This window comes from Desulfosporosinus sp. (genome assembly GCF_014237355.1).
GTDB lineage: Bacteria > Bacillota > Desulfitobacteriia > Desulfitobacteriales > Desulfitobacteriaceae > Desulfosporosinus.
Window position 1 is genome coordinate 115,343 of record NZ_JABZFS010000013.1, and the last position, 40,514, is coordinate 155,856.

The window sequence follows — 40,514 nt, forward strand, 5'->3', positions numbered from 1 at the left end:
CATGTTTCGAACTCTTTATGACCGTCGAAAAGAACCCCTAAAGAATGGTGTGGTACACACATATCTTGTAATAAGTGCAACGCTGCTCCTAAAAAGAACATACCTTTATAGACGTTATTCGGGAAAAAGGTGAAAGCCTTGTTGAAATAATACTGGCACTCAGCAGTAGCCCCTGGCCATCCGATAATTCCTTGTTTGCTGGGATCACTATAAAAATGATTGACGTTTTTCCAACCACGGTCTGCCCAGTATAGTCCTTTCGTCAGCGAAGTGTGATGTGAATTGAATAATTTAGCTACATCCTCTTTTCCATCATGTTTCAGAACATTGTAAGCCTGTTCCAGACAATGAACGTGGGTTAAGCCTGGGGAGTCTAAAAAACATTGTAAGGGGCCTGCAGAAGCAAGAAGCAGCTTTGTCATCTTAGATAGTGTCTGACCGATAAGTCGTTCATACATTTTTTAGCCAACACCTCTCCTTTGTTCTCAAGATCATTTTAAGGGATGACTGTAAAGAACATATTATTCTTAAGTTAAGACTGAATTAATTCTTGTTAAATTTAAGATATTTATGCGAGATTATTTTTAACCTTGAAATGATACAAAATCCTTGATACAACACCTAATGAAATAGTAAATCTTACCTAAAGAATAAAAGTTTAACATTACATTTACATGCAGTTCATCATTTCTTTACAAATATCTATTACTATTATTGTTGTAGGGCTGTACGTTAAAACATATTCGAAATCAGACTCTATGCTTGGTTGAAAGAAGGAGTTTCAAAAATGTTTAAGTCAGTCGATATCAGACAACAAAAGCTTTACCGTCTACTAAGGGAAGAGAAAACTATCTGGGTGTTATATCTTGATATCGTCAAATTTAGTGAGGTTGAATTTCGATACGGTTACAAAATCTGCAGACAAATCCTAGACGAAATTGAGCGAGAAATTAATCATTCGATTAGACAGCAACGCAATCTCTATCTTTTTTCTCATTTCGAAAGTAGGGGCGGTGATGACTTTGTTGTGTATTTAGTTCCGGGAAAAAATACATATTGGAATATTACGGAAGTCATTGAACAATGGGTTCTCCCGATGGAAGAACGATTTAATCACAGGATTAAGAAACTAGTTAACGAGAAGATACTCTTACGTTCGGGACTTGCTCAATGTGTAAATGAAATCGGTCGAAGCGCAGATTATTTACTGTATGCGGCTGTGAAAGAAGCCTTCCTTATAAATAAATCGGAACCGGATCCCAATTTTTTTGCTCGCCGCGAAGAGATTACACACCTTATCGAAGAACCCGCCACGTACCTGAAAGCTGCTTTTCAACCAATTATTGAAACCCAAAGCGGCGAGGTGTTTGGATTTGAAGCGTTGGCGCGTATACCAGGGTCTACTTGTTTTAACAATATTGCTGACCTATTCCCATTTGCAGAAAAGATTGGGCAGCTCTACCCAATCGAAACACTGTGCCGGCGGCAAGCTATTACCTCCTACCCTTCTATTGCTCAAAGCGATGAAAGGCTCTTCCTGAATATTAACCCTATAGTACTAATTGACCCCGAGTTTGCCTCTGGTCATACTCGTAAACTGCTCACTGAACAAGGATTAAGTCCAACGGATGTAGTACTAGAAATTACCGAACGAAGTGCCATAGAGGATTTTTCTACATTCCGTGATGCCTTAGAGCATTATCGTAATCAGGGTTACCTAATTGCCTTAGATGACGTTGGTGCGGGCTATTCTTCTTTACAGTCTGTAGCGGAGCTACATCCTGACTTCCTTAAAGTAGACCGGTCTTTAATACAAGGAGTGAATGCGGATCCTATCAAATGGGCCTTGTTGGAGACATTTGTCACCTTTTCTAAGCGTATAGGGTGTCGTATCATCGCCGAAGGAGTAGAAACTGCAGAGGAAATGCGTACAGTGATCCAATTAGGGGTTGATTACATACAGGGATATTTTATTGCAAAACCCTCTTTTGAACGTAAGAGCATTAATCCCGCAGCTAAAGGAATTTTGGATCATAAACGTCGGCTTAAATCCATAGAAAAAAGTCCTATTCTCTCCATTGTTGAGCCCTTACCCCTCTTCAATACCCATACCCTGGTCAATGCCGTTGAAACTTACTTTCGTGATCACCCAAATCAATGGCTGGTGGGGATAACCGAAGACTCCCGTTTAGTTGGAGTTATGCAACGCGACAGACTTTTCGCAGCCCTAGGCACACGCTATGGAAACTCTCTTTATTTAGAACGTACTATTTCAATATTAATGGATACAAATCCCCTCATAGTAGAAGACACCACTCCCTTGGAAGTGGTGTCTAGTATAGCCATGCAGCGTTCTGATGCCCAGCTGTATGACGGCATTATTGTAGCTAACCAACGCAGACCGATCGGCATGGTTTCAGTAGCAAATTTAATCAAAACCATGTCTGAGAAACAGATCCAGATCGCTCGAGGTGCTAACCCACTTACTGGGTTACCAGGCAACTTACTCATTGATCAGAAGATCCGACAGCATTTAGAACAGAATGCACCCTTTGGCCTTATCTATGTTGATCTAAATAAATTCAAATATTATAACGATTCATATGGCTTCCAACAGGGAGATGTCGTTATCAAAATGTTAAGTGAGGTTTTACAGAATGCATCCTATAGTACTACTGAGGAAACCTTTATCGGACACGTTGGGGGGGACGATTTTATTCTAATCTCTCCACCCTCAGACCTAGAAAAGCTAGCCGTTAAAATACTCTCCCAATTTGAACAAATATGCGAGCATTTACCAGGAGCTGAAAACCTAAGTGTTGCCCTAGCCTGCTTAATCATTAACAACACTGATCAGATTTGGACCCCTTTACTCGTTTCTGAACGAGCTGCCCAAATAAAGAAAGAAGTTAAAGTCCTAGGCGGTAACACTTTTTTACTACGATAGGAGGAATACTCTAAATGAAGTGGTTAAATAACTGGAAAACCTTTCACAAAATTAATGCTTTAGTCCTTGTCATGGTTATCTTTATGATCGGATTAAGTTCTATGGGTTACTATCATTATCGTCAAGTCAACGTTGCCATGAACGAAATCTATTCAAATTCCTTGATGTCTGTAAAACTAATCAATGAGACCAATGCCAATGTTCGAATGATTCGTAGTGTTAATATAGAGTATCTTTTAGCCCCTCTTGACTCTTTAAACAAACAAAGCCTACTCATTCAGACCTCCGTACTTAAAGGCTTCATTCTAGAATCCCTAGACAATTATACCCCCCTCGCCAAAGAACCCTTTGAAGTTGCAAAGCTAGCTCAGGTGAGAGACGCTCTGCAAAAATACGAAGAAGAATGGCAAGGAATTGTTTCTCTAGTGGAGAGTGGTGATAATGAAGCGGCCTATAACAGTTTTTCAAATAATGTTACCCAACATTTAGACGAAATTAATACCCTTCTTCCAGAACTAGTGGACTATAGCGCTCAAAAAGCAAAAAGTACCATTGTCCGCGAAAACTATAACTTTGACAATGCAGAAAAAATGTTGTTTGGATCTCCTCTTGCCGCTGCAATTCTCGCAATTTTCATTGGGGCTCTAGTAGCTCGGGCAATCTCCAAACCTCTACAAATAATGCTAGCAAATGTTCAAGAAGTCGCAGCAGGTAATCTTCAGCTCACCAAGAGCAGAACCCAATCCAGGGATGAAGCGGGATTATTAGCTCAGGCTTTTAATCAGATGACAGTTGCACTTTCTAATCTCATAAGACGAGTTTCAGAGTCATCGGAAGAAGTTACTTCCTCTGCCCACCAGCTTTTAGCGATTACTGAACAAGGCTCGAAGGCCACCAGGCAAATCGCAGTTGCAGTCGCAGAGGTAGCATATGGTACAGAAAAACAAGCTGAAGCAGTCAGTGAGACCGTAGTAGCTATAGAACAAATAAATGCTAACATTCAATCGGTTGCTGAGGTAGGTCAACGCGTAACAGCATTAACGTCTAAATCTGCTATTTCTACTGAAGATGGGCAAAGAGCACTCACCCAAGCTGTTGATCAAATGGCTAACATAAGCAAGGGCACTCAAGTTGTTAAAGAAGCTATCTCTTCGCTAGCAGATAGCTCCGAACAAATAGCTGACATTGCGAACTTAATATCAGGTATTACAGAACAAACAAACCTTCTCGCATTAAACGCTGCTATTGAAGCCGCCCGGGCGGGTGAACATGGGCGTGGTTTCTCCGTAGTGGCTGAAGAGGTTCGTAAATTGGCAGAAAAAGCAAAAGCTGCCACCGGGCAAATCACAGCGTTAGTTGTATTAAACAGACATAACATCGCTCACGCTATTGTTTCGATAGAGTCGGAAGAAGGTCACGTCAACGAGGGAATCAAAATGGTGAACAAAGTGGATTACGCCCTAAGTGATATTCTAACGATGGTTAATGAAGTTTCCGAACAAGTAAGCGGAATTGCTTCTTCCATACAACAAATGACAGGCGGCAGTCAACAAATCGTCTCAGGGGTTCAAGAGATTGGGTCGGTTAGTCAGAACAACGCTGAACAAGCGGCTAATGTATCCGCGGCAATTGATGAATTCGCGGCTACCTTCGATGAGATTAACCTTTCTTGTCAGAGTCTGACTAACCTAGCCCAGAACTTACAAGTCGGAGTTAGCAATTTTAGAATCTGAAGTCTTTTCCCAATCGATTCTAAGTGAGTCCTCCATCATAAAAATTAATCGTATAACCGTTAATCCTGTCGAATTGCAGGAAATTGCGTAAGTTTGTGGAAGAGTTACAGAGTGGACCTTTCCTAAACTAACTTTGAAAGTAGGGAAGTATATTGAAAAAGAGGTTTGTGCTTATTTTTGTCTTTGCGTTCATGTATTCTTTCACTTCGATTGCTTATGCTTCGACTGCCAAAAGACTTGCAGGGGAAACCAAATATGACACATCTGCCTTAATTGTTCAGGATGGCTGGCAACAATCCGATTACGCATTACTGGCATTTGGGGAAAACTACCCTGATGCGCTTAGTGCGGTTCCTCTTGCCAAAAAATATGATGCTCCAATACTATTAACCAGTGGGAATAGCTTACCAACCGTCACTAAGGAAACTTTAATCCGCCTACAGGTTAAGAATGTCTTTATCATCGGAGGTACAGCAGTAATACCCTCCTCAATTGATACGGAATTACAGGGGATGAAAATTAGCGTGACCCGCGTTGCTGGTCGCGATCGATATGATACCGCTATTAAGATAGCAGAACAATTCCCTTCTCCTACTGAAATCATGATAGTTACGGGAGAAGATTATCCGGATGCCCTGTCGATTGGTCCCATCGCCGCCTTAAAACAAACGCCGATCATACTCGTGCCAAAGGATTATTTGCCAGCTTCGGTGCAAGCATATCTATCAACAAACAAGATTAACAAATCCTATGTTGTCGGTGATTCGACCATTATATCCGATAACCTCGTTGATCAATTTCCTGGTTCAGAAAGAATCGTTGTAGGTGTTGATAAATACGAACGCAATATCAACGTTAATACTGAATTTGATCATTTATTTAGCTCAAAGGATTTTTGCCTAACAACGGGCGAAGGATATGCCGATGCGTTAACTGGTGCTGCATATGCGGCAAAGAAAGAACTACCCATAGTTTTAGTGAATGATAACCCACCTTTAATTACTAGACAATTTACAGTTGATAAACTCAATCAATATAATGATGGAGTTCCTTATGTATTCGGTGGCAGCGTGGTAGTTCCAGATAGTGTTGTGGAATATTTATTGACCCTTCCCGATACAGACCAGACAAATAAGCCCTCTGCTCCAACTAACTTGGTTGCGACCCCTATTTCCAGCAGCCAAATAACGATTCAATGGGATCAGATTAGTGATGCCGATTATTACCATATATACTACACTCTCGATGACCCAAACTCATTTCTCTATTCATTTATTAATAGCGACGGCAGTAAATTGCAATGTAAATGGTTTCCTCAAAGCTCTGCTCAATTGAATGATATAGAGGCTAACACCACTGTGTATTTTAAGGTAACCTCTGTCAAAGACGGAGTTGAATCAAATTACAGTAACGTTGCAAGTGCATTAACTTTTCCTTGACATTGGTCCTACATGAGCTGTCATACAAATAATTAACTAATTAACCATTAATTTTAGCAGATCGATAGGGTCATTATTGATTTTCCACGTCAGCGGCTAAGTTAAGAATAGCCTGAGTATACACTTTGGTCGTCTTTAGAAGATTTTCGACAGTTATGTATTCATCTGGACAATGAATTACTTCCGGCTCACCAGGAAAAGTGGGCCCAAAGGCGACTCCTTGAGGAAGCACTTTAGCATAGGTTCCCCCGCCAATAGCAAAAGCAAAGGGCTCCAGCCCAGTCACATCAGAATAGGCTTTCAGCAAGGATTGAACTAAAGGACTGTCTTTTGGGACATGATGAGGTTCTTGATGGCTTAGAATCTTAATAGTAAATCCTTCGCTTTGAGCTATCTTTTCAATTGGCAGAAAAACATCGTCACGCTGGTAGGTAACTGGATAGCGAATATCTAATACGAAGCGAAGATTTTCTGACGTCAAATCTAAAATACCCAGGCTGAGGGATAGTTTACCAGAGGGTTCATCACTTAGCGCAACTCCAAATCCTTCACCATAAAAACCTGTACCAGGGTAGGTCAACATAAAATCAAGGGTTTGCTTTTCCTCAGAGCTAAGGGGTAATGTCCTCAGAAATCGCAAGGCATAAAGCACTGCATTTTTTCCATTCTGGGGGAGGCTTCCGTGTGAGCTAACTCCCTTGAAAACCAGCTTAACCTCTTGCTCTGATTCTTGGCTCTCAAGATTTCCGCTAACCCCTTCTGGGAAAGAGAAATTCTTTAACTGGTTAACCAAATTAGTATATGAGATTTCCTTTAAAGTTACGTCACATCGATCCGGCACGACATTCGCTCGTTCTCCGCCCTGGATACGAACTAGATGTGGGAATGAGGTCATATAGGATTTACTTAATTCCAGATGGAGTATTCCTTTCTCTGCATGGATCACCGGAAACTCTGCATCGGGCGCAAATCCGATTTGAGGAACTTCTTCTTTCTTCAAGTAATAGGCCATATCATCCCAGCCTGATTCCTCATCCGTACCTAAAATCAGGCGAACTCGCATATTCAAGGGTATGTTAGCATCTTTAATCGCCTTCATAGCAAAGAGAGCTGCAAGAGTTGGTCCTTTATCATCTAAGGCACCTCTGCCAAAGATTTTTCCGTCCCGAATAGTTCCACTATAAGGGGGTACAGACCATCCATCCCCTTCTGGAACGACATCAAGATGCCCTAGTATTCCCAATAGTTCACCCTTGCCCATTTCAATATGTCCAGCATATCCTTCGACGTTTTTAATCGTAAGGCCAAAGCTATTTCCTAATGCTAAAGTCCAATCTAACGCCTCTTTAACACCCGGCCCAAATGGAGCACCAGGGGATGCATTTTCTATATCTTTGACACTCTTAATTTGGATACATGCCTGTACCGCCGCTGTTATTTCTTCTTTCATTAAATCAATTTGTTCCTCGAGAAGCATAGTTTGAATCCTCCATTTTTTTATTAAGTAATCCTAGCATTCCCTAATTTAGTAATGATTATGGTAAAGGAGAAAACTTAACCTCAATGGTTGTACCCTTTATTACTATTTTCCCCGGTTGAGGGGATTGTTGAACTACTAATCCACTCCCGGTAAAATCAAAATGTAGTTCGGATTTTGCCAGTGTTTCCCCTACCTGCCGCATAGTCATACCTGTTAAATCAGGAATCACAATTTCACCGGCAACAGGTGTGCGTTCAGGGACAACTGGTTGAGGAGTTGGTCTAACTGCAGAATCACTGGGCAAAATGGTGACCGTACTTTCAGTATCGTTTGCTACAGGAAGACCATAGTATTGGAGAGCGCCTTCAATAATAGCTTTCGCCCTCGGTCCTGCCAAGGTACCCCCTTGATGTCCTTCCTCAGTTCTTGGTGTATCGATAATGACAAGGACAGCAATTTTAGGATCCTCTGCCGGAGCGTATGCTGCGAAAGAGGCAATGTAGTCTGTCTGAGAATACCCCCCTGTACTTGGATCTACTTTCTGAGCAGTTCCCGTTTTCCCTGCAACTCTGATACCTGGAATATAAGCCGTACGTCCTGTTCCATCGGAAACAACTTGTTCTAGAATGTTTGTCATTTGCATAGCCGTTGATTTCGAAATGACTTGACGTATTGGGGTGGGTTCTTGTTGTTTCACAAGCTGTCCATTATACGATGTGATTTTATCTACGACATAGGGACGATAAAGAGTTCCACCATTGGCTACGGCGGAAATTGCAGTCAACAATTGGATAGGAGTTACTGAATTGGCTTGGCCAAAGGACATAGTCGCGATATCAATGTCTCTAATCTTCTCTTGAGGAAGGAGTAATCCACTTTCTTCCCCGGAAATATCAATTCCTGTTTTTGAACCAAATCCGAAAGCCTTTAAATAAGTATTAAAGGTCATTTTACCTAACTTCATACCAACTTGCGCAAGTACGACATTAGAAGACAACTGCATACCTTTTGTAAAGGTAGGCTGCCCGTGGGGTTTTTGGTCAGAGTCCCAGTTCGTAATATAAAGCGGAGGTATGCGCAGGTACCCGGGATCATCGAAAGTTTCATCCGGGTGAGTTATTCCTTCTTCTAATGCAGCCGCACCAGTAATTATTTTAAAGGTTGATCCCGGTTCATAGGACATACTGATTGCTAGATTACGGCGCACTTCGGGGGAGACTTGATTGTAGTCTGTAGGATCAAATGAGGGACGAGATCCCATACCTAATATACGTCCTGTCTTCGGGTCCATCGCTAGAATTGTAACACTATTGGCTTTAGTCGCTTGCTGCGCTTCATCTAACTGTTGTTCAATAAAATACTGAATTGTGGAGTCTATGGTTAAAGTTAGGGAGTTTCCGGGCCGCGATGGATCACCTTGATTAAGGGCATCCAATATAGAGCGTGCTCTAACATCTTGTTCCTCGGATTGAAAACCTGGCTTACCATACAATTCCTTATCATAATAGTATTCAACCCCTTCTACACCATGTCCGTCTCGATTAACGATGCCAAGTGCAGATGCTGCAAACATACCCATGGGATAGACACGTTTTTCTTCGTCACTGGATCCAACTCCAGGGATCTTTAGATCCATAATATTATCAGCTTTATGTATATCTACTTGATGTGCCAGGCTAATCCAAGAGAGATTCTTATTTAGTTTATCGAGGACAACTTGAGAATCAATTTCCAAAATACTTCCAAGTTCCTTCGCAACCTCTTCTTTAGTTCGTTTAAATTGACCTTTCTCAATTAGATTGCTTAAGGTCTTCGGGTCAGCATAGATTTCCTTGACTGGGATACTTTGAGCTAAAACATTTCCTTGTGCATCAAAGATGGTTCCTCGATCTGGTCTTAGGCTTTGATCAATGGTTCTTCGCTCTATTCCTTTGGCCTTAAGGTCTGACGCCTGTACTACTTGAAGGATAACAAGTCTACAGGTTACAAGCAGGATTATCACCAGTAATATTAACTGAATCCAACGATCCCGTGAAAAATATTGGATCTTTGTTTTGCTTTTTCTCAAAGTGTCCCCTCCTTTCTTGGTCATAACAACATTTTATCAATGATTTTTTACCTTTTTTTTATGTTAAAAATTTAATTTATAGGAGTTTTCACAATGATGATTTCATATTAAGCTACGAATCAAATCGAGGATCCTGCCGAAAAAGAACTTACGCTTTCCTAACTAACGATGACTTTTTTCAAAGCCACCTTGCTAAGAAACCGCAAGCTCTTGATTCTATTTTGTCCTCAGAAGACGGAAAAATACGCTGCAAAAAAGTGGTATTTTTATGAAACTCTGGTACAACTTAGACACTCTTATCATGTGATGAATTACTAGGCTTTGTTAAAAAAACACTACTGATTAATCCAATAACCAGTCCTCCAAGGTGCGCATAATTATCAATGCCCGGTTGAGTGAGTCCAAATCCAAAATTGATAAGAATGACAACTACTAGATTCATACCTAAGCCTGATTTCCAAAGGGATGGGCGCTTTAAACTATAATATAACAGAGCTCCTAAAAGTCCGAAAATCGCCCCTGAAGCTCCTGCGGAAAGAGCTGGTGAAAAATAAAAACTAGCAATTGAGCCCCCAAGACCACTCAAACTATAGATTAAAATGAACCGCCAACGCCCGAACCTTTCTTCCATAAAGGGACCTAAAGACCATAGTGCATAAAGGTTGAAAATCAAGTGCATTAGCCCAATATGAATAAACATGCTAGTAAAAAAGCGCCATACTTCACCTGCTTGAATCAAAGAGTTGACCTTCGCACCAAAGGCAATAAGAACACGTTGATCAGTCGATCCTCCCGCCATAGTCATTAGTAAGAACACGATGATATTGATACCTAGCAGGAAGTAGCTTAGTAAAGGTATTGTATGATTATTCCCCCTGCTTTGCTGGTGAAAAATTGGATTACCACTGGCAAGCTGCTTTAACCAATTGGGAATCGTTGGATCATTGGTTGGAGGAAATGGTAACAGATTCCCCTGCTGGGTATCCCAATACCAAAATTGAAGACCTGTATGCTTGTTATCCCTAAGGAATGACGAATCAACCCCTTCAGGGCATAGAACGATAACATCCCATTTTGAAACTTCGGTATTACCCTGGATCAACTGTTTAAAGTCTTTAGGAAGATCATTAATATCTCCAAACAGAAGCCCACGTTTAAGGGACTCGTGTGCAGCAGACAACCAGGTTCCTTCTAATTTGACAAGCTTCCATCCCGATTGTTGGAGCGAATGAATAATATTTGCGAACATAGTTCACCTCTGTCTCTAAATATCTCCTAAAACCGCTCGCAATAAACTTGGAATGCCATAATCATTTTTTCCAGAACCGTATCCAACATTGATTAAATTCATCTCAGGAAACGTTGATTGTTCTGCTAAGGCACTCACGAGAGCAGCTCCGGTTGGAGTAATAAGTTCGCCAATTATTCCGGATTCACGAAATTTATACCCTTTTAAAAGCATAAGTGTAGCAGGTGCCGGGAGTGGTAATGTTCCATGAGCACACTTCACAAAACCATGAGACCAAGGTAGAATAGGCACCTTTATTGTATCAATATCCAGGTGATCTAAAGCAATGCACGTCCCTACGATATCAACAAGGGAATCAACTGCTCCAACTTCGTGGAAGTGAACCTCTTCGAGGGTCGTTCCATGAACGTGGGCCTCTGCTTCAGCCAAAACATTAAAAACCTTGAGGGCATTGTTTCTGGAACGTTCAGATAAATTTCCACTTAAGATCATCGTCTGAATATCCGAAAGACGGCGTTTTCGTTTATGATGAGGGGCAGGGTCATGCTTATGATTATGCGCATGTTTAGTATTATGAGCGTGGTGCTCAGGTTCGTGATGATGATCTAACGATTCAGTAAGAACAACATTAATGTCTGTAGCCTGAATACCGTGGACTTGCCGTTTATGAACCTCGAGCACAAATTCGGTTAATCCCATTGAGTGAAGTTCATTAACAATAATTTCAGGATCAACACCTAGGGCAATCAATGATCCGAGAGCCATGTCACCGCTGATTCCAGCAAAGGTATCCCAATATAAAACGCTCAAATAAATACTCCTCTCTACCGATCTTTTATTATGCGGCGTACTATGGCAGAGGCTAAGGAAGCTGCCCCAAAACCATTATCAATGTTAACAACACCGATTCCTGAGGCACAGCTGTTTAACATGCTAAGTAATGCTGCTAGACCTTGAAAGTGGGCACCATACCCCACGCTGGTAGGTACTGCAATAACTGGTTGCTCGACAAGGCCTCCGACCACGCTGGCTAAGGCACCTTCCATTCCTGCAACGACAATGATTACGTCTGCCTGATCCATAAGTTCTCGTTGTCCTAGCAGCCTATGTATTCCTGCTACCCCAACGTCAAATAAAGTATCGACTTCATGCCCCATATATCGAGCAGTCAGCCAGGCTTCTTGAGCTACTGGTAGATCTGCGGTGCCGGCCGTCATAATAAGAATCCTACCCGGAATTGTAGGCTCAGCAAGGGGCCTGAGAAGAAGGCAGTGAGCCTGTCGATCATAATAAGCCTCTGGGAAGTGAGGCAGAATCACTTCTGCCGTCGGATAGTCAAGCCTTGTAGCCAAGACATTTTGAGCCTTGGTCCCTAAGTGTTTTAAGATTGAAATAATATGATCAGGTTGTTTACCTTGACAGAAAATAACTTCTGACTGCCCTGTTCTCAGTGCACGATGATGATCTAAGCGAGCAAAGTCTAAGTTTTCATAGGGTAGGTCCTTTAACTCCTGAAGCGCTTTATCTGGGGAACAGGAACCTTGTTGAACAGATTCAAGAAGGGCTCTAATGGTCTCTTCATTCATATATTTCCTCCTGTTAAGCCGGATTGAGACTCCCTGAACGCAGTCCCATTAAGTCCAAAGTAACAAATCGAAAACCCAATTTTAACAAGTGAGTTGTGATTTCAGTATGTTCTTGAACTAATCTCGAAAAATATTCGATAGGAATTTCAATTCGTGCAATTTCTCCATGAACTCTAACTCGACATTCTATGTATCCTTTTTCATGAAGCAGGGCTTCGGCTTGTTCAATACGCTGAAGTAAATCTATGGTGATGGAATCTCCATATGGAATTCTAGATGCGAGACAAGCCATAGAAGGTTTGTTCCAAGTGGATAGCTGCCGACGTTTTGATAAGGTGCGGATTTCAGCTTTTGTAAGTCCCACTTCCTGAAGTGGGCTAATAACACCTAACTCTTGGAGAGCAATGCGGCCCGGGCGATAGTCTTGAGTGTCTGAAGCATTTGTTCCCTCGATCACTATAGAGTTATCGAGAAGTTTAGCATATTCGACAAATGTCTGGAAGAGTCTCTTCTTACAATAATAGCAGCGATTGGGGGGATTATTTCGAAACTCTTCAAGGGCTAAGATGTCTATATCAAGTATGTCAACCTGGAAATTATGAAGTTCGATTAAGGCTAACGCCTCCTTTTCTTCCTCGAGAGATATCATTGGCCCACGGGCAAAAACCGCTTTGCAATTTTCCCCTAAGGATTCTTGGGCAGCTGCCAAAAGGTACGTAGAATCTACTCCGCCGGAAAAGGCCACTAAGACCTGCTTCAAAGATTTAAGTCTTTTTATTAGTTGGATTTCTTTTTCTTTAGCCTCTTCTAGTTGAATATTATCCATGCTAGCTTAATCCCTTCCTTCGTCTCTATTCTACCTATTGTAGAAATGACTGTCAAAGAAACTTTGTTAAGAAAAAGCTACGCGTCTTTTTACTATACATATCTTTACTATGAAAGCAACTCAAGGGCTATGTCATCCTTAAGGAGGTACGACTGATGGATCTAGATCCTTCGCTGCGCTCAGGATGACATGAGTGAAAGAGGACCCTAAAGTTATACTTTTAATTGCTCCTACAACGAAGCTGAGTAATATAGAAAGAGAGCAGAGGAGATTATTAGCTCGCTCTGCTCTCTCAGTAATACAATTTTCTAAATGAAGTAAGGTGATTTCACATGCTTACCCATTCTTCCAAGAGACTCCAAAGCCGCCTCTCGGGTACTTCCAGTCGATATTGCCAAAGGGACAACCAATGAGGCAGGTACCACACTCAAGGCATCCTTCGTACCCTACAGCAATGCGTTTTTCTTCTTCGTCCCAATCATAAACATGGGCTGGGCAAATACGGGTACAAGGTTTATCTTGACACTGGTGCAAGCATACATTAGGGTCATTGATCTTAATATGGCTTAGTTTATCCGTGTTGAAGCGCACTAAATAAAGCTTATCATCTAATTTCATAAGAGCGCCCTCCATGCTCCATAAATATCTTTGATTATCCCGCCTTTAGAACGGTTTTCGAAGGCCATCTTAATAATTTCCTTTTGACGCTCCTTCTTAGGGGTCCCATCGGCTGTCAGATACATCTTAGCAGCTTTATTGAATAACTTAGGGTACACTTTTAAGAGATGGGGTTTTTCTTCAAAGAACTTACCCATATGACGATAATGGTGAAGGTCTTTTAAGACGAAGGAATCACGCAAACGGGTTTCATACACTGACATAGCATGGTCGCTGACATCACCAGCTTTAATGGCCTGAGCAGCAACTTCTCCTGCAATTTTACCAGATATCATAGCAAGGTTAGAGCCTTCTCTATTCAACGAATTCATAAGCATCGCCGTATCTCCAACCACCATCACGCCTTGGCGATGAAGCTTGGGCACCTGAGTATATCCACCTTCAGGAATCAGGTGGGACAAGTATTCTTTAATTTCCCCACCTTGAAGAAGCCGTTTCACATAGGGTTTTGATTTAAGATTTTCGAGGAGATCATTTGGTGTCCAATTATTGCGGATAAATGGTTGAAGGATGGCACCAACCCCAATTGATATAGACTCCTTATTGGTATAGATAAAACCTACACCCATCATTCCTGCTGTTGAATCTCCATATAATTCAATGGTTGCTCCCTGTCCTTCTTCAAGACAAAAACGATCCTCGATTTTTTCTTTAGGCAGTGCAATGACTTCTTTTGCGGTGACCGCCACAGATTCTGGTCGTAAGGGTTTGGCAAGTCCCGCTTTTACGGCTATAAAATTATTAACCCCTTCAGCAATAATTACGACCTTTGCTCCCAGGTCCCCTTCAGCACGACCGGTTCGGACTCCCACAACGTCGTCGCCTTTATATAATAGATCTTCGACGATAGTTTCTGGAATAATCATAACTCCGGCTTTTTCCGCTTGTTGGGCAAGCCAACGATCAAATTTAACTCGAAAGATTGAATGCGCATTATAAGGTTCGGTACCCCAGGCCGGATCTCGGTACCCAGCCATGATGGACTCATCACCGCTTAACATAGCGATACGTTGTTCAATAATTGGACGTTCTAGGGGTGCTTCTTTCCAAAACTCTGGCACAACCATGTCAGTAGCTTTTGTATAGAGAATACCTCCCATTACGTTTTTGGTTCCTGGATAATCACCGCGCTCGATGACGACAGTTTTCATACCGGCTTGTGCAGCACTGATCGCGGCAGACAGGCCAGCAGGACCACCACCGATGATTATTACATCAAAGTTTTCCATGTTTGCCCTCCTTAATTTGCCACGCCATGCTGAAGGCGTTTTTTAAACTCTGCAGTCAATGCAGGAACTATTTGAAAAAGGTCTCCGACTATTCCGTAATTAGCAACTTTATGGATCGCTGCTTCCGGGTCATTGTTAATCGCAATAATGAAATCCGATGTTTCCATGCCTACGAGATGCTGTATAGCGCCGGAAATTCCAATAGCTATATAGACCTTAGGCCGAACTGTTACCCCAGATTGCCCCACTTGTTGATCATGATTAAGCCAACCTGCTTCTACCGCTCCACGTGATCCAGCTAAGGTTGCACCTAAGACATCCGCTAATTCTTCAGCAATTGCCATGTTCCTTTTAGCAGCAAGACCTAAGCCAACGGCAACAATAATTTCTGCCTTATCTAAGAATGCACTTTTAGCATCAGTATTGATAAACTCAAGGACTTTCGTACGGAAATCACTTTCGCTAAGGGTAAATTCCTCCTGAATTAATTCTCCCTCACGTCCATCGACACGTTCCGGCATTGCCATAACTCTTGGACGTACCGTCGCCATTTGTGGACGACGAGTGCGACAAAGAATGGTTGCCATAATGTTTCCGCCAAAGGCAGGTCGAGTTTGTTGTAGAAGCTTTGTTTCTGGATCGATACCAAGGACTGTACAGTCTGCCGTAAGTCCAGTTTGCAATTTTGTTGCGATTGCTGGAAAAACATCTCGCCCCATGGAGGTAGCGCCCATTAAAACAATCTCAGGTTGATACTTTTGAACCAGGCTGGTTATTGCTTCTGCATAGGGTTCAGTCCGGTAATCCTTAAGAATGGGATTATCGATTACATAGACTTTTTCAGCCCCGTATGCAAAGGCTTCCGGAATAACGCTGTCGATCTGATGGCCAGTGATTACTCCGCTGAGCCCGCATCCAATCGCATCGGCTAGTTTTCGCCCTTCACCCAACAGTTCCCAAGATACCGGAGCTACTTTGCCATTCGTATATTCAATAATAACCCAAACTCCACTCCATACATCTCCACCTGCAACAGGTGTTACTTGAGCACGGATTGTCTTTTTATCGTTATCTTGGGCGTAGTCTTTAATAGCATCTGGTTGTGGATCATTAATGTTGAATTCTGAACCTGCTTTTGGATCAAGTTCTTCTTTAGCTTTTGGGGATTGATTGGGTATTGCCAGTGCATTCGTCGGACAAACAAGGACACATTTGCCGTGATCTTCACATTTGCTCGGATCCACCACTGCCAGCCCATCGATAAGGTCAAGCGCTTCCACTGGACATTCCACAACGCAAGCGCCGCACCCAATACATTTTGTCTTATCAACAGCTACGGTCATTATCTCTTTCCTCCCTTCGCCAGGGGATTAACCATGATTATATTCGATTGAAATAGTTTTTGTACGACGGTTGCGGCTATTGAAGCAGGATCTTTCGTCGCATCAAAAATTTCTCCGCCGCTGCGGCCGGGAGGTGCGAAAATCCTAGAGACACTGGTGGGTGATCCCTTTAAACCCATTTGTTTGACATCAAAGGGAAGGGTCTTGGCATCCCACACTTCAGGTTCATAGGCTGCTGCTTTCATCATATTAGGAAGAGATGCGTAACGCAAATCGTTAAGTTCTTTCTCTACTGTCAGTAAGGCAGGGAGCTGGGCTTGAACTATTTGTCGTCCGCTCTCTGTTTTGCGTTCTACGGTTACGGTTGTATCAGTGAGCTCTCTTACTTTTATTGCATAAGTCAATTGAGGGAATCCAAGGCGTTGAGCTATTCCTGGGCCCGTTTGGGCAGTATCTCCATCAATTGCTTCTTTGCCTGCAAAGACTAGGTCAATGGGTTCAGTTTCATGAATCTTTTGCAGGGCCATGGAGAGTATGTACGCAGTGGCCAAGGAATCTGAACCACCAAAAGCACGATCACTCAGGAGAATTGCACGATCAGCACCGTAAGTCATTGCTTTCTTGAGTGCTTCTTTGGCTTGCGGAGGACCCATAGAAACGATGGTAACTTTCCCTCCCATCTTTTCTTTAAGGCGAATTGCTTCCTCTAGACCATGCGCATCGTAGGGGTTAATAATAGATGGTACGCCCTCTCTCATGAGGGTATTAGTAACTGGATCAATACGCACTTCAGATGTATCCGGAACTTGCTTTAGGCAGACCACGAAGTTCACAAAAATTCCCTCCTTTATATTGTAATTTTCTAAACTTTTTATAAATTACAAATCTGTATACACAAATAGTTTAGTTCAAAAACGACAAATTTTCAAGGTATTATTCGATTATTAGGATAATCTGTAGAAACTCGTAGAATCGAATAATAATTTATGGGCTTTACTTGTCATTTTCCGATAGATATTTTTCCACTTCTACCGCGGCTAAGGCACCATCTCCTACAGCGGTCGCTACTTGACGCAAGGGAGTGTTGCGAATATCTCCGGCAGCATATACACCTTTGATATTCGTTTCTAAAAGGTGATTGGTTATAATATATCCACGGTCATCCGTCTCAAGCTCTCCATGCAGGAATTGGGCATTAGGATCAGTTCCTACGTATATAAACACCCCATCCGCAGGGATTTCTCTGCTTACTCCACTAAGTACTTCAAGGATTCGAACTCCTTCAACATGATTAGAACCTAAAATTTCCTCGACAACCGCATTCAGTTCGAAACGGATTTTTGGATTTTCCTTAGCTCGATTCAAAGCGATCTGAGAAGCACGAAAACCCGTTCTTCGATGGACTATTGTTACTTCTTCTGCAAATTTAGTTAGGTATGCTCCTTCCTCGATAGCAGCATCCCCCCCACCGACAACGACAACTTTTTTACCTTTAAAAAAGGCACCATCGCAGGTTGCACAATAGGATACTCCACTACCTCGAAATTTATCTTCACCTGGGACTCCCAATAACCGAGGTTTAGATCCGGCGGTGATTATGATAGAACGTGCTTCTAGGACTTGACTGTCCGTGTGGATTTTTTTAATGTCATTATTAAGTTCAAACTTTTGAACCTCCCCAAAAATAAACTCAACCCCGAAGGTCATGGCTTGCTTATAAAACAAGTCCATTAGTTCGTATCCATTGATACCATTGGGGAATCCAGGATAGTTTTCAATGTTCTCCGTTGAAGCCGCCTGGCCACCGGGCATTGCCAATTCAACAATAGCAGTTTTGAGACCACCCCTTGCAGCATATATTCCAGCTGTTAGACCTGCAGGACCAGCACCGATAATAAGAACGTCATACATGACTTTCAACCCCTCTTACCCATTATTTATACCCCTTAAGGGTATTGTGTACTTTGATAGTATACCATAGTTTATCCAGAAGTAAAAAAGAAAACAACTAAATTAATGGAGGGATTTTCATTTGTTGGGAAGAATATAATATTATTGGTTCTGTAGAAGGAGGAATAATTCTTGCATCGTTTTGTCAAATTACTGATTGGCTTTATTGTATTAGTTACATTTTTTACCGCCTCAAGTGGTCTATATGAGGATTGGTTATGGTTCAGTGATCTGGGGTATTCTCAATTATTCTGGACTCCCTTACTAAGTAAAGTGCTTTTTCAAGCAGTCAATGGAACCATCCTCTTTCTCTTTATCGCTGGTACCTTATTATCTATTCGTCATGCTATTGTGACCTATGTTAACGAACGGTTACGACTCCGTTTACGGCTAGTACAAGATATGAACCGCCCTGTCCTAAAACTCAGTCAACGTAGAGTAACGATATGGTTACTAATTATTTCGGCCGTTGTCAGCTTCGGCATTAGTTTTGTGGCTGGGTTCACAGGCTGGTTAGATATTTTAGCCTTTGCTAATGCCACTCAGTTTAATCAAGTGGATCCGATTTTTGGTAAGAACTTAGCGTTTTACTTCTTCCAACTTCCTTTCTTAAATACCCTATTTGATTCTTTCTTTGGTCCCCTGTTTTTACTCACCTTGTTTACCATAATCTTCTACATTGTTACCGGTGTTATTCGCTTTCATTCGAGGAAGCTTTGGCAAGATGGTTCCGTTTCAATGAGCATCAGTTGTCGGAAGCACTTAGCCTTCCTAATCGGAATCCTCTTTGCATTAAAAGCCTATGGTTATTACTTAGACATTTTTCAATTGCTGTATTCTACTCACGGACACGTCGTTGGTGCCGGCTACACAGACTTAAATGCTACACTCCCCGCACTGAAGCTATTAATCGTTATCAGTGTACTAGGATCTATTTTAGCTTTTATTTCACTTATTTATCGAGATTCACGTTTATTGACCCTTCCTGTTATTGGGAACATTGTTATCGGTATCTTAGTCTCTAGCATTATACCCGGGCTTATTCAATCATTCCTAGTTATCCCCAATGAACTTAGCAAAGAGCAACAGTATATTCGACACGAGATACAGCTTACTCGCTTTGGCTATAGTTTAGATAATATTAGAGAAGTAGATTATCCAGGAAATACACCTCTTACAACAGAAGCTTTAAAAATGGATCAAGGAACACTTGATAATATTAGGCTTAACGATGCTCGTCCTATGTTACAGACTTATAACCAGAAGCAGGGCATCCGACTTTACTATAAATTCAACGATATTGATACGGACCGGTATGTGATTAACGGTGAAGTTCGGCAAGTTATGATGGCCCCTCGAGAAATTTCAACTCCGGATTTGGATTCTAAAGCAAAAACCTTTGTTAATATGCGCTTTAAGTATACCCACGGTTTCGGGGCATCAGCTTCATTTGCTAACGCCGTCACCTCGGAGGGACTACCTTCCTTTGCGATAAAAGACGTTCCTCCCCAGAGTGAGTTTTCAGAGTTCAGGCTGACAGAGCCAAGGATCTATTACGGTGAACTAACAAACGACTGGGTTGTTGCCAATACAACAGTTAAAGAATTTGATTATCCACTAGGAAACTCAAATGCTGAAAATTCTTACCGCGGTAAAACTGGAATCCCCTTAACTCCACTTAACAAGCTAATGCTTTCTCTGCATCATGGTACCCCTCGTTTTTATCTTGCAGATGAAGTGACCCCTGCTAGCAAAATGCTTGTGTATCGAAATATCAATGAACGTGTTCAAAAGCTAGCACCATTTCTAACCTATGATATTGATCCTTATATGGTTATTAATGCTGGCCGAATAAAGTGGATTATTGACGCCTATACAACTTCAGATGCCCTTCCCTATTCACATTTGGATCCTAATCAGGAATTTAACTACATTCGGAACTCAGTAAAAGTAATTATTGATGCTTATGACGGAACCGTTGACTTTTATGTAGTTGATCCCAACGATCCAATTTTAAAAACGTACATGAAAATATTTCCGGGTGTTTTTAAGGATGCCAATAGCATACCCCCCAGTCTAAAGGGCCATCTCCGATATCCAGAAACACTTTTCAGTATTCAAAGTAATATGCTTAAGAACTTCCATATGACAAATTCCTCAGTTTTTTATAACAAAGAAGATTCTTGGGATATTGCTAAAGAACTCTTTGATACAAAACCTCAAAATGTAGATCCCTATTACACCATTATGAAGCTTCCGGGTGAAGATACACCTGAGTTCGTACTAATGCTTCCCTTTACACCAGCATCTAGTGCTACTAATACACGAAACAATATGATTGCTTGGATGGCAGCACGAATGGATGGAGAGCATTATGGTGAGCTAATACTTTTCAAATTGCCTAAGAATATTGAAATTGACGGGCCATTGCAAATCGAGTCCCGGATAGATCAAGACCCGAAAATCTCCGAACAGCTTTCCTTATGGGATCAGAAAGGTTCACGAGTTATCCGCGGGAATCTCCTTGCCCTTCCAATAGGCGGAAACTTTCTTTATGTTGAACCTATCTATTTACAATCGGATAAAGGTGGTAGTATTCCAGAGATGAAAAGGGTTATCCTTGCTTATCAAGATCGTTTAGTCATGACTGAAACTTTAGGATTAGCCCTAACTCAACTCTTTGGCGAAGGAGCACCCCAACCGACAACCCCTGGTCAAGGTATCCCACTTCCTGAGCCTGCTCCCCAAGCTAAACTTGCCTCGGAGCAAGATCCTCAAATTATCACATCCATTATAGATCAGATGAATCAAATTCGTACGTTGCTCGATGATCTAGAAACCCAACTGAAAGGATTGCAAACTAACCCTAGTGAAACGCCCTTAGAGTAAAATGCACTTACAATCAAATACATCTTCCCGGCACGACAGTAGGGGCAATTCGTGAACTGCCCCCTCAATCCTAAGAACTTGCCCTTTCCTTCATCAGTGGTGCCGTTAAGCGGCATGGGGGTCTTGAGAGCATAAAAAAGAACGCCTACGACGTTCTTTTTTATTTCTAATTAATTGCCTTTTGCCTGAAGGGGTAATAATTCTACGTGAGTTGATGTTCCAGATCTATTCAGTCGAATAAGCTCAGAACCATCATCAGAGATATAGTTTTCGTCTCCCAGGAGTTCGAGCTCTTCAAGTTGGCCATTAGTGATGAGATAAGCAGTTGTTTGACTATAGATTACTACCTGACCGTTAAAACCAATGAGAGTCCTCACATCTTCAAAAGGTATTGAACCTTCCCACTCTGTTTGCAAAGAGGGGTTATTCTTCATTTCTGAATGATCCTGTGTCGTTTTGATCTTAATTAGTTGGTTGTTTTTAACTTCACCTATATACACTTTGCCATCTCTGACTCCTAAAACCTTATCATTCGTATTCTTCGAAATAACTTGACGATTTCCGACACCTAAAGATATGACTTGTTTGTTGCCATTTAATTTACTATTTATAAAAAGAGTTCCATAGCGATCAGAGGCAGCCATACCATTAATCGTTTCCCCAGTTCGATTCAGCGTACGAACATTCTTCATAACGTCAATTTCCATGAGTACATCTGTCGATCCGTTTTTAATGGCGAGGTAAATAAGATTGGTGGTGGTTGAAACAACTAATGATTTAACTTGACCATCTGCTGGGAATTCGTGAATAGTTTGATTAAAACGATCATCTGGGGGAATGTTCTCATCACTATTGGGGAGTTCAAGGGTATACAGTTCTGTAATTTGTGGATTACCATACCGGGCTACAGTTTTAGTCTTAGGAACTGCCTTCTGTTCAACTTTTTGATCTTGGTTATCCGGTTTTTGGTTGGGATCTTCTGTTTCTGGATCTGTTGAAGAAATAGACTGTGACTGAGATGATTCAACGGGTACAGTAATATAAGTTACCGGATTGGGATTTTTCTTGGCATAAAAGTAGACTAAGGTATCTCGATCAGGCAGCCATTGATAGGAGATAACACCCTTGGATTGATCATTTCCAGGGGGATTCTTTACAAAAACAATTTTTTCTTTTTTAAGGTTGAATACTTTAAGTGTGCCATTTTCTGAATAAGCTAAGTAATCCTTAGCATAGGAGATTTGAATATTCTCGAGGTTAGAACCTGGTATAGTTGCTTCAAGTTCCTCTGTAATGGGCCTCTTGGATTCAGTAACTGGCCCTAACACTTTGGCTACCTGTTTGTCTAAAAGGGAGTAGGCTCCCAATTGCAGCAAAAGTGAGATTAATGTCCAAACTAATATAATACGCAATGTCTTCCTCATGCGTTACTTCTCCTCCAGTTCTAAACACCACATCCTAAGTGGGGTCCATGTAGACACGAGTGTATCTGAGTGATTTCATTCTAAGGGGTAACAACAAAAGCCGTTGGGATATAGCGTTCACCAAAAATATTCCACAGCTTATTCATGACTTTACCATCATAGACGAGTTCTGATGAAGAACCGCCATCCAGATTTATAGCATTAACTGCGTCATAATCAGCAAAAACATTCATGAGATCGCGCAAGGTTGCTCCGATACTCCAAGTGGGTTGACGTCCGTCAATAACTACAAAAATAACGGTTCCATCTGCCTTTTGGCCAATACCTGTCCGTGGGGCAATTCCCCATCCGCCATCTCCAGTAATCATAGGTTTACCATCAACGATTAAATTGGGTTCGAAGGTAACCGCTTCGCGGATGTTTTTTTCTACTAATTGCTTCGCATTCATTTTACCAAGAATGAGTTTCCCTTGGTCATTAAATCCGACAATATTTACAGCTTTATCCCCTACATTGTTGTGGACTATTTCCCCATCTTTAACTGTTAAACCGTCGGGAAAAGCTCCGTTTCCTTTACCATTAGGATCGTAGAACCCGCCGGCGTTAATCCCGGCAATTGCACCCATACCTTTGACTAGATCACTAACCCGTTCCCCTGTAACTCCTATTTCCTTAGTAACGGCTAATTTTACGCGTTTCGGATCTTTAATTAACACTACTTTACCTTTAAAGCTTCGTCCTTGGATATCTTCGATTGTTATTCCGGAAGTCTTATCTGTAATGACTTCTTTACGGCCTAAATCTAAGCCGTCAAACCCACTTGCATTATTAGAATTCATAATACGACTAATTTCTTCTTGAGAAAGAAACGCCTCTACAACTTGCGGATGCCGTGATGTGGCTACTGCACCAACAGCAACAGTCTTTAATGACTCAAAGGGGCCCCAAAACAATATAAATGGAACTAGTATACCTGCAAAAATGATATTATACATAAGAAATCCCAAAATTCTTTTAATCTTAATTCTATTCTTTTTTCTCAATTTCCTCATTGAGCATTCTCTCCTTTGTGAATGATAAAAAGTACACAATATAAGAAAAACGCCACGCGTCTTTTTAATATGCATGTCTTTGCTATGAAAGCAACTCAAGGGCTATGTCATCCTGAATGAGGTACGACTGAAGGATCTAGATCCTTCGCTGCGCTCAGGATGACATGAGTGAAAGCGGACCCTAAAAATACTTTCTGACACTACAAAAAAATAAGTCGCAGTTTGCGCGAGTGATGCGACCACGACTCCAATGTATAGGTTTAATTTTTCGACGTTCTTAGTATAACAAAACATGTATATTCTATCAAGGATTGTCTGTAAACAGTCTGGTGATATTTTTTATTAAAAAGAACCGACTTAAAAAGACGGTTCTACAAGACGACTCTTTTTCCTGTAATACTTCTACATAATCTCAATTCGATATGTTAAATCTGCTGCTTTATCAATCATGTTAGCAACACTACAATATTTTTCCATAGAAAGTTGAACTGCGCGCTCTAGTTTATCTTTAGGCAGTGCTTCACCCCAAAATTTATACACTACTTCAATATCTCTAAATACTCGCGGATGGTCATTAGCTCTTTCTCCTTCTACAGTTGTTTCGAAACGTTGAAACTTGACTTGCATTTTGTCAAGAATTGTAACAATATCCATTCCGCTACATCCCGCTATAGTCATTAGTAACAGTTCCATTGGATTAGTTCCATGCCCTGTTCCTCCAGCCGTTACACTAGTATCCATATTTGTTAAAACTTTTGCACTACCCTCACCTTGAAAATGCATTCCCCTTATATGCTTGACAGATACTTTCATTAATGCCACTCCTTCCTTACTTTGCAACGACGTCGAGTTGATCTTCTTCAGTACTAAACTCTTGTTCTTGAATAATAAGGGACTGACCACGTAAAGGTGTATCTAATCTCAATGGGAATATTAGAATAATCAAAGCGAGTCCACCGATGGCTAGAGATAGAGATTGTAACGATAATATGGAAAACGTTAATGGAACTAGTTTAGCTGAAGTGCCAATCGAATAACTAAAAGGCTGCACAAGTTCTAAGTTTGCCTTTTGTCGATTTTCTAAGGAACTATTGGATCCAGTACTGTTATGGATCCAAACTGGTTTCCTTTCAAGATCAACAGAATTAATTAACTGACTACCCATTTCATAAAATGGATCTATTGAAGAAATATAGATAAAACCCTTTGTCGTATATATCTTATCTAATTCTACTGGTGAACCAGTAATAGCTGCTTTCGTATAGGTTCTTTCAATTCTTAGAATATCTTCCTGTCCAATGTTTACTGGCCCATTATCTGTGATAATCGAATATAAGTGACGATCGATTAATTCGATATTTGTTACATGAACCTTTAACAAACGTACTCCAAGCATTGACATTAGTATTACGACTAGACTAATAATTATTATAGCTCCGGTTATCCGTTCACGATCTATCTGTCCTTGTTTAAATAACACTGTTACACGTCCTTTACTCTACAATCAAATTAACTTAATATTTCTTACCTATAGTTTACCCACAAATCACATTGTACTATAAATAATTTAGTCTAACAAATATATAATCAACTAACCCTCTGAGGGAAGGCGTTTTCACCTTCCCTCAGAGGGTTATCTTATTTTCCTGAGGATTTAATGCAATTTCTAATCATTCTATGATTCTGCTAGAAAGAAAATTATGAGCTAAAGTGTTTTCCAAATTTAGTTAGCAATTGCAGAAGATCGTTCGGGGTAAAAGTAAGAGGAGTATTATTGGTCGAGGTGTCCGGTTTTGTCAATGGCCTTGATCCCGTTGTTTCAGGCGGGACAACGGACCTGACAAAAATCGTAGCTAACAGACCCACAATTAGGAGCGGAAGTGCTCCTCGAAGTCCAGGAAAGGTGAATATGGGGAAAATAATCTCGACAATAGGTGTATAGGGCTTATTCGAAAAGTTTCCAATTATATATATTGCTATTACAATGGGGGTTTCAGGTAGTTGAGGAGTCCGAAAGCCTCTATCTTCTAATAGTCCAGTGGGTGCCTCACTAACCGCATTAACAAGTCCATTACTACCATTAGGAATACTACTTAAGTTAGAAGAATTCGCTCCGTTGTTCATCCATCTCAAGAAGTCTTGAAGCTCAGAAAGAGGTAACTGTACAGTTTGATTATTCTTCAAGTCAAGAGCAGGGACGCTTCTGACACCAAAAAAATGGTGTGCAATTAATAGTATAATTTGAGCCCCTATAACCACTGCGGAGGATTGAAATACATTTCCGGTTAGGAGTGGTTGAGTAAAAATTAATGCGGAACTACCTGCTACTGAACTGATGGGAGCAAAAAGCTCAACTCCCAACACCATAGATTCTCCGCAATTGATACCAGGCTGATTCCCGGACATTTCCACCCCTCCCTCAATACAATATATGGGAAGGAGCAGCTTCGTGTACCTGTTAGTTTCCCGAGAAGATTGTTCTCTTAACAAGCCTAAGTATTTGTTGGGCGGTTTTTACGTCGGGAGGTTAAATAATCCAGTACTCGTTCTGGGGAGGTATTCAGAACTTGCTCCTCCTTAATTCCAGCCTCTTCTACTAATGCGAGGGCATGGCTAAATTCTCCGACACGGTCCGTAAAATGGGCATCGCTTCCTAAAATAATTGGCCCATTATATTGAGCCATGTACCGAGCAAAGCGTCGGCAGTTTCCCCAGGCACCCCTCTTTTCGCTTGACAAGGAACTGTTATTAATTTCGACTGGGATATTTAGTTGTGCTGACATATGAGCAATACGTTCAAGGTCTAGTTCAAATTCCGGCCGTCCCGGATGTACCATCATATCTGTAAAGGGATTCTTCATAGCTTTAATATAGGCTTTTGTATTTTGTTCAGAGGTTCCGCCAGGGTAACTTATAACATGAAGTCCAACCAGTACAAGCTTCATCATCGCTAGGTATCGTATAGGAATATCTAATTCTCCCTCATGGCTGGTTATATTCGCTTCTACTCCGGGTAGAATTTTAACTCCATACAACTCTTTAGGGATAATTCCCAAGTTACCAAAGTGATAAAGGTGTGGCGCACCCGGCATTGATGGTCCGTGATCAGTCATGCCCAATAATCTGATACCTTTGTGCGAGGCTGCCAGAGCGTTTTCAGAAAGAGTGCTATAGGCATGGCCGCTTGCAACAGTATGAGTATGTAAATCGACGTATAGTTTCATATATTCCACCTCACTTAGAGTTATTATAACCCTAATTCCATGAAAAAAAAATAAGTGCCCTGGATCGGACACTTATTATAAATTCCTAAAACAATAGGTTATTGTTGCTTGACTGCTGCAGGGACTTTAACCGTAGAATCGACATTGAAGCGAAAACTTGCTTCTGTAGCCTGTTCTACTCCCCCTTCGGGATTGGCATTAATTCTCAAGGTAATTAAATGCTGTCCATCAGTAGCGCTTTTACCCAATGCGTCTCCTAATGCTTTGATCTGGCGGAATGCTACACGAGCAGTTGCCCCTGGTTCTAAGGTTTGCAGACTCCCAGGGGATGTTACTTTCTTAGTGTCATCTCCAATGAGAGTGACTTGCAACTCTACAGGAACATTCGTCATTGTTTTAGCCGTCATGTTTTGTACTGTCACAATAAGATCAAAGGTTTTCGTAGAAATCACCTGAACTCCTTTTAAGGCAACACTACCATAGGTAAGATCTTTTACAATTGAAGCCGGTTCTACTGTAACACCAAGCATCTTGATTTCCGGAGTACTATTATTACTTACGCTAGCACCTTTAGTTTCCCAGAGAGAAAATCCGGCAAATCCGAACAAACAAAGCACGAAAATACTGGCGACTAAGGCAATGTATTTACGGTTTATTGTTATGATTTTAGCCATTGTTGTACACCTCCTATTTTTTAATTCACTCTTTAAAAAAACCTATGCACGTCCTTGTTAGGACATGCATAGGTTTAGAAAAAAATTTTTTAGTTTTTCCCTTCCCGCTCTTGATATATTTGAAGGCGGATATCTTTCTGCACGGTTAAGCGAAAAATTCTTGAAGACTGGATTATACGTGAAGTTGTTCGAACACCAATATATTCCTCCATTTCATCGAGAGAGAGATTAGACGTAATTATCGTAGGAAGCTGCTCATTTAGACGATAATTAATAATTGAATAAAGTCTATTCCTAGTCCAATCTGTATAATTATGAGCGCCTAAATCATCGAGAACTAATATCGGAATGCTTCTAGCTGTATCCAGCAAATCAAGTTCGTTAACATCTGATTTGTAGGTTGCTCGCAGTTCGTCTAAGAGATCAGGTACCACTAAAAAAAGAACTTTTTTCTCAAGTTTCATCAGTTCATTGGCAATAGCTGCGGCAAGGTAAGTTTTTCCTGAGCCAACGGGTCCGGTAAACAGAAGACCAAGTCCGTGAGAGCTGTTTAAACAATTTTCCACAAAGCTCTTAGCTGCTTTTAAGGCCTTTATAGCACCTTCTCGATGGGTTTGGTCGGTTATTTCAGACGAATAATAATCAAGCCTAAACTTATCAAATTGACAGTTTGTTAATTCTCGAGAAATCCTGGCATGTCGAAACTGATTTTCAAGTTTTTTCGTTTGCATACAGTTACAGGGATAGGCTGAATCCCCGTCTAATACAATTCCTCGATCCTCACAGATCAGGCATTTAACCATTCCATTAGGACTTGAGTGATCATCCGTTGAACTTAGGTTTATATAAGCTGTCTTAGAAGATAGGGCATTAGTTTTTAAGATATCATTTATATGTTTCATAGGTTTTGGATATCCTCCTCGTAGACGTATCCAATTGAATAGCTCATGTTGAGATAATTATAAATAAAAATTTTCATATTTACTAGTCGTAGTTTTTGAAGCTTTATTTTTGGGTTTAGCCGTCTTTTTTTCCTGACGAGATTGAAAAAATGCATCTTCTGCTTCTATTTCAGCTCGTGTACGCAAACCCTTCTTTTCCCATTCTCTTAGGATTGAATCTAAATAACGGAAATTTCGAATACCTGCACTAACTCCTCTTCTTAAAGCCTCAATAATTAGCTCTTCTGAATAATGAGAGGACAACCATCGATCTAAGTTTTCACATTCCAGACGAGTGAGCAAACGACCTAGTTCTTGCTCAAAGGTCTGAACTAAGTTCTCCATGGCAGGGTTGGTTTTTTCACTAGGACTATTTGGTGAGACTTGGCTTTGCTTCAGTACTCGTTCTTCTTCCAATTGCTGTGAACGTTCGATGGCCCAAAGTTCAGCAAGTTCTTCGATTAACCCGACGAAGCTATAACTATTTCCCCACTTATTCTCTATAGGATTCCAATATCGTTCGATCGTAAGGAGCTTTCGTTCCACTAGGCTGCCAAGATCCTCTTCAATTTCTGTAGCCGAAATAGTCATCCGACTAGCCAAAGTTGCAATGGAAGGATATGGATTTGTTTCGGATTCACATAGTATCTGGATTAGCACCATCATTTCGTGATCATTAATTCCGATTTTCTTATAATGTGTCAATAGATATTTAGGAATTGATACGACACCGGAAAAGAAGAGAGCCTGTGTAAAGCTCCCATAAACACTAACTTTATTCATTATAACATTTCATCTCCCCATGTCCCCATAAAAAATAAATCTAAAATATTCTTATAATTTATACATAATCCTTTTAAAAATTCTTTCAGTAAGGAAAAAATGACGACATTATACAAATATACTCATAAAAGCCTTGCCCCTTAATGCCATATTATGGAAGGATTCTGGGAGGCTTTTGGCGTATATAGTACTATACAAACTAAGGAGGCAAATAATATGGAATTTAGGGAAGATCTCATTCAAATCGTAGAAAAATCGGGCGCCCCTTCTGCTTGGGGAGTTAATCATTGCTACAGAGTATACCATCTATCTAAAGAACTCTCTAGTCATTTGTCCTTAGATGACGAAATTCTTTATACCGCAGCTATGCTGCATGACACGGGTAAATACCCAGTCTATGCTCTCAAAAACATTGATCATGCATTGCGCTCAAAGGGAGTAGCCTCAAATTTGCTCCAACAAATGAAGTTCTCATCAGATAAATTACCCATAGTGTTAGATGCTATTGAAAACCACATGTATTACTCCGAACCAGGACGTAGTGATGAAGCGGTGTATTTACGCGAATCGGATATTCTTGATAATTTAGGAAACATCGGCTTAATGCGTCTATTTAGTTTAGTAGGGCATAATGAATTAATACAAACCCCTGAAGATGCAATCGATCGCGCACGTCTTTTTGCGGAGGCTCTTCCAGACAAAGTAGCAACTAAAGCAGGAAAACGTTTAGCTATAAAACGCCGTGAAGAAACCCTCCGCTTCCTTGCCGGTATCAAACGTCAATCACTGGAATTTGCATGGTTATAATTCTGTCTTAGTGACGTTTTTTTCGTTCTTGTTCTTCAATCCATCGTGTTAAACTATCTAGAATGGTTACTACTCGATCAAAATTACGAGTTCTATTCCCTTCATCAATAACTTGTTTTAGGCGATGTCGTAAACGGATGTAGGCTCTATTAACTTGTGAACGATTACCCTTAGATCGAGTCTTTGAACTTTTACTAGGGGCAGGAACAGGACGAAGGGGTATATTGTCCACTAGTTTGTCAACGATAGGTTCATTGCTGACTTCGACCTTAGGAGATATCGTTAACCAAGCTTTTTCCGGTGCGAGCCTCAGGACGGTTTCATCTTGGAACTCTATGGTTTCTCCTAGTTGAGGTATTATGGATGTTTTTCCGAATGCCTCAAAAACTTTCTCTGAAAAAGCAGATTGAGACTCTATTTCACCATGTACAAGAATTATTTGCTCAGCTTTTTTTCCTAAAAGAGATAACCATCGAATTAATTCCCCTTGATCAGCATGAGCAGAAAAACCATCCATATGGCTAATCCTTGCATGAACTGCAACTTTTTCACCGTGTATGGTTACAGTCTCGGCACCATCCGAAAGCATCCGTCCTAGAGTCCCTTGTGCTTGATACCCTACAAACAGTATTGTAGCATTCTCACGCCAAAGATTATGTTTTAGATGATGTTTGATTCGACCCGCATCCGCCATGCCACTAGCAGCAATAATAATTGCTCCGCCTTCAATTTTATTGAGTGCCATGGAATCTTGAGCTGTTTGACTGAAATGTACATTGGGCATTTTTAGAGGATTATTCCCCGTTCTAATCAATTCTTGAGTAACCGCGTCAAAATTATCCGTGTTTTCTTGAAATATTTTCGTGGCTGCAATCGCTAGAGGACTATCAATATAAATAGGTAAAACAGGTATGCGCTTTTCATCCTGTAATTTTCGGAGATAAAAAAGCAAATCTTGAGTTCGTTCAATGGCAAATGCAGGGATTACCAAATTTCCTCCTGCCTCGTATGTCGTACATATGGTTTCAGCAAGTTGTTGATAGCGGTCACTAGTCCCTTGGATAGATTCAGAATGAAGACGATTTCCGTAGGTGGTTTCCATTACAACAATATCCGCAACACTCAAAATGCTGGGATCTTCAATATATGGTTGATTAATATTCCCAATATCCCCTGAAAAAACAATCGATTTGTTATAATTTGGTTCATTAATTTGAAGCATTACATGAGCTGAGCCAAGAATATGGCCAGCGTCAAAAAATTGAAATGACAACGTAGGTGTTAAATCAATCGGTTTTTTATAAGGTGTCGCCTGAAAGTAGCCAATCGTGTCGATTGCATCCTGGACGGTATAGATCGGGATTAGCGGTGGAAGTCCCGCTCGATTCCTCTTGCGGTTTTTACGTTCAATTTCCATTTCCTGTATATGTCCACTGTCTGGGAGCATAATTGAACATAATTTTATTGTTTCAGGAGTAGCCCAGATCGTTCCCTTAAAACCAGCCTTAATTAGTTTAGGTAACATTCCAGAGTGATCTGTATGGGCATGGGTCAAAATAACGGCATCAAGACTTGCTGGATTATAGGGAAAATCCCCGTAATTTAACTCTTTCAACGCCTTAGAACCCTGAAACATTCCACAGTCAATTAATACTCGTGATTCTCCTGATTCGACGAGAAACGATGATCCTGTTACGACCTGTGCAGCGCCAAAAAAGCTAATTTTCATCGACTACTCAATCCTCCAAAAATAGCGTCTCGACTGCCTATTCTTTAGAATTATAATTCCGGAGAATAGTACTTCGGACGCTTTAATTTGAATATGGACTATATTTAGAATTTACGCCCCAACTAATATAAGCTTCTACCTATTCTACCTGTTTATCCTGATTTTAGCAATGAGTTATAAAACAGCGTTGATTAGTCCAGCTGGAAAAAATTAAGTTTGACGGCTTTTAGAGCTGCTTGAGTACGGTCTTCGACAGCTAATTTACGATAAATACTAGATAAATGATTTTTTACAGTTTTTTCACTAATAAATAAAGAGGTCCCAATCTCACGGTTTGAAGACCCCTTGACAACATAATGGAGTATTTCCATTTCACGATCACTAAGACCACATGTATCTTTCAAAGGGCTCGTTTGGCTCAATTGATCCAGCAGTTTTCCAGTAACGGAAGGAGATAAGATGGGGTCACCGGCATAAACCTTGCGAATCGAATGAATTAAAGTTTTTGAATCTACATCTTTGAGCAAATAGCCTGCAACACCAATTTGAAGAACCTGGAAAACCTTCTCATCCGAATCATCGACAGTAAGCACTAGAATGCCAATGTTCGGACACTCACGACGTATTACCCGGCCGGCTTCTAAACCATTAACACCAGGCATATTAAGATCCATTAACAAGATATCAAAATCTAAAGACCTCGCAATATTTATAGCGCCTTGACCGTCACCAACTTCGGCAATAACTTCAATCCCATCTTCAAATTCTAAAATTCGACGTAGTCCTTCTCTTATGAGAGGATGATCATCTGCGATTACAATTCTTATCAATTTGTCATTCCTCCCTCTTGGCTTGATGGAATTGAAAAATCGATTGATGTCCCCTTTCCAATGATTGATTGGATGGAAAAACGTCCAGAAAACATTTCGACACGTTCTCGCATACCAACGAGTCCGAAATGTTCTCCAGGAGCATTCATAGCCGTTTTCACTTCAAATCCTCGACCATAATCTCTTATTCTAGCGATGGTCCAATCTTCTTGATAGATCAAATGAATGTCTACTCTGGTAGATTGTGCATGCTTGGCAACATTAGTCATTCCCTCTTGAACTAATCTGAAGAGCGCAACTTCCATAGCTGGCAGCAGTCGCTTTTCTCTTCCTTCGATTCTCAGCTGACACTTAATACCATAGGTTTCTTGGAAATTATCTAAGTATTTTGAGATTGCTGGTACAATTCCTAAGTCATCCAAGGCCATTGGTCGAAGATCGAAAATAATTCTACGAATGTCTTGTAAATTCGCTCGAACTAAATTTTTAAGATCGTTAAGCTCCGCTTTAACACGGCTTGGATCTAATTCAAGTAATTTTTCAGCTATCTCAAGTCGTAAAACAATATTTGCTAAAGTTTGCGCTGGACCATCATGCATTTCTCTCGCTACACGACGACGTTCTTCCTCTTGGGCTTTTATAACACGCAAACCCATTTCTAGTCGTTGTTCATGATTTTGAGTTTGCAAAGCTTCAACGACTCCACCTTGCAATAAACTTATCGCCATGCCCACTTGAGTCATTAAATTTTGGGCCCGTTCAATCGTAACCTGCATTTGACCCAGAGATCGTTCCAGATCATCTCGGCGCTTACGCAATTGGACTTCTTTTTGCTGCAATAGCTGAAGTTTAACTTGGGCATCTTTAGCCTCAGTATAAGCCTCCATCATTTGTTTGTGAGTATGTTCTTGATGCGCTCGATTAACTTCCATAAGTCGGTGGCGCAAACGTCGTTCTAATTTTTCTTGATAATCAACTTGTGAAATAATTTCCGTAATATCTGTTTTAAGCTGAGAGAGTTCATTAATCAGTCGATGCGTCTCAGTCCGGGATGTTTCTGCAATAAAAAATATTTCTTCTTTTCCTGATTCGATCGCTTTGAGGGTGTTTTTTAATATTTCTCCCAACTGGTCTGTCAATGTTATTCCTCATTTCAATAGCTCAAATGTCTCAAGATTCTGCTCCTTCATATTTTCTTAATTCGACATTGAAACAGTAAATCCTACTTTCTAGCAAAAAAATAAGTGATATTATTAACTGAGGTTCAGATTTTTTCTTCTGCGCATAATATGTTTGATTTTCCTTTCTAATCTACGGGGATAAGTTAGGTCTTCTTCGTGGCACAACATAACTCTCCAGCCATCTTTTTCAAACTTTTCCGTCTGGCAAGGATGAGCAGGGTCAAAACGACAGATGAGAAGATCTTCTACTTGAGCTAAAAATCTTTCACCCTGTAAGGTTGTATTCCACAGAATAGGTGCATCAGGAAATATATAATTTAGTACATCTTTCAGTCGTTCCGCTTTATGAGGAACCGGACTGACTTTATCAAAACTATTCATTACAACTACACTATCTATCGAACTGTCAATATCCGAACTAATAGATTCTCGCTCCAGCTCATTTACTTCGCTTACTACATCTACTAATTGAACTATATTTACTTCAATGATCTTACAAATATTGTCCTTTTTAATAATGTCTCTATGATCCATTGAGGCAAAGGCAGGCATTGTAATATCCTGATCCAAGGAACTTATAATATCCACCTTTTTGTTATTGAGTACTTTTACCATACCTTCGTTCAGCATCTTATTCATTGTCTCTTGAAACGTCGGAAAATTATTAATAACACGGGAGTCAGGAAGTTGTTGATCTAGGATTTGTCTAAGTCCATCTGCTAGGTATTGTGATGGAAACATAGACAATCCCAGTAATTGTGTTGTCAGTTTCTCGACAATTTCGCATCCCTTTTGGTATTCCTGATCTGAATCAGTCCCTGTTAATAAACAAGAAGTTAATACTGTTTCGATAATTTGTTCTACCCACTCTTCAATTCTTGGATCATTAAGGTAATAAGCCTCCAAAAAATCCACCTCCAGATTACATATCTGTTGATAGCTATGCTTATCCAGAGGCAGGTATGATATAATTTCTAACATTTTCCTAACTATATAAAATAAGGATATCACCCGTAAATGGTGTATATCCTTATTTTTATAGTTTATATAGGGTCTGAATAGCATACCTTTATCTTCAAACCCAATATTGTTTAATTTATAGCGATGTCAATTTTAGCGTGCGCGGAAAACCTTCAGATAGGAGTCAGCATAGATGCTTCTATTTAGAAGAATCTGTGTGGTAGCTGCTACGTCTACTAGGTCATCATCATTAGCATCCATGATGGCGGCATCAAGTCCGCATGCAACAGCCATGGCCATATAGGTCCGGTTGATCAAGTTACGATCCGGAGATTTCTGCGAAACATTCGATAATCCTAGAACCGTTCGAGGTGCTGGATTTGCCAACATTTTCACCTGTCTTAAGGACTCTAGTACTTCAGGTGCATGCTCCTGTGCGACATTTACAGGGAGAATTAGTGGATCGATGTATAGATCTTCCATGGGTACGCCATACTCATCAGCAGCAGCAACTAATTCCATAGCAAATGCAACCCGATTCTCTGCATCTTTTGGAATCCCTTTTTTATCCATAGTTAAACCGATGATACCAGCATTGTATTGAATAGCCATTGGAAAAACACGTTCAATCTTAACTTGTTCTGCAGGGCAAGAGTTAATGATCGCTGGGCGCTTACAAACTTTTAGACCTGCTTCGATTGCATCATAGTTTGTGGAGTCTAACACGAGGGGTAATTCTGAGACTTCCTGGATAACATTAACCATCCACTCATAAGCTTCGACTCTTTCGTGAGTTGGAATTGCAGGGCCTGAATTTACGTCAAGGTAGTGGGCTCCTCCCTCTTGTTGCTTTACAGCCCAATATTGAATAGCTTTTGGGTCTTTATTGCGGAGTGCATCTCCAATATCAGTAAACATACCGTTAATCCGTTCGCCAAAAATAAGCATTCGGTCACGTCCTTCCATTTTATTAAATTATTTACTAAATGAAGGTAATTTTACGGATATACTATAAAGCTCTATTTAGGATTAATCGCCCATCATATCAGCAATGTTTTTCTTGACAATACTTACTGCAGCTGGGTTACGCATTACAAGAATGCTGGCTCCAACTTGAAGAACGCCAGAAGCCGTTACTGCCTCCCATAGCACACTACGATCTGCGAGATCCCCCCATCCAGGAAACTCTTCTACAGATGCATAAGCTTCCTTGCAACGATTAGCCTCATGTCCCACTGTACAAATAATTGGCATAGAGAGCATTTTGTCATTTGCTAAGGCTCCTAGTCGAGCGCGCTCCATGATCGAATAAACATACTCAATTCCGAATCCAAGACCAGCAACTGTAGGATCAATAACAATTTTATTTAGGGGTAGTCCCATTTCATTGATCAAGATATTTAACTGTTTACAGATATTAATATCAAGTGGTGAACGAGCAATGAGAGTATGCTTGTGAACCATTGCGGCAGCGGTAATGGACTTATAGTTGTCCTGTTCAGCAATACCTATTAAGAGGTTTTCCCCTGCTGCAGCCTCAGCAATAACTGCCATAATCTCATTATTCTTTTCACCGTCGTCGCACCCTTCTACAATGAGGGGTACTCCAACAGCTGCTAAGACATCTTTAACGATGCGTGCACAATCTTCAGGGGAACGGTTTTCTCCTTCTGGATCTGCACCATCCAGTTTGAGATAGATGAGGTCTGCACCAAAATCATCAACGCATTTTTTAGCCCATGCGGCTGGATCATTGATTACATCCCCAATTCGATTCTTGATGGTGTCAGGCCATGAGGGTACTACGTCAGTGACCTCCATAGCGATCACTGGACGATTCTTCGTTTCCCCTTCAAAGTGGAGAAACGGTAAGGCGCTGTCTCCTCCAACTGTAATTGTGGAGGTTCTTGTTCCTCCCTGTTCAGCAGTTGCTCCGAGTACTACCTCTCCAACCTTACTGGAATACTTTTCTTTCACTAACGTTACGGACATGAACTTCTCTCCTTTCTAGTTAAAGATTCCGGCACGGTTCAGAATACTTTCCACTGCCTGGACCGAGACGGCATCATCTGGCAAATCAAATAATGGTTTGCCTGCCAAGTCATATTCCACAACTAAAGGATCTAACGGTATGTCTCCTATAACAGTAAGACCAGTACGTTCGATTTCTTCTCTTAAGGATTCCATACTTTCCTCGGTACTCTTAGTTACGATTAAATAAACTGTTTGGACGGCAGACTTTAGCCCTCGAATAAGATCGTGGACTCTTCCTGCTGAACGAATTCCACGTGCGGAAGAATCACTGATTACAAACATTACTTCAACCCGGGGGATTGTACGACGACTGATATGTTCCAATCCCGCTTCAGAATCCACTGCGACGAAGTCATAGTTTTCTCCAATGTCCTGAAGATGTTTGCGCAAGATGTCATTTGGATAGCAATAACACCCAGCTCCCTGAGGTCCTCCCATGACAAGTAGATCGATATCTTTTGACTCAACTAACGATTGTTGGAGTTTGTATTCGATAAAAACATTTTTTGGCATTCCCTCGGGGATTGCTTTAGGATCTTTACTCTGTTCAAGCAATTCCGATATAGTGGATGTAACTTCTAAGCCCAAAGCTTCACCAAGATTTGCATTGGGATCTGCATCAACAGCGAGTATAGAAGTCCCTTTCTTATGACGAACCATTTGCCTTAGTAATAAAGCGGTGAATGTGGTTTTTCCTACTCCACCTTTGCCAGCAACTGCTATATATTTTGACATAATTGACCTCCATAATAACGTTTATTGAAAAGATGGAAATAGGGTCATATCCGTATGGGGTAAAAATAAGGCAGCCATATATTCGTCCATATAGGTTACCCCAACTGAAAGCTCGACATAGGTCATTTTCCGTCCTAATTCTTCTGCTTCTCGCCAGGCATTCTGAGAAAGTAAGGCTAGACGAGCACCTTTTACAGATGCATTCCCAACAAACTCAAACCGTTCTGGTTCAAGGTCTGGGAGCAGTCCAATCTGAACAGCGTCATGAATATTAAGGTAATTACCAAAACCGCCCGCAATGACAATCCGGCTAATCATTTCAATATCCACTGCAACCATATTTAGTAAGGATCGAATTCCAGCATAGATAGCACCTTTGGCCCGAATAACATTCTTGACATCATTTTCAGTGATGACCACATCTTTTTCTCCACCGGCTTGATGAGCCCAAGCCAGGACAAACTCTTTATCATCAGCGGTTGCTCTTAATCGCTGTGAGTCTGACTTATGCCCTAACTGGAAATTCCCAGCACGGTCTATGATACCTGCACTGAGTAACTTGGCTATACAATCCACAAGCCCCGATCCGCATATTCCAACAGGAGTCTGGTTATTGATCACTTTAAGGGATACATCTAAGGTCTCGGGATCGATAATGATCCGTTCAATTGCCCCTGGCATAGCTCGCATACCGAAGGTAATACCGCCACCTTCAAAGCTCGGACCTGCTGAACAAGCACAAGCAACAAGCCAATCCTGGTTGCCGAGTACAATCTCCCCATTCGTTCCAATATCAATAAAGAGAATAATGTCTTCCCCATTAGCTAAATCCGTTACCAGGGTTCCAGCAACAATGTCTCCTCCCACATAGCTTGCTACTGAAGGATAACAGTGCACTAGTGCCTCCGGCAACATATGCAGCCCAATTTCCCGAGCAGTGTATGAGGGAACATTTGTCATAGTTGGAATATAGGGTTCCAATCGAATATAGCGTGGATTAACACCTAAGAACAACTGTGTCATCGTCGTATTTCCAGCCACCATCGCACTAGCGATATCCTTACTACTTAAGGATTGGCGAGCAAGAATCTTATCCAGAAGGCCATTGATGGTTTCTAGAACAGCATCCCTGATCTCTATTAAGCTCTGCTCACTTTCAACTGCATATACGATACGAGTGATTACGTCGTCCCCATATTTTGCTTGTTTATTGTAAGTACCCTGTTGATCAACAATCTCTCCAGTTAAAAGATTAATTAAGTAAACAACAACTGTCGTGGTACCTATATCAATAGCAAGTCCATAAGGGGGTACATCGTTGCCCTGTTCAATGTGTGTAATAGTTAATCCAGCTTCAGTATCTGTCATGGTGATAGATACATCCCAATTAGCTTTGCGAAGTGAGTCAGGAAGATGCTTAAGAACGGATAATGGTATATGAATGGGTTTATCTCCGGTTTTTAAGACGCGACGGAGTTCTATACTAAGACGAGACCAATCACTGGAGTTTTCCGTCAAAGTGGGTACTGAAAGTGAAATCCTCTGCTTCTGTGCTAAGGGTTGACGCCCGAACTTCTCGAGTAAATCATGTTCACTTTCCTGTAAGAGCCCTTTCGGGACATCTCCCAATAACACTTGGTGTTCTTGTAACCTTGACTCAGGAGGTATTTCGAAGGTCATATCCCCTTGCACCAAGGTCTTACAGGCTAGCCGAAGTCCTTTGGAAAGTTGCTCTGGTGTTAAGTTTCCCGTACCATTTATTATTGGGTCCCCACTCAGAACGTTCACTTTACAAGCTCCGCAAGTTCCCTTTCCACCGCACCCAGATTTTATCATAATACCGGCTTTTGCAGCTACGTTAAGCAGGGATGTACCATGATCAGCTTCGATAACACGGTTCTCGGGCATGAGTTTAATTTGAAATTGGGACATCGCTTTCACTTCCTTACTTTCACCAAGAAATCCCATCTGGTATGAATACTATGAAAACATCGTTCTCACCTACGACAAAGCGTAATTACATTAAAACCCTACTATCAAATACTTAGGTAAGAGATTTCGAGAAAGAAACAATACCACTAGATTCACGTGGTCCAACAATAGCTTTCCAACCGGACAGTTCAGATAGTTTTCCTGAAATTACAGCGACATAGCCTGGAATAATAATGTTACGATGTTTCACCTTATCTGCTATACCACAGGCATTCATTGCTTCGACAATTTTTTCCGGTTCAAACTTCCCAGCAGCATAAGCCGTAAGAACGGAAGTGCCATCAGTATCAATAGGTAAGATATAGCTAGGGACTTTAGAGGTTTCAACTTCACCTTCGACACTATAATAGGTAAGGGAGAAGTTAGTTGTAATATAGAATGGTGAGTTTTCATCAACCGCCCCGACGGAATGTAGTTTGGGCTCCACTTGAATAGGTTTTTGGGGATCTGTGTAAATGTTCTGTCTCAAAGTCATTAATGGCAAAACATGAGCTTTTGCACTAGTTTTTAAGACAACTGCACTTGCATATTTAGCTACATATACAGTGGCTTCCATAATTTCTTCCATTGGCTCTGTCTTGGTTGTAAAAGCAATGACAGGGAAACCAAGGGGTCTGAACTTTTTCTTAATAGCTAAACGGCGGATATGCGTAAGATTCGCTAAGGTATCTACTGGAGTTCTTGAACCAGGATCCAAGACGAATTCTTTATAGCCTAAAGCTTGAGACTTA

Annotated in this window: 35 protein-coding genes (1 of these 35 cut by a window edge); 5 read left to right on the plus strand and 30 right to left on the minus strand. The window is 40.9% G+C overall.

Annotation, left to right across the window (positions count from 1 at the left end; all coding sequences use genetic code 11):
* On the minus strand, positions 1-458 hold the 5' portion of the coding sequence (locus HGJ98_RS02545) for a zinc dependent phospholipase C family protein (protein ID WP_291349421.1). The gene continues 244 nt to the left of window position 1, outside the view; the window shows 458 of its 702 coding nt (coding positions 1-458); its start codon is at positions 456-458; its stop codon lies off the left edge, out of view.
* A gap of 329 nt (positions 459-787) precedes the next feature.
* Here HGJ98_RS02545 and HGJ98_RS02550 point away from each other — a divergent pair, with 329 nt between their 5' ends.
* The 3 genes from HGJ98_RS02550 to HGJ98_RS02560 all read left to right on the plus strand — a co-directional run bounded on the left by HGJ98_RS02550 (position 788) and on the right by HGJ98_RS02560 (position 6,119).
* Entirely contained in the window at positions 788-2,947 is a 2,160-nt protein-coding gene (locus tag HGJ98_RS02550) for an EAL domain-containing protein (RefSeq protein WP_291349422.1), read from the plus strand.
* A 14-nt stretch (positions 2,948-2,961) separates the two neighbouring features.
* The gene (locus HGJ98_RS02555) at positions 2,962-4,680 is read left to right on the plus strand and encodes a methyl-accepting chemotaxis protein (protein WP_291349423.1); all 1,719 of its coding nucleotides are present in this window, start codon (positions 2,962-2,964) and stop codon (positions 4,678-4,680) included.
* Between the two features lie 152 nt (positions 4,681-4,832).
* A complete protein-coding gene (locus HGJ98_RS02560; protein WP_291349425.1) occupies positions 4,833-6,119 on the plus strand; it encodes a cell wall-binding repeat-containing protein in 1,287 nt (428 codons plus the stop codon).
* A gap of 73 nt (positions 6,120-6,192) precedes the next feature.
* Here the strand turns inward: HGJ98_RS02560 and pepV are convergent, their stop codons facing one another.
* The 11 genes from pepV to trxB form a co-directional block, all read right to left on the minus strand.
* Positions 6,193-7,596 (minus strand): dipeptidase PepV, encoded by a 1,404-nt coding sequence (gene pepV / locus HGJ98_RS02565; RefSeq protein ID WP_291349426.1) that lies wholly within the window; start codon positions 7,594-7,596, stop codon positions 6,193-6,195.
* Between the two features lie 58 nt (positions 7,597-7,654).
* On the minus strand, positions 7,655-9,691 hold the full coding sequence (locus HGJ98_RS02570) for a penicillin-binding protein (RefSeq protein WP_291349428.1): 2,037 nt from the start codon (positions 9,689-9,691) through the stop codon (positions 7,655-7,657).
* A 262-nt stretch (positions 9,692-9,953) separates the two neighbouring features.
* A complete protein-coding gene (locus HGJ98_RS02575; RefSeq protein ID WP_291349430.1) occupies positions 9,954-10,916 on the minus strand; it encodes a rhomboid family intramembrane serine protease in 963 nt (320 codons plus the stop codon).
* Between the two features lie 15 nt (positions 10,917-10,931).
* Entirely contained in the window at positions 10,932-11,726 is a 795-nt protein-coding gene (locus tag HGJ98_RS02580; RefSeq protein ID WP_291349432.1) for a LarC family nickel insertion protein, read from the minus strand.
* 14 nt (positions 11,727-11,740) lie between these two features.
* On the minus strand, positions 11,741-12,502 hold the full coding sequence (larB, locus tag HGJ98_RS02585; protein WP_291349434.1) for a nickel pincer cofactor biosynthesis protein LarB: 762 nt from the start codon (positions 12,500-12,502) through the stop codon (positions 11,741-11,743).
* 13 nt (positions 12,503-12,515) lie between these two features.
* The gene (gene larE, locus HGJ98_RS02590; RefSeq protein ID WP_291349436.1) at positions 12,516-13,328 is read right to left on the minus strand and encodes an ATP-dependent sacrificial sulfur transferase LarE; all 813 of its coding nucleotides are present in this window, start codon (positions 13,326-13,328) and stop codon (positions 12,516-12,518) included.
* 336 nt (positions 13,329-13,664) lie between these two features.
* A complete protein-coding gene (locus tag HGJ98_RS02595) occupies positions 13,665-13,946 on the minus strand; it encodes a ferredoxin family protein (RefSeq protein WP_291349438.1) in 282 nt (93 codons plus the stop codon).
* Positions 13,943-15,235, minus strand: a complete 1,293-nt coding sequence (locus tag HGJ98_RS02600; RefSeq protein WP_291349440.1) for an FAD-dependent oxidoreductase — start codon at positions 15,233-15,235, stop codon at positions 13,943-13,945. The genes HGJ98_RS02595 and HGJ98_RS02600 overlap by 4 nt, the downstream gene beginning before the upstream one ends.
* Before the next feature lie 11 nt (positions 15,236-15,246).
* Entirely contained in the window at positions 15,247-16,578 is a 1,332-nt protein-coding gene (locus tag HGJ98_RS02605) for an FAD-binding protein (protein WP_291349442.1), read from the minus strand.
* Positions 16,578-17,411 (minus strand): electron transfer flavoprotein subunit beta/FixA family protein, encoded by an 834-nt coding sequence (locus tag HGJ98_RS02610; protein ID WP_291349444.1) that lies wholly within the window; start codon positions 17,409-17,411, stop codon positions 16,578-16,580. The genes HGJ98_RS02605 and HGJ98_RS02610 overlap by 1 nt, the downstream gene beginning before the upstream one ends.
* Positions 17,412-17,571: 160 nt before the next feature.
* Entirely contained in the window at positions 17,572-18,489 is a 918-nt protein-coding gene (gene trxB / locus HGJ98_RS02615) for a thioredoxin-disulfide reductase (RefSeq protein WP_291349446.1), read from the minus strand.
* 171 nt (positions 18,490-18,660) lie between these two features.
* On the opposite strand from trxB, the gene HGJ98_RS02620 reads away from it, so the two are divergent.
* Positions 18,661-21,417 carry a UPF0182 family protein gene (locus tag HGJ98_RS02620; RefSeq protein ID WP_291349448.1) on the plus strand — a complete coding sequence of 919 codons (2,757 nt, stop codon included), beginning with the start codon at positions 18,661-18,663 and terminating at the stop codon, positions 21,415-21,417.
* A 170-nt stretch (positions 21,418-21,587) separates the two neighbouring features.
* Here HGJ98_RS02620 and HGJ98_RS02625 read toward each other — a convergent pair whose 3' ends face one another.
* The 9 genes from HGJ98_RS02625 to HGJ98_RS02665 all read right to left on the minus strand — a co-directional run bounded on the left by HGJ98_RS02625 (position 21,588) and on the right by HGJ98_RS02665 (position 29,515).
* The gene (locus HGJ98_RS02625; RefSeq protein WP_291349450.1) at positions 21,588-22,841 is read right to left on the minus strand and encodes a hypothetical protein; all 1,254 of its coding nucleotides are present in this window, start codon (positions 22,839-22,841) and stop codon (positions 21,588-21,590) included.
* Between the two features lie 80 nt (positions 22,842-22,921).
* Positions 22,922-23,884 (minus strand): phosphodiester glycosidase family protein, encoded by a 963-nt coding sequence (locus HGJ98_RS02630; protein ID WP_291349489.1) that lies wholly within the window; start codon positions 23,882-23,884, stop codon positions 22,922-22,924.
* Positions 23,885-24,295: 411 nt separating this feature from the next.
* A complete protein-coding gene (locus tag HGJ98_RS02635) occupies positions 24,296-24,706 on the minus strand; it encodes an OsmC family protein (RefSeq protein ID WP_291349452.1) in 411 nt (136 codons plus the stop codon).
* Between the two features lie 16 nt (positions 24,707-24,722).
* Entirely contained in the window at positions 24,723-25,373 is a 651-nt protein-coding gene (locus tag HGJ98_RS02640; RefSeq protein ID WP_291349454.1) for a hypothetical protein, read from the minus strand.
* Positions 25,374-25,591: 218 nt separating this feature from the next.
* On the minus strand, positions 25,592-26,299 hold the full coding sequence (locus tag HGJ98_RS02645) for a hypothetical protein (protein WP_291349456.1): 708 nt from the start codon (positions 26,297-26,299) through the stop codon (positions 25,592-25,594).
* Between the two features lie 86 nt (positions 26,300-26,385).
* On the minus strand, positions 26,386-27,117 hold the full coding sequence (locus tag HGJ98_RS02650; protein WP_291349458.1) for a phosphatase: 732 nt from the start codon (positions 27,115-27,117) through the stop codon (positions 26,386-26,388).
* Between the two features lie 98 nt (positions 27,118-27,215).
* Entirely contained in the window at positions 27,216-27,791 is a 576-nt protein-coding gene (locus tag HGJ98_RS02655) for a hypothetical protein (protein ID WP_291349459.1), read from the minus strand.
* 89 nt (positions 27,792-27,880) lie between these two features.
* A complete protein-coding gene (locus HGJ98_RS02660; protein ID WP_291349461.1) occupies positions 27,881-28,693 on the minus strand; it encodes an ATP-binding protein in 813 nt (270 codons plus the stop codon).
* A 57-nt stretch (positions 28,694-28,750) separates the two neighbouring features.
* Complete coding sequence (locus HGJ98_RS02665) at positions 28,751-29,515, minus strand: DnaD domain protein (RefSeq protein ID WP_291349463.1); 765 nt, start codon at positions 29,513-29,515, stop codon at positions 28,751-28,753.
* 216 nt (positions 29,516-29,731) lie between these two features.
* Here HGJ98_RS02665 and HGJ98_RS02670 point away from each other — a divergent pair, with 216 nt between their 5' ends.
* Entirely contained in the window at positions 29,732-30,322 is a 591-nt protein-coding gene (locus tag HGJ98_RS02670) for an HD domain-containing protein (protein WP_291349465.1), read from the plus strand.
* 7 nt (positions 30,323-30,329) lie between these two features.
* Here the strand turns inward: HGJ98_RS02670 and HGJ98_RS02675 are convergent, their stop codons facing one another.
* The 9 genes from HGJ98_RS02675 to acsC form a co-directional block, all read right to left on the minus strand.
* The gene (locus HGJ98_RS02675; protein ID WP_291349467.1) at positions 30,330-32,051 is read right to left on the minus strand and encodes an MBL fold metallo-hydrolase; all 1,722 of its coding nucleotides are present in this window, start codon (positions 32,049-32,051) and stop codon (positions 30,330-30,332) included.
* Positions 32,052-32,242: 191 nt separating this feature from the next.
* Positions 32,243-32,881, minus strand: coding sequence for a response regulator transcription factor (locus tag HGJ98_RS02680; protein WP_291349469.1), 639 nt, complete (start codon positions 32,879-32,881; stop codon positions 32,243-32,245).
* Positions 32,878-34,020 (minus strand): sensor histidine kinase, encoded by a 1,143-nt coding sequence (locus tag HGJ98_RS02685; RefSeq protein ID WP_291349471.1) that lies wholly within the window; start codon positions 34,018-34,020, stop codon positions 32,878-32,880. Before HGJ98_RS02685 ends, HGJ98_RS02680 begins: the two co-directional genes overlap by 4 nt.
* 114 nt (positions 34,021-34,134) lie before the next feature.
* Positions 34,135-35,043, minus strand: a complete 909-nt coding sequence (locus HGJ98_RS02690) for a hypothetical protein (RefSeq protein ID WP_291349474.1) — start codon at positions 35,041-35,043, stop codon at positions 34,135-34,137.
* Positions 35,044-35,175: 132 nt separating this feature from the next.
* A complete protein-coding gene (locus tag HGJ98_RS02695) occupies positions 35,176-35,970 on the minus strand; it encodes a methyltetrahydrofolate cobalamin methyltransferase (protein ID WP_291349475.1) in 795 nt (264 codons plus the stop codon).
* Between the two features lie 81 nt (positions 35,971-36,051).
* Positions 36,052-37,014, minus strand: coding sequence for an acetyl-CoA decarbonylase/synthase complex subunit delta (locus HGJ98_RS02700; RefSeq protein ID WP_291349477.1), 963 nt, complete (start codon positions 37,012-37,014; stop codon positions 36,052-36,054).
* Between the two features lie 15 nt (positions 37,015-37,029).
* On the minus strand, positions 37,030-37,791 hold the full coding sequence (locus HGJ98_RS02705; protein WP_291349478.1) for an AAA family ATPase: 762 nt from the start codon (positions 37,789-37,791) through the stop codon (positions 37,030-37,032).
* Positions 37,792-37,812: 21 nt separating this feature from the next.
* On the minus strand, positions 37,813-39,723 hold the full coding sequence (locus tag HGJ98_RS02710) for an ASKHA domain-containing protein (RefSeq protein WP_291349479.1): 1,911 nt from the start codon (positions 39,721-39,723) through the stop codon (positions 37,813-37,815).
* Between the two features lie 112 nt (positions 39,724-39,835).
* Positions 39,836-40,514 (minus strand): acetyl-CoA decarbonylase/synthase complex subunit gamma (gene acsC / locus HGJ98_RS02715; protein WP_291349481.1); only part of this gene is annotated, 679 nt, incomplete at its 5' end.

Excerpts from the sequence above, each read along its gene's own strand:
- HGJ98_RS02550 (WP_291349422.1), top strand. The coding sequence starts at position 788 with ATGTTTAAGTCAGTCGATATCAGACAACAAAAGCTTTACCGTCTACTA.
- HGJ98_RS02555 (WP_291349423.1), top strand. The coding sequence starts at position 2,962 with ATGAAGTGGTTAAATAACTGGAAAACCTTTCACAAAATTAATGCTTTA.
- pepV (WP_291349426.1), bottom strand. The coding sequence starts at position 7,596 with ATGCTTCTCGAGGAACAAATTGATTTAATGAAAGAAGAAATAACAGCG.
- HGJ98_RS02570 (WP_291349428.1), bottom strand. The coding sequence starts at position 9,691 with ATGACCAAGAAAGGAGGGGACACTTTGAGAAAAAGCAAAACAAAGATC.
- HGJ98_RS02575 (WP_291349430.1), bottom strand. The coding sequence starts at position 10,916 with ATGTTCGCAAATATTATTCATTCGCTCCAACAATCGGGATGGAAGCTT.
- larB (WP_291349434.1), bottom strand. The coding sequence starts at position 12,502 with ATGAATGAAGAGACCATTAGAGCCCTTCTTGAATCTGTTCAACAAGGT.
- larE (WP_291349436.1), bottom strand. The coding sequence starts at position 13,328 with ATGGATAATATTCAACTAGAAGAGGCTAAAGAAAAAGAAATCCAACTA.
- HGJ98_RS02595 (WP_291349438.1), bottom strand. The coding sequence starts at position 13,946 with ATGAAATTAGATGATAAGCTTTATTTAGTGCGCTTCAACACGGATAAA.
- HGJ98_RS02600 (WP_291349440.1), bottom strand. The coding sequence starts at position 15,235 with ATGGAAAACTTTGATGTAATAATCATCGGTGGTGGTCCTGCTGGCCTG.
- HGJ98_RS02605 (WP_291349442.1), bottom strand. The coding sequence starts at position 16,578 with ATGACCGTAGCTGTTGATAAGACAAAATGTATTGGGTGCGGCGCTTGC.
- trxB (WP_291349446.1), bottom strand. The coding sequence starts at position 18,489 with ATGTATGACGTTCTTATTATCGGTGCTGGTCCTGCAGGTCTAACAGCT.
- HGJ98_RS02625 (WP_291349450.1), bottom strand. The coding sequence starts at position 22,841 with ATGAGGAAGACATTGCGTATTATATTAGTTTGGACATTAATCTCACTT.
- HGJ98_RS02635 (WP_291349452.1), bottom strand. The coding sequence starts at position 24,706 with ATGAAAGTATCTGTCAAGCATATAAGGGGAATGCATTTTCAAGGTGAG.
- HGJ98_RS02645 (WP_291349456.1), bottom strand. The coding sequence starts at position 26,299 with ATGTCCGGGAATCAGCCTGGTATCAATTGCGGAGAATCTATGGTGTTG.
- HGJ98_RS02650 (WP_291349458.1), bottom strand. The coding sequence starts at position 27,117 with ATGAAACTATACGTCGATTTACATACTCATACTGTTGCAAGCGGCCAT.
- HGJ98_RS02655 (WP_291349459.1), bottom strand. The coding sequence starts at position 27,791 with ATGGCTAAAATCATAACAATAAACCGTAAATACATTGCCTTAGTCGCC.
- HGJ98_RS02660 (WP_291349461.1), bottom strand. The coding sequence starts at position 28,693 with ATGAAACATATAAATGATATCTTAAAAACTAATGCCCTATCTTCTAAG.
- HGJ98_RS02665 (WP_291349463.1), bottom strand. The coding sequence starts at position 29,515 with ATGAATAAAGTTAGTGTTTATGGGAGCTTTACACAGGCTCTCTTCTTT.
- HGJ98_RS02670 (WP_291349465.1), top strand. The coding sequence starts at position 29,732 with ATGGAATTTAGGGAAGATCTCATTCAAATCGTAGAAAAATCGGGCGCC.
- HGJ98_RS02675 (WP_291349467.1), bottom strand. The coding sequence starts at position 32,051 with ATGAAAATTAGCTTTTTTGGCGCTGCACAGGTCGTAACAGGATCATCG.
- HGJ98_RS02690 (WP_291349474.1), bottom strand. The coding sequence starts at position 35,043 with ATGTTAGAAATTATATCATACCTGCCTCTGGATAAGCATAGCTATCAA.
- HGJ98_RS02695 (WP_291349475.1), bottom strand. The coding sequence starts at position 35,970 with ATGCTTATTTTTGGCGAACGGATTAACGGTATGTTTACTGATATTGGA.
- HGJ98_RS02700 (WP_291349477.1), bottom strand. The coding sequence starts at position 37,014 with ATGTCCGTAACGTTAGTGAAAGAAAAGTATTCCAGTAAGGTTGGAGAG.
- HGJ98_RS02705 (WP_291349478.1), bottom strand. The coding sequence starts at position 37,791 with ATGTCAAAATATATAGCAGTTGCTGGCAAAGGTGGAGTAGGAAAAACC.
- HGJ98_RS02710 (WP_291349479.1), bottom strand. The coding sequence starts at position 39,723 with ATGTCCCAATTTCAAATTAAACTCATGCCCGAGAACCGTGTTATCGAA.